Origin of the sequence: Nocardia sp. NPDC051787 (genome assembly GCF_040681325.1) — a bacterium.
GTDB lineage: Bacteria > Actinomycetota > Actinomycetes > Mycobacteriales > Mycobacteriaceae > Nocardia.
Genome location: NZ_JBFAYO010000012.1, coordinates 112867 through 170537 on the forward strand (window position 1 = coordinate 112867; position 57671 = coordinate 170537).

The following is a 57671-nucleotide window of genomic DNA, read 5'->3' on the forward strand; positions in this document are numbered from 1 at the left end:
TCGCGGTAGCCGGGTTGTGCTCCGTCGCCCGCCCGGTGCCGGGCGTGGCGGGGAAGGGTGCCGCTGAGGCTCGGTTGTGTCCGGACGGGTTCGGAGCGAATCCGTCCGTCGCCAGGTTCGATTCGGTGGTGCGGTCGAGCCTGGTACGGGCCGGGCAGTGTGCCGTCAGTGTTGGGCTGCGCCTCGGCGAGTTTCGTGTGAATCTGGCCCTGGCCAGGGTCGATTCGGTGCGGTCGAGCTTCGGTGTGGCCGGACCGGGCGTGGCCGATATCCGGCATGTCCCTGCCATGCGCACCGGCGGCATGGCCGGCGACCGCGAAGACGGCCGAGTGCATGGCGACGATTCCGGCGAGCAAGGCCAGCACGCCGAGCAACCGGGCGAACCCGGTCGCTCGGAGCATGCGGCTATGGACCACAACCGCGAGTCTAGTGCCTGCGGATTTCGTCGCGGCCGCATACCCCTTGGGCGTACTGGTATAGGACTACGGGCCGGCGATGTCCACGACCAGCCTGGTCGGATTGGACAAGGCCGTGACGGTGAAGGCGGGCCGGTCGGCTTGCACGCCGATGAACGACTGGGTGGCGCCTTCGAACACTGTCGTCCGGTACACACCCGCGACACCGGGCACCGCCGGGTCGACGGCGGGATCAGGGCCCGCGTACGGCGTCACCCCGCTGTCGAAAGGGTAGGCCGAGCCCAAAATCCGCACCTCGAGAATCGACCGGCCCGCCACGTCGACGCGATTGCCGCTGCCGTCCTGCACGGCGCGGTCGGTATACCGGACGAGCCAGCCGGGCGTGCCGACACCGCCGAGGTCGTAGACCACGCGGTCGACGCCGGGCTGGCGGCCTAGGCGGATGTCGGTGACCGTCAGCGCCGCGTCAGTGGAAGCGGTGCCCCGCTTGGGCGAGGCGTCCTGCGGCACGGCGGGCGCAGGCCCGGCCGGTGTGCGGGAAGCGGCCGGCGCGCCGGTGAGCGAGGGGACCGGTAGCTCCGGGGTCGACTCGCCATTGCCGCAGCCCGAGAGCAGTACTGTCGCGACCGCGACCGTCAGCACCATCCAGTTGCGCATGAGGCCGATGCTACTCAGCGGCGCGCGTCGGATGGCGTAATCGGGGCTCGTTGCGGATGATTCGCCGTGCAGCGGAAGTGAAAGGGACGTCGCCGCGATTGAGTTACGGCACGGCAGGACAGCGGTGTCGAGCGGGAAATTGCCGGTCCATTGCTATTTCTCGTTCTCGGCGGCGCACGGGATCTGTTCGCGTGGCGCGCGCCGCTCGCCGCCGTCAAGCCGGGTAACACGCCGAATTCCTCTGCGGCGATGCATTACTCGGCTCGCTCGTGTCACCGCGAACCACGAGGCGGTCGATTGGACGGGGTGGTCGCGACCGTTCGGCAACGATCTAGCACACTTGAGGTGTGGGACATGTCGAGGACGTACTGAGCCGATTGCGGCGGTATCCGGACGTGGAGGCGCTGAACCTCTATGCCGTGGATGCCGCCGATCGGCTGATCCTCGACGTCGCCGCGGACGCTTTGGCGACCATCGATAGCGGAAAGGTAGCCGTTATCGGCGACAGTTACGGCGCGCTGACCCTCGGCGCCATCGCCGGTCACGATCTGCGCGACGTCCGGGTGCACCAGGATCTGCTCACCGGCGAACTCGCGCTGGCGAACAACGCTCGCGCGCTCGGCCTGTCGGATCGCTACACCGCGCACCCGCTCGGCGCCGGATTGCTGAGTGATGCCCGAGTGGTGTTGCTCCGCCTGCCCCGAGTGCTGGCCGGGCTGGCCGAAATAGCCGACGCCATCGCGCGTTACGCCGACCCGGACGTGGAGGTGTTCGCGGGCGGCCGGGACAAGTATCTGACCAAGTCGATGAACGACGTTCTGGCCCAGTCGTTCCGCGAAGTGCGCGCCAGCCGGGGCAGGCAGAAGTCGCGCACCCTTCTGGTGGCGGGGGCGAAGCCGGTGGGCGACCCGCCCTTCCCGGTGCACGAACGGCTCGACGAATTGGGTCTCGAGGTGGTCGCGCACGGCGCCGCCTTCTCCGGCGCCCGCCTCGACATCGGAACCAGGTTCCTGCTCGAACATCTGAAATTGATGAAGCCGGACGCCCGCGACGCGATCGACCTCGGTTGCGGCACTGGCATCTTGGCCGTCGCGCTGGCCACCGCGCGGCCGGGAATCAAGGTGGTCGCCACCGATCAATCGGCCGCCGCGGTCGCCTCGGCACGAGCCACCGCCGATGCGAACGGCGTCGCCGACCGCGTGTGCGTCGCGCGCGACGACGCGATGTCCTCGGCCGCGGACAACAGCGCCGATCTGGTGTTGTGCAATCCGCCGTTCCACGTCGGCGCGGCGGTGCACACCGGATCGGCGATCAAGATGTTCGCCGAGACCGGACGGGTGCTGCGCCCGGGCGGTGAGCTGTGGACGGTGTACAACTCGCACCTCAACTATCGCGCCGTGGTCGAACGCATGGTCGGCCGGACCGAGGTGGTCGGGCGCAACCGGAAATTCACGGTGACTCGGTCCGTGCGTGGTCTGCACGACCCGCGGCAGCGGTAGAGTCCGAATTGTCTGGCTCAGTGAGCTCCCCCGGGAACTCGCGGCCGGGGACAAACGTTGGACAAAGCAGTTGGATATCGAGGCAACCACCTCGATGAACAGCGGCAACGACTCCAGAAAGGGACGCCGTGCGTACCACGAGCAATCCGGTTTTCAGGAACCTGCCCAGGCAGGAGGGCGGTGGATACGCCAACTTCGGTTCCGGCGTGACCACCGCGGGACAGGTCGGCAACCAGTACGGTCAGCACCCCCAGCAGCCCTACCCGCCACAGGCCCCGCCCACCACCAGGGCGATGACGATCGACGACGTGGTGACCAAGACGGGCATCACCCTGGCGGTGCTCGCCCTGTCCGCGATCGTCTCCTACGGCCTCACCAACGCGAACACGTCGCTCGCGCCGATGTTCGTGATCGTCGGCGGCCTGGTCGGCCTGGTGCTGGTGCTGATCGCGACGTTCGCGAACAAGATGGACAACCCGGTGCTGGTGCTGTCCTACGCGGTCGCCGAGGGTCTTTTCCTCGGTGCGCTGTCGTTCATGTTCACCAGTATCGAGTTCGGCGGGGCCGGCGGTAGCGCGCTGATCGGTCAGGCGGTGCTCGGCACGTTCGGTGTGTTCGCGGGCATGCTCGTGGTCTACAAGACCGGCGCCATCCGGGTGACGCCGCGGTTCACCAGGATGATCGTCGGCGCCATGATCGGCGTCCTGGTGCTCATGCTGGGCAACCTGATCGCCAGCTTCTTCATCTCCGGCGGCCTGGGTCTGCGGGATGGTGGCCCGCTGGCGATCGTCTTCAGCCTGGTGGTCATCGCCATCGCCGCGTTCAGCTTCCTGCTCGACTTCGACGCCGCGGACCAGCTGATCCGCGCGCAGGCGCCGGAGCGGGCGGCCTGGGGCGTGGCCTTCGGCCTCACCGTCACCCTGGTCTGGCTCTACGTCGAGATTCTGCGACTGCTGAGCTACTTCCAGAACGACTAGCCGCACAGCGAAAGGGCGGTCGCCGGATCATCCGGCGACCGCCCTTTTCGTGTCTCAGCTCAGGCGTTCGATGACCATCGCCATGCCCTGGCCGCCGCCGACGCACATGGTCTCCAGACCGAACTGCTTGTCGTAGGTCTGCAGGTTGTTGATCAGCGTGGTGGTGATCCGGGCGCCGGTCATGCCGAACGGGTGGCCGAGCGCGATCGCGCCGCCGGAGACGTTCAGCTTGTCCTCGTCGATCTTCAGCTCCCTGGCCGAGCCGAGCACCTGCACCGCGAACGCCTCGTTGATCTCGACCAGGTCGATGTCGTCGATGGTCTTGCCCGCCAGCGCCAGCGCACGCTTGCACGCCTCGATCGGGCCGAGGCCCATGATCTCCGGTGACAGTCCGGACACGCCCGTGGACACGATGCGCGCCAGCGGGGTCAGCCCCAGCTCCTTGGCCTTGGTGTCGCTCATGATGACCAGCGCCGCCGCGCCGTCGTTCAATGGGCAGCAGTTGCCCGCGGTGATGGTGCCGTCCGGGCGGAACACCGGCTTCAGCCCGGCGACCGCCTCGTAGGTGACGCCGGCGCGCGGGCCGTCGTCCTTGCTGACCACCGTGCCGTCCGGCAGCGTCACCGGGATGATCTCCCGCTCGAAGAAGCCGTTCTTAATTGCCTCTTCGGCCCGGTTCTGCGAGCGCACACCCCAGCGGTCCTGCTCCTCGCGGGTGATGCCGGTGAACGAGGCGACGTTCTCGGCGGTCTGGCCCATCGCGATGTAGGCGTCGGGGAGCAGGCCGTCCTCACGCGGGTCGTGCCAGATGCCCGCGCCGCCCTCTGCGGTCTTGGCGGTGCGCTGCTGAGCCTCGGTGAACAGGGGGTTCTGGGTGTTCGGCCAGCTGTCGGCGGAACCGCTCACGTAGCGGGAGACGGTTTCGACGCCCGCGGAGATGAACACGTCACCCTCGCCCGCCTTGATCGCGTGGAATGCCATCCGGGTGGACTGCAGTGACGACGCGCAGTAGCGGTGCACGGTGGTACCGGGCACGAAGTCGTAGCCGAGCTGCACGGCGACGATGCGGGCGATGTTGAAGCCCTGTTCACCTCCAGGGGAACCGCAGCCGAGGATCAGATCGTCGATCTGGGCCGGGTCGAGGGCAGGCACCTTGTCGAGCGCTGCCCGCACAATCTGCGTGGTCAGATCGTCGGGCCGCAGGTCGACCAGCGAACCCTTGCGGGCACGGCCGATCGGGGAGCGTGCGGTCGAAACGATGACGGCCTCAGGCATGAGGACTCCTTAGTCGGACGGTTGTGGCGAACCCTTTTTGTACTTACTCGCGGATTCGTATCGAATTTACGTCCCGTCGCGGAGAACCGGAAGCGGGTGTCCCGTCCAGTGCGTCGATCAGCACCGGAAGCAGCTGCGCGGCGGCGAGTTCGTAACCCACGGCCGACGGGTGGAATCCATCGGCGGCGAACAGGAGTTCCGGCGCGGCGCGGAACTCCGGGGCGAGCAGATATCCCATCGGCACCGGATGCCCGCCCGCGAACGTCGTCGCCACCTGCTGCGCTCTGGCCAAGCGGACGCTCCAGTTGTGCACCACGCTCCGCAGCGGTTGTGGGATGGCGGTCACCGTGCCCAGGTTCGGGCAGGTACCGACCACCACCACGGCGTCGGCGCGGCGCAGCCGGGCCACCGCCGCGGCGAGCCTGCGCGCGGAGGCGCGGATCGAGTGTTTCTTGGTGACGTCGTTGGCGCCGATGAGGATGACCGCGGCGTCCGGCGGCGGACCCGCGACGAACATCGCGTCCACCTGACCGGCCAGCCCCTTGGAGGTGGCGCCGGAGATCGCCTTGGTGCTCGAGCGGACTCGCTGCCCGGTCGCGTCGGCGAAGGCCGCGGGCCAGGCGTACGGCCGGTACCTCGTCGGGTACCAGGCAGCCGACGCCCGCCGCGGTGGAGTCGCCGAAGATCATCAGGTGCAGGTCGGCCTGCTTGCCGGTACGCCACGGCTCGGGTTCCGCGCAGCCCGCGGTGTAGATGCCGTCCGCTTCCGGCGGTTTCGAGGTGTCCCGGCCGATCACGCCGCGCGCGGCGCCCGCTTGGGCCATGAGCAGGCGATAGGTCACCCACCACGCGGTGCCCGCGCCCGAACCGGCAAGCAGGGCTGCGGCACCGGTCATCGCCGCCGTCCGCCAGTGGAGTCGAGGTGCGCTCACGACAGGAATTTTACGAAATCAGGACGATCCGCTCAGTCCCCAACACGGCCGTGGCATCTGTGCGCCGCGCGCCCACCGGGCCGCTTGATCGGCGTGCGGATGTGCCCGCCCAGGTAGACACGATCTGTGCGCGGGAGCGACGCTCGGCCATCGATGGTCGCGCCGGGATCGGCAGGCTTGTAGACGTCGGCGGCCAGCCGAGCCGGCGTGGCGTCGACGGGCCGTGGGGCGGGTCCCCACACGGTCGCTGCGAATGAGGGACGTTCGCGGTCCGGCGATAACGAAAGGGCTCGCTGGAACCCGGCATTTCGTGGCCGGACGGGGAACGGGCCCTCGACCCGGGACGGAGAAGTCAGGTGGTGCGCCGCAGGACCCTCGCACCGAGAAGGCGGCAGATCTGCAGTGCCAGTGCGATGTCGAGTTCGTCATGCGGGACAGTGCTGCTGCGCGTGGCCTCGATGGCCTTGGTGACGCGGTATTTGACGGTGTTGCGGTGCAGAGTGAGGATCTGGGCGGTGTGCACATGGCTTTCGCTGGTTGCGTAGTAGGTGCTGAGTGTGTGGCGCAGGATCGCCGCTTGGTCGGTGTCATCTGCGAGTTCACCCAGTACCTCCTGGACCCAGGCTCTGGCGGAATCCAGATCCTTGGCCAGCAGGGAGATCGCGGCGACCCCAGGGTCCCCGAAGCCGACGACCGGTGGAGGAGGCGGGGCGCCGGGCACGGTCGCAACGAAATATGCGGCCCGTGCCTGCTGATGTGAGCGGCGGAATCCGCCGAGACCCTCGCCGGGCAGTCCGACAGCTAGCCGCGTACCGTCGGTGAGATCCACCATCGAGCACAGCTCAGTTGTTTTGGTGATCGGTTCGCGCAAGCCGAACGGCAGCCAGGCCCATGCGGTGTGCCGATCGATGGCTGTGACAATCGGAGGGCTTTCGGCATGCAAGCCACGGGCGATTGCGCGCGCGTGCGTGTCCAATAAATGCAGTGTGCTCGGCTGTTCGGGACCGGGGCGCCACAGGATCAGCGCAAGGTGCGTTCGGCTCAATCGATAGCCGGTCTCGGCCTCGAAGGAGGCGGTGTCCGGCGTGTCCGTGGAGAGCACCGCGTGCACAGTGGAGGACCGCACGCTCCCACGGAAACTGGACCACCGGCTACGTTCGGCTTCGTAGGCATCGAAGACAGCGAGTGTGATCCAGTCGATATAGCTGTAGATGATCCCGGTGAGCCGTTTGATGACGGCCAATGCCAGCGGTGCGGACAGTGCGCGTCGATCGATCTCGTCGTAGCAGATGCGCAGCATCTCGTTCTGACCCATATGGTACGCACGTACCAGGGAATTGGATGGCACCTCGCGCTGAGCCAGCCGCAGGGCGTATTCGATGGCGGCGGTGGGGGGTTGCAGATGGTCGACGGGTATATCGTTGGCCAGAACAAGGATGACTGTGGAGACATTGCCGTGCACACTGGCCTCGAGAGTTTCGGCCAGCTGCGGATCTTCGCCGAGATTTTCGATTTCGCGGGCCATCAAGGCGCTCATGCCCGCAGTGATCTCCAGTTCGCGCGACTTCAGTGTTCGTGCGATATCCGCGAGGATGGCGACCACGTCGCCATCGGCCATGGCCGGTACACGGGACGGCCGACGCTGAGCGGGCGGGAGGGGGGAGACCGTCATCGGTAAGCCTTCCGCGGGAGGTTTCCGCGATGTGCCGCCCTCGGATATTGCTGCGCCGACTCGGCGACCAGCCGACCGCGCACGTCCTGTCCCCTCGGGCGCTGTTGAGAAATCTGTCGGCCGCCGGCCCGCCACCACCCGACATATTGAACCGTCTCAGCCAATGTTCTCGATCACTTTCCAGCTTGCGTGGCCCATGAGGTTACTGAGTGGGTCGAGGTTCGGAAATGGTCCGGCGGGCCATATTTTCCGCCGAGTGTTGCGCAGCCGTGCACAACCCCACGCTGAGTACGCGGTGGTCACCCCGCCATCGCAGCGCCGGCGACCAGCACGCCGACGCCCATCCTGCTTGTCACAGCAGCCTCTCCCACAGATATCGCTCGCGCACCAACGCGACCGGGAGACCGCCCACATCCAGGCGAGCGGTGATGTCGAACAGAGGGCTGCCCTGCTGGTTGCCGGATTCCGGGCTGCGCACCACGCTGAGCGTGTGCCGCTTGGGGTGCAATGGAGCCAGCAGTAATCCGAGCGGAGTGTTTCCGTCCCGGAGCGCGCGGGCAATGGAATAGGGCAACCGGCCCAGAACGACGGTCGCGGTTGCCTCGGAAAGCACGTGATTACGAATGTCCAGCAAACGTATCGCCCGTCGTTGCACCGGCTCGGGCCGCCACAGATCGAGATCGGCGAACTCGGCGCTCGACAGCCGGTCATCGTGCCTGTCCACCACATCCAGCACCACCGGCGCACCGATCCAGGCCGCAAGCGTCCGGGTTGCGCTATCGCTTTCCCGCAGCAGCCTGATCAGCCGCTCAGGAGCCGAGGCGGCCGCCACCACATCTTCGGCCGAAGCAGGAGCTACCGATTCGCTAATTAACATGTGCACTCCATAACAGGAAGCTTGATGGACATGTACGGCAAACGCCGTGTTCCTGTGCGACAGTGCACCTTTTGAAAAGTCTTATGTCGGCAGGCCGCTGCCACATGAAGTATTGAATCGTCTCAGCCATGTTCTCGATCACTTTCCACCTGGCGTGATCGATGAGGTTACTGAGCCGGCACCGGGCCGAAAACGGTCCTGCGGCCCACATTTTCAGCCGGGTGTTGTGCAGCGTGCACAATCACCGCCCGCTACCTGCCGTCGAGGCGGACGTCGACACCACCGAGCCCGCACCCGACGTCGACATCATCCAGCGCCGCCACTCCATCATCGAAACCGTGCTCGCCGACCTGATCGATGGCCCACGGGCACACATGCCGTCCGGACGGTCCGGCACCTGACGGCTCAATGGCCCTGGAACATGCCTGGCCGCGGCTGTGGCAAGTGTCACGGAACGGTCGGCGATACCGCAGCCCATCACGCCAACGCCGGTCCGTCAGGAGGCCCCGGTCCGGAGCGTGACCGGATCCGCCTGGGTCAGCCCGGCACCACGAAGGAGCCGCGCGCGGGGACGCTCGCCGCGTCGGTGGAGATGGTGACCTCGACCAAGCCCGGGCCGGTGTCCTGGAACAGCGCGTACTGGATGCTGCCGTAGATACCGGTGACCACCGTGTTGTCGTAGCGGCCGGTGGCGCCGGTGGTGACGTTGCGCCAAGCGACGGTCGTGCGAACCTCGCACAGCGGCGCAAACGGATGGCGGCCTGGCCCGATGCCCGACACGGGGAGCGCGCGGACGTTGAGAACGGCGCGGCCAGGCCATTCCGCGCTGGTATCGGCCCAGGTGCGGATGGTGGTCCAGCACAGACCACCATGCGCCAGCGTGGGCACGTCGGGGAATTCGACGGTCGCCGCGTCCGCGTGCGCGCCGGATCCGATCACTAGAGCCATCGCCGATCCGGCCAAAATCGCTGCGGCGCGGGCGATGTTCGGCTGCTTCATGGCAGCGATCCTAAAGGCGCGAGCGCCGGTTTTGCCGGTAGCCGGGACCGTTGCGCCCGGCGTGCGCGAACTCACAGGTAGTGCGTCTGCAACGATGGGGTCCATGCGCATCGCGGATCATGTCGTGGATCTCATCGGCAACACGCCGCTGGTCCGGTTGAACTCGGTTGTCGGATCGAACGCGGGCCTGGTGGCGGCCAAGATCGAATACCTCAATCCGGGCGGCAGCGCCAAGGACCGGATCGCGGTGAAGATGATCGACGCCGCCGAGAAGTCCGGGCAGCTGCGCCCCGGCGGCACCATCGTCGAGCCCACCTCGGGCAACACCGGGGTCGGCCTGGCGCTGGTCGCGCAGCAGCGCGGCTACAAGTGCGTGTTCGTCTGCCCGGACAAGGTCAGCGAGGACAAGCGCAACGTGCTGCGTGCCTACGGCGCCGAGGTCGTGGTCTGCCCGACAGCCGTGCCGCCGGACCACCCGAACAGCTACTACAGCGTCTCCGACCGCCTGGTCCGCGAGATCGAGGGCGCGTGGAAGCCCGACCAGTACTCCAACCCCGGCGGGCCGGACAGCCACTACGAGACCACCGGTCCGGAGATCTGGCGCGACACCGACGGCAAGGTCACCCACTTCGTGGCCGGCGTCGGCACGGGCGGCACCATCACCGGCACCGGCCGCTACCTCAAGGAGGTCTCCGGCGGGAAGGTGCAGATCATCGGCGCCGATCCGGAGGGCTCGGTGTACTCCGGCGGCACCGGGCGGCCATACCTGGTCGAGGGCGTCGGTGAGGACTTCTGGCCGTCCGCCTACGACCCCGCGGTGCCGGACGAGATCATCGCGGTGTCCGACGCGGACTCCTTCGAGATGACCCGGAGGCTGGCCCGCGAGGAGGGTCTGCTGGTCGGCGGTTCCTGCGGCATGGCGGTGGTCGCGGCCATCGAGGTGGCGCGGCGTGATCCGGACGCGCTGGTCGTGGTGCTGCTGCCCGACAGCGGGCGCGGTTACCTGTCGAAGATCTTCAACGACGAGTGGATGAGCTCCTACGGCTTCCTCCGCGAACGGATGGATGGCACAGCCGAACCGCTCGTGGGTGACGTATTGCGCGGCAAGTCCGGCGAGCTGCCCGACCTGGTGCACACCCATCCGTCGGAGACGCTGCGCGACGCCATCGAGATCCTGCGCGAGTACGGCGTGTCCCAGATGCCCGTGGTCGGCGCCGAGCCGCCGGTGATGGCAGGCGAGGTGGCGGGCAGCGTGTCCGAGCGCGACCTGCTGTCGGCGGTCTTCGAAGGCCGGGCACACCTGACCGATTCGGTGGCCCAGCACATGAGCCCCTCGTTCCCGCTGATCGGCTCGGGCGAGCCCATCTCCGCCGCGACCAAGGCGCTCTCGGACACCGACGCCCTCATGGTCGTCGAGGACGGCAAACCCGTCGGCGTCATCACTCGCCACGACCTGCTCGGCTTCCTCAGCACCGGCCACATCGGGAAGTAACCGAGCACGCCGGGCCGCCGCATCGACCGAGTACGCCCTGCGCATCAAGGTATGGCGCAGGGCTCTCACGATCCGACGGCCGACGCGGTGGCAAGGCCGACTTCCGGCTGTCGAGCCGAGCCTATGCCGGTCGTCTGCTGCGCACCGTTTCCCGCACCCCGCCGGTGATCAGGTCGGTCCACTCGTCGGCTAGCAGAGCCAGCCGGTACCAGGCGGCGTGCACCCGGGCGTCGGAGACCTTTTCGGCGGTGTGCAGCAGGTGGCTGGCGTGGACGTGCGCCGCGGCCATGCGATCGACTGTGGCACCGAGAGATTCCGCGCGCAGATGGTCGGTCGAGCGCTTGCGGGGGAACTGGTCGACCACCCACGCATCGATGGCGGCCACCAGTTCGGCCCGGCGGCAGTCGATTCCGGCTGCGGCCAGGGGATCGGTGTGCCGCTGCCGGTGCAGCGTTGCCAGTGTCACGGCCCAGGTGAGCAGGGGATGTTCGTCGTCCGAGTCGCTCGAATGCCCGCCGAAGGCGGCGACGAGTTCGCGCTGATCCGGCAATGGCCGGATGCCGCCGCGCGGATGCCGCGGCAGGTGCTGGTTACGCACGAACATGGCTGGCTCCCAGTGCATTCGGAACCGACCATCGTGCGCTACGGTCGATTGTCAACGTGTGCATCGTGCACCTCCGATGGAGTTGGCGGTGGAGGCATCGCCCAAATGCCGGGGTCCCCCTCTAGCTTGAGCACCGCCCTTGGCGTGCCGGTGACACCCACATGGCACCAAAATGACCAAACGTAACAATCCCCTACCCGTGGCGATCCACCATGCCGTGAGCGCTTCCCCTTTGTGAGCCCGGCTTCGGGCGGCAATTCTTCGCACCGGCCGCGAGGTGTGCTCGGGCCTCGATTCAGCTTGCGAAGTGGATCGGCAGGGAGTCTGCCGGGCAGGACCCGATGCTGTCAATTCGGCACTCGGCGAGCGAAATCGAGTTCGGCTCGCGGAAGCCGGGAATTCAGTGGGGCGTGCGATCAGCTGTGATCGAGAAGTCCGGCAAGATCGAAAACAAAAAAGTGGCAATCTGTCCGCAAATATCAGATTCAGAGATTCTTTCAGGGGTATAGCCGGGCTGGACGCAGCCGTGGCAAATAGCCGCGGCGCCATCGCACAGCGAAGGGATGGAGATGCATACCTCTAGTCTGGCCATCGATTTTCAGCAGGGGTTCTCCGACGCTTGGGCTTCCATCGCCACGTTCGTGCCCAAGCTGGCCGGCTTCCTCGTCATCCTGCTCATCGGCTGGCTCGTCGCGAAGGCGGTAGAGAAGATCGTCGACAAAGTGCTGGAGCGGGTCGGGTTCGACCGGGCCGTCGAGCGCGGCGGGGTACGGCAAATGCTGGCGCGGAGTAAATACGACGCCTCTGACATTCTGGCGAGGCTCGCGTACTACGCGATTCTGCTGATCGCCCTGCAAATCGGCTTCGGTGTCTTCGGCCCGAACCCGGTCAGCAACGTCATCGGCGGGATCGTCGCATGGTTGCCGAGGCTGGCGGTCGCGATCGTCATCGTGGTGGTCGCGGGTGCGATCGCGCACGCGGTGCGCGATGTGGTCGGCAACACGCTCGGCGGCCTGTCCTACGGCCCGATGCTCGCCAGGATCGCGGCGGTGTTCATCTGGGCCATCGGCATCGTGGCCGCGCTGAACCAGATCGGCGTCGCCACAGCGGTCACCGTGCCGATTCTCGTCGCGGTGCTGGCGACCGTCGGCGGCATCCTGGTCGTGGGCGTCGGCGGCGGTATGATCCGCCCGATGCAGCAGCGCTGGGAGAACTGGATCAGCGACCTCGAGCACGAGATCCCCACGGCCAGGGGGCATGCCGAGGCCTACCGCCGCGGCCGTGAGGACGCTGCCCGCGAACAGATGCTGGTGGATCAGCAGGCGGCCCGCGGCCAGCAGCCCGTCTCCGGCGAAGGGCAATGGGAAGAGCAACCCGTTGGCGGCCCGGCGCGCGAGGGCGCTCAGGGACAGCAATGGCAAGAGCCGGGCACGCGCGGCCCGGTCCAGCAGCCGGGCCAGGGCGCGACGCCTGGTGGGACCTACCCGCAGCCTGGTCAGGGGACAACCCCTGGTGGGACCTATCCGCAGCCCGGTCAGGGTGCGACGCCGGGCGGCGGCTATCCGCAGCCTGGTCGGGGGACGACCCCGGGTGGGGGCCAACCGCGGTCCGGCGGGTACCGGGACTACCCCGACGAAGGTGATACGCGGTAGGTCCGCTACATGGACAGCGCGTCCGCCGTAGACACGGCGGACGCGCTCGGCTGTGGCAGCTCGCTCACTGCGGTTGCGGGGGCGCCAGCTCGGCGGGGTTGCGCATGCCGTGCAGGCACACCCCGGCCAGGCGCAGATGGATCCAGTCCGCCTCCGCCCACTCGCGGACGTCCTGCGGCACCTTGCCCTGCCTCTCGGGTACGTCCGCCGGACCGTGGCTGTCCCGCTCGGCCGTACGGGCCTCACGTACCTGATCGAGCAATCCGCGCGCGTAACCCGCGAGCAGCACGGTGGGGGGAACATCCGACGAATCCGCAACGCCGTGCCGGAGAATGTCGCGCACGGCGGCGGCATGCTGGTCCAGTACCGCGGAAAGCGCGGGCAGCCGCGCGGCCGCGGCCGACGCGGGCGCACCGTGCGTCTGGTGTAGGCGATGCAAAGTCCTGCGCGCCGACACTTCGAAGAATGCGGGGCCGAGCAAAAACATCATCACATGCTAGCAATCGGCGAGTATTTATCAAATCGTGATTCAGATCGCGACAGAATGATCGGCCGATGTTCGCCTCGGCAAACTCGTCGATAGCGAAAGATTTTGTCAGCGAAACGCATTCGCGTCCGTCAAGGCACGGCCGAGTACCAGCTGATGCACCTCCGCGGTGCCCTCGTAGGTGAGCACCGACTCCAGATTGTTCGCGTGGCGCAGGACCGGGTAGTCGAGCGTGATGCCGTTGGCGCCGAGGATGGTGCGGCACTCGCGGGCGATCGCGATGGCCTCGCGCGTGCTGTTCAGCTTGCCCGCGCTCACCTGCTCGGGCGTGACCGCGCCGCGGTCTTTCAGCCGCCCGATGTGCAACGCGAGCAGCTGGCCTTTGCCGAACTCCAGCGCCATGTCGGCCAGTTTGGCCTGGGTGAGCTGGTAGGCGGCCAGCGGCTTGTCGAACACCTCGCGGGTCCTGGCGTAGTCGATGGTCGCCGCAAGGCAGTCGCGAGCGGCGCCCAGCGCGCCGAAGATGATGCCGAAGCGCGCCTCGCTCAGGCAGGCGAGCGGCGAGGCCAGTCCGCGCGACCCCGGCAGCACCGCCTCGGCAGGCAGGCGCACGTCGTCGAAGTCCAGTTCCGCGGTGATCGAGGCGCGCAGCGATAGCTTGCGGTGCATCTCCCGCGCCGTCAACCCTGGCGTGTCCGCCGGGACCAGGAACCCGCGGATCACCTGCTTGCCCTCGTCCTCGGTCTGTGCCCAGACCACCGCGACATCGGACACCGATCCGTTGGTGATCCACATCTTGGAGCCGTTCAGCACCCAGTCGGCGCCGTCGCGCTTGGCCCTGGTTCGCATGCCGCCCGGGTTGGAGCCGAAATCGGGTTCGGTCAGTCCGAAGCAGCCGAGCGCGCGGCCCGCGGCGAGTTCCGGCAGCCACTGCTGCTTCTGCTCCTCGGAACCGAACTTGTGGATCGCGGTCATCGCCAGCGAACCCTGCACCGAGACCATGCTGCGCACCCCGGAATCGACCGCCTCCAGCTCCTGGCAGGCCAGGCCGTAGGTGACAGCCGACATGCCCGCACAGCCGTAGCCGTCCAGATGCATGCCGAGCAGTCCGAGCTTGCCCAATTCCGGCGCCAGCTCGCGTGCCGGGAAGGTGCCCGCCTCGAACCAGTCCGCGATGTGCGGGCGCAGTCGCTGCGCCGCGAAGGCCGCGACGGCGTCCCGGATCTCGCCCTCCTCCTCGGACAGCAGTGCATCGGTGGCGAACAGTTCTTCGACGGTGACCATGGACTCAGCGTAAACGGACGCGTATCGGTGAGACCGATCTCACGCGGCGTGCGCGGCGCAAGATTTCCGGCGCAAGCACTGATCGGCGCGTAATTCGATCGGGCCAGCGGCGAGATCCCGGGATGCGCGGCGTCCCGGCGGGTTCGCGTTCCCGACATTTCACCCGATGAACCTACCGGGACAATTGCCCGGGAATCGCCCGATTAGGCTGAGCCCATGAGCCAGCTGGGATTCTCCACACGTGCCGTGCACGCCGGGTACGAACCCGATCCGCAGACCGGCGCGGTTAATGTGCCCATCTACGCGAGTTCGACGTTCGCCCAGGACGGCGTGGGCGGGTTGCGCGGCGGTTTCGAGTACGCCCGCACCGGTAACCCGACGCGCTCGGTGCTGGAGGCGAACCTCGCCGCGCTGGAATCGGGCCGCTACGGCCGGGCGTTCGCCTCGGGCATGGCCGCGACCGACTGTGCGCTGCGTGCCACGCTGCGTCCCGGCGATCACATCGTGATCCCCGACGACGCCTACGGCGGCACCTTCCGGCTGATCGACAAGGTATTCAGCCAGTGGGGCATCGAGCACTCGCCCGCGCACGTGTTCAACGTCGACGAGATGCGCGCCGCGATCCGGCCGAACACCAAACTTGTGTGGATCGAGACCCCGACCAACCCGCTGCTGAGCATCGGCGATATCCCCGCGCTGGCCGACGTGGCGCACGCCGCGGGCGCCAAACTGGTGGTGGACAACACCTTCGCTACCCCCTACCTGCAACAGCCGTTGCTGCTCGGCGCCGACATCGTGGTGCACTCGACCACCAAGTACCTCGGTGGACATTCCGACGTCATCGGTGGCGCGCTGATCACCAACGACCCGGAACTCGACGCGGCCTTCGCCTTCCTGCAGAACGGCGCGGGCGCGGTCCCCGGCCCGTTCGACGCCTTCCTCACCCTGCGCGGTACCAAGACCCTCGCGCTGCGGATGGATCGGCACTGCGACAACGCCGAAACCCTCGCGGAATTCCTGTCCCGGCACCCCGCGATCTCCCAGGTGATCTACCCCGGCCTGCCGGAGCACCCGGGCCATGCCGTCGCCGACAAGCAGATGCGGCGATTCGGCGGAATGATCTCGGTGCGCCTGCACGGCGACGTCGAGGCAGCCCGCAAGTTCTGCTCGCGGACCGAGGTGTTCACCCTGGCCGAGTCCTTGGGCGGCGTGGAGTCGCTGATCGAGCATCCGGCCGCGATGACGCACGCGTCCACTGAGGGCTCCGAGCTGGAGGTGCCCGCGGATCTGGTGCGGCTGTCGGTCGGCATCGAGGATGTCAGCGACCTGCTCGCGGACGTCGAACAGGCGTTGAGCTAAATTCACGGACATGACGAAGCGGCCGCACCCGATGATCGGGCGCGGCCGCTCGTGTCCGCGGAGGTATCGGCCGGGCAGCGCGCCGCGGCCGCGAGCATCAGCTGTGGTAGGGCTCGGCGCTGATCAGCGTGACCTTCATGGTGTTGCCGTTGGGCAACGTGTATTCCCTGGTCTCGCCCACCTTGGCGTTGATGAGCGCGCCGCCGAGCGGGGAGTTCGGGGAGTAGGTTTCCAGCTTGGAATCGCGCAGACCCTCTTCGCGGGTGGCGATCAGGAACGTTTCGGTGTCCGTCTCGTCGCCGTCGTAGTAGACCTTGACGACCGACCCGGGAAGCGCGACGCCGGATTTGGTGGGTGCAACGCCGACCTTGGCGTTGTTCAGCAGCTCCTGCAGTTGGCGAATGCGCGCCTCCTGCTGACCCTGCTCCTCGCGCGCGGCGTGGTACCCGCCGTTCTCCTTGAGGTCGCCTTCTTCGCGGCGTTCGTTGATCTCGGCGGCGATGACCGGACGATTGGCGATGAGCGCGTCGAGTTCGCTCTTGAGCCTGTCGTGCGACTCCGGGGTCAGCCAGGTCACTTGCGTCTCAGTCATCTCGATCACTCCCTAGTAGTTGTTCCCGGCAGGCCGGGATTCCCTGAGCACTGGCGTATACCCACTCGACAGCAGGCACGCACCAGTCGACGGCTAGAGCGATCCTGGGAAGTTCATCGAACCCCGACAGGCCCTGGTCGCGGGCAAGCTCGCAAGCCCGAACCGTCAGCGCTGGCCGCCAATGCAGCAAACACGGCTCCGAGCCCCGGAACCGTGTATCCAGCCATTTTAGCATGATTCACAAATGTGCAGGTCGGAGTTGATTTCCTGGGCACGTCGGGGGCAAACGCGCGGAAATCAGCCAGCTCGCAGATAACTGGGCACCTGATCACTACACGCGTAGATGCTGCCCGACACCGGCCGCGCGGACGCGCGCACGGTGGTGGTCAGCTCCACCGTTCCGCTGCCCGAGGGCTCGACGAGCACCTCGCGGCGGCCCAGTTCGGACCCGTCGCGCGCCATCGCGCGCACGAAGCACACCACCGGCCGCGCGGGATCGGCACGGGTGACCTTCAGCCGGATGGTCATCGTCGAGTCGTCCACCACGGTGTAGCCGAGCTGCTCGGCCTCGATGTCGTCCGGGCCGTACTTCTGATAGCCGAGGTAGGCGACGCCGACCCCGGCGAGCACCACGAGCGCGACGAGCACCGGCACTACCCAGCGCCGCTGCACCGAGGGCCGCGTCCCGTATCGGTCGGCGGGCGGTCCGCTCGGCGTGGCCTTCGCGCCGCCGCCGTTCTCCGGCGCAGGCTCGCTCATGCCGCCTCCTCGCTGCGCTCGGCGCCGTCACGAGCGAGCGCCCGGCTGTGCTTGCTTGTTCGCTCGCTCATTGGTAGGCGCTCCCGGGGGGTACGTCGGAACAAAGATGGGTCGAATGGAACTATAGGTAACGAAGCCCCGACACCCGCGAGCGAGAGCGACGGTGAACGAGACGTGAGTGGCCTTCGCCTCATGGCGGTGCATGCCCACCCAGACGACGAATCCAGCAAAGGCGCCGCGACGACCGCCCGTTACGCCGACGAAGGACATGAGGTCCTCGTCGTCACGCTGACCGGCGGAGAGCGCGGAAGCATCCTGAACCCGGCCATGGACACCCCCGGCGTCCTGGAGCGGATCCACGAGATCCGCCGCGAGGAGATGGACGCGGCGGCCCGTGCGCTCGGCGTGCGCCAGCACTGGCTCGGTTTCGTCGACTCGGGCCTGCCGGAGGGCGATCCGCTGCCGCCGCTGCCCGAGGGCTGCTTCGCGCTGGTTCCGCTGGAGGAGGCGACCGAGGCGCTGGTCCGCGTGGTGCGCGAGTTCAAGCCGCACGTGATGACCACCTACGACGAGACCGGCGGTTACCCGCATCCCGACCACATCCGCTGCCACGAGGTGTCGATGGCCGCGTTCCAGGCCGCGGGCGACCCCGAGCGCTTCCCCGACGCCGGGGAGCCGTGGACGCCGCTGAAGCTGTACTACGACCACGGGTTCAACATGCGGCGGATGGAGCTGTTCGCCGCGGAGTACGAGCGTCTCGGCGAACCGTTCCCGCTGCAGGAGTGGCTGGACCGGATGCGCAAGTACACCGCCGAGCGAGGTGACGTGGTCTCCCGGATCACCACGCAGATCGAGTGCGCCAAGTACTTTCCGCAGCGTGACGACGCCTTACGCGCGCACGCGACGCAGATCGACCCGAACGGCGCGTTCTTCGCCATTCCGCTGGAAATGCAGCAGCGGCTGTGGCCGACCGAGGAGTTCGAGCTGGCCAAGACCCGGGTGAGCACCGCGCTGCCGGAGACCGACCTGTTCGCGGGCATCGAGGACGAGCGGTCGTGACGTTGGTCCTGCTCGCCCAGACGCCGGGCACCCCGACCGGGCCGGAGTTCGGCAAGGCCTCGCCGCTCGGGCTCGTCATCGTGCTGATCCTGCTCGTGGGCACCTTCCTGCTGATCAGGTCGATGAACCGGCACATCAAGGGCCTGCCCGCGACGTTTGAGCCGGATCACCCCGAACCGGATCAGGAGGCCGACGAGGGGACCGAGCACGGCATCACGCGCCGCGCCGAGGAGTCCAAAGGCACGGATCCCGAGGAGCGCGCCGAGTCCACCGGCGCGGATCCCGATGGCCGCGCCGAGTCGAGCTGAAACCCTGCTGAGCTGCGCTCTGTTACCTTTCCGCGCTCTCGATCGTCAATGAGGCAGTCGCGGCACGAACCACGGCCGGTAGAACGGCCGGATACCTGGATTCGTTGCTCGCGTCTCCCTTCGATACGAACGCGAGAGTCAGGACAGAGCGATGACATTCGAGGAACTGCGTGGCGCGCTGCCGGGCCGCGTGCTGCTGCCCGGTGATCAGGGTTTCGAGAACGCGGCGCGGCCGTGGACGCTGACGGTCGTTCAGCCGGTGGCCGCGGTGGTGCACGTCGGCGACACGTACGACGTCGCGGCCGTCGTCCAGTACGCGCGCGGCGCCGGTGTTCCGGTAGTCACCCAACCGACCGGGCACGGTGCCGCGGGTGGCGTCGCGGACGCGATTCTGCTGCGCACGGGGCAGTTGGACAGCATCGAGATCGATCCCGCACGTCGGGTGGCGCGGGTCGGTGCGGGCGCGAGCTGGGGCCGGGTGCAGGCCGCCACCGGTGCGCACGGACTGACCGGCCTCGCGGGCAGCAACCCCGCGGTCGGCGTGACGGGTTACACCGTGGGCGGCGGGATGAGCTGGTTCAGCCCGCCGATATCGGCGCCATCACCGCGGAACCCACCGATCCGAGCCCCTCGCTGTCGCGTGCCGAGCAGCTGACCGATCTCGGCGACGCCGTGGTCAAGACCCTGATCGACGAACCGGTCGCCCCGCTGGCCAATCTGCAGATCCGCCACCTGGGCGGGGCGCTGGCCGAGCTCCGTTCCGACGGTGGCGCGCGCGGCCCGGTCGCCGAGCCGTATCTGCTCTACTGCCTGGGTCTCGGGCTCCCGCACCTCGCCGAGGCCGTCAAGGCCCGGCGCACGGCGATAGTCGACGCGCTGAGCGGCCAGATCAGTGGACGGAAGCCGTTCACCTTCCTCACGCCCGACGAAAAGGCCTCCGCCGCTTTCGATTCCGCGACGTTGACCCGGCTGCGCGAGGTCAAGAGCGCTCAGGACCCGCAGGGCGTCATCCGGGCCAACTACCCGGTGCTCGCGTAGTTTCCGCGGGCCGACAGTCCAGCCGTGGCGGCTGTGGGCGGGTGGTGTGGACAGCCGGGGGTCGGGCCGGAAAGTGGTCTCGGCCCCGCGGCAGGTCGTCGTAGTGATCAATATTGTCGTGGTTGCTCCTATGCGCACTGCTGGCAACCATTTTGCGCAATATGGTCTTCGCAATGCCGCGCGTCGGTCGGTGTCCTGTGTTACCAATTCAGCCAAACCGCTCGACCGAAGGAACATCATGGACAACGTGATCGGACAGATCGACCGTGCACTCGATGCGACCGGAGCGATCGTCGCCGCCGTGGAACGGGCGGGCCTGGCCGCGTCGACGCCGTGCCGGGACTGGGACGTGCGGGCCGTCCTCAATCACACCGTGGGCGGCATGCATATCTTCGCGGCCGCGCTGAGCGGCACGGATGCCAGCGCCGAACACGATTCCGACTGGCTCGGCGGTGACCCGCAGGGCGCCTACGCCGCGGCGGCGGAGGTCGATCGCGCCGCCTGGCACCGGCCGGACGCACTGGACGGCACGGTGGGCATTTCGCTGGGAGAACTGCCGGGTCCTGCGGCGGCGCTGGTGCATCTGACCGAAGTTCTCGTCCACGGTGTCGACATCGCGGTGGCCATCGACCGGCCGGATCTCGCCGACGACGAGCTCTGCGGCGAATTGCTCGCCACTATGCAGGCGATGGGCGGGATCGATTCCTTCCGAGCGCCGGGCATTTTCGGTCCGGAAATCGTTGTCGCCGAGGAAGAACCGGCGCACCGGCGGCTCTTGGCCTATGTCGGACGCGAGGTGCTGGCCCGGACGCCGTAGTCGGAGCCGAACCCTTACGCGGCTGTCACTGGATTTCACCGAAGGTTGCGTGCGCAGCCACTAGGGTTGACGGAGCCGACCATTCGCCCACCGCAGTGCAGCGGTCTCCTCGGTGCGGGGTGCGCTGGCAGTCACGAGCGCCGGGCCAGGGGCCGGGACCTGCCCAAACCTGCTGAAAGGCGCCACCGACCAATGCCGAGAACGATCCTGTATCCCTCCGACGAGCAGATACGAATCACGACAGCGCGATTGCTCGACCTGTATGTCGATTCCGCCCCCGTGTTCTTCGGCCTCACCTTGGCGGGACCGGATCGAGTCGGCGTCATGCCGCAACCGATATTGCCGACGGACCAACCACCGATTCACGACCTGTCGACGCTGATCTTCTCTCGCGCCCCCCGAGCGACGTTGTGGGGCTTCGGATACCGCGACGAAGTACTCGCCGAACGCGACGGCGGATCGGCCGAAGCAATGACCGTGTGGACCGCCGACGCACGGGGCAACATGTGGAAGGCCCTGCAGTTCCGGGACCAGCCGGACACGGACCCGGTGGTGACCTTCCGCCCGGCCGACGAAGGCCGGCCGGACGAGGAGGCGATCATGCTGGAGTTGTGGGTCGCGGCAATGGCTCTCGCCGCGATCTGACGGACGCCGTAGCCGCGACCGACGTATTTCACCCACCGAAGGCGGGACAGTTTCGGTCAGCGGCCGGAACCGCTGAATGATCCGCTCCTCAATCCGCCGGCGGATCCGCTCGGCAACCGGAAATCGGCATCCGGGACACCAGCGCCGTTTGGCTCTGCCAGTGGCAGCGCCGGGCGGAGAGATACAAGATCGGCTGTCTGGTGAATTCCGGTAGCGTCCCTGCGGCGCACCCCGCGCGGATCGACGCCACGACACCCCTTCTGGACGACCCGACATGACACTCGACTCCGACATCGACGCGGCACTGGCCGGCCTCGACGGCAGGCGCGGCAGCATGGTTCCGTTCGCCGGCACCTGGTGCCTCGCACCGTATCCCCGCACCCGATCGGCCGATGGCCGCGCCTGCACAGTCCTCGCTGACGACGACGGGCTACAGACCCTGGTCGTCGCCGACGACGGCGAAATCCTGATCGTGACCGACGACGGCACCGAGCTGGTCAACACCACCATCGAGCGCTTCGCCGCGTGCGCCCGCGCCTACACCGAGGCCCGCAAGCAAGCCCGCCACATCGACGAGGACGATGAGGAGACCTTGGAAGTGCACGGAGAACAGACCCTGGCCACGTTCCGCGGCATCGACCCGGCTGCCGTCGCCGGCGAGAACCAGTTCTGGTCTGTCGCCGCTGAGGAGCTGGGCTACGGCCTCACCATCTGAACCGCGTCACACACCGTCACCCGGCGCGAGACGGCCCGCGAGGTCCGACCGCACTCGCGACGGCTCGGCCGCCGCCCGGGCTCGCGGGCGCACCGGCGGGCAGATAGCCGAATTCGGGCCGCGGCAGGTGTAGCCGGCCCGGTGGCAGGGCATCTATCCAGTGCCGCAGCAAAAGGCGAGCCAACCATGGGTACGGTTGGGTCCGCCGCGACCGAGGAGGAATGACTACCGATATGAGCTTCCAGAACGGCGGGCCCAATGCCGCACCGGGCGGCTATCCGCCCCCTCATCCCCACCTGCCGGGTCACGGCTATGGGCCGCCCCAATCGTCGGCGGGTGGTGGCACCGGAATCGCGGCTGGACTGCTTGCGTTGCTGGGTGGCGGTTGGGAGACATACGGTCTCGTGACGTTGGGGACGTCGCGGATCTTCGACAATCTGGCGGGTCTTGCGCTGATCACCGTGGTGGTGGCCGGTTTGGTGGCGCTCCTGCTCATTCTGGGCAGTGTCCTGCTGCTGTGTCGATTGACTATCGGCCGGGTTCTGGTGATCGTCGGCAGCGCGCTGAGTTTGATCAACCTGGCTATCGGGCTCGCGATGGTAGGGCTTTTCGGCCTGCAGCCGATAGTCGCCGGCGTGCTGACACTGGCGACCCTTGTCCTCGCCGCCATCAGTCCGACCGGCCGGTGGATCGCGGCGCGTCGTCGATCAGTTCCGATGTACGGCCACCAGCCCGCAGCGCAATATGGTCAGCCCTCGTTCCCGCAGTACGGCCACCAGCCTCCCCAGCCTTACGGATATCCAACCGCTCCACCCCCCGGCCATCCGGCGCCTCCGTACGGTCAGCCGCAATATCCGAGCCGCTGACGCGCTGGTCCTAGCGCGTTCGGGCTCATCGCCGGGCCGGATTCCGGCACGGCGGCAGGCGTCGCCTTCGAAGAGAGGTCCCAAGCCCCACAAGGGTATTCGCGCCTGCTCGAGTTGCGCCGCCTGGAAGTGAACCGGGTGGAGGCCGGCCTCGTCGCCGTGCAGTGGACCGGCTGCGACGGCGAGTTCGCCGCTGGGATCGGAGCCGAATCCGAAGAACATCGGCATAGACGGTTGCGCGGGTCCCAGCCATACCTTTCCGAGGCCCTCGGGGCTGTGCTCAAAAAGGGTGACTGGCGGCGGCTCGGGCGAGGATCATTTGCGTCTCTTCCGGTGTGAGCTCGTCGACGACCTTCACGTCAGCGGGCAGGGACCAGAATGTGCGGTCCGAGCCGATAATGCGCTTGCCCCAGGGCGGGCCGACCACCAGGGTGCGGACTCCCTCGAAATGGGGTACGTCGCGGGGATTCCCTTCGCCCCACACCCAACACTCCTGGGCGACCTTACTCGGCTCGGCTACGTCGGATGCGGCCGCACGGAAGTCGTACAGGTTGAACGATCCGACGATGTGGTTGCGTGGACAGTCGTCCACGATGCCGCGCAGGAAGTCGAAGAGCTCGGGAGGGTTGTCCGCTGTGGGGATGTCGAACCGGCCCAGAGCATCGGCCAGCAGGACGTGCAGGGTGAAGTTGTCGGCGATGCCGTCGACCTCGACCCGGAAACCTCGGCCCTCCAGCGGGCACAGGACCAACCACGTTTGGTCGAGCTCCACGCCGAGCAGAACGTCCAACCAGTACGCGCCGGCGTCGGCGACAGCACGGGCGGCGGCGACGAGCTCCCGATCGGCGATCGCCCGCTGGAGCAGGACCCGGTCACGGGTCAGCGCCGCCACGGTAGGACGCGTCCACTGGCCGAGCCAGTAGAGGCTCGTCGCGCCCGGCCGGTCGTCCGTCATCCCAGCCCGGAAGAGATCACGCGGGATGGGTCGGTCGTCCACTCTCAGCGCGGCGTCGGCCATTGTCTCCCCGAGGTCTTCCTCGTCCTGCCCATTGCCGTGGGGCGGGAGCTGGCCCAGGCACCAATCGGCGTAGCGGCGAGCTGCGTGCAGCACAGGCAACAGCTTCGGCAGGAGCACATCGCCGAGCCTACGAGCAGATGCACCGGCCTCGACGAGCGCGCCGGCGGTGATCGCCACATGGGCGACACCGTCACCGTCGTCGACGCGGGAGCGGGACAGGCGGTCGAGCAGAACCGTGAAAGCCCCATCCTTATCGCCGTCACCTGCGTCGAGGGCAGCGTACAGGGTGTCCTGTGCCGCGCGAACTCGAGCCAGCTCCCAATCGACTCCATCGACGACCCGGGTCAGGTCACGCGCCGCCGCCACGATGTCGGTCATCTCGTTCTCCTGTCGCCTCTCCCATACAGCGGGCAGCACGGGTTTGCCAGGCAATAGTCATGCCGCCCATCACCTTGCCGAGATCACTTCAGTGGGCGATCAGGGGTCCGCGGTCGATGTCGGTGACGTGCAGGGGTAGATACCGGGAGAGATGGTCCAGGATCGCGGCGGCATTTCCGCCGCGGGCCTCTTGATATTCCTCCACAGTGAGTCCGACAATTTGGAGGAATCGCAGATCGCCGTGCGGGGTGGCGATTTCGCCGAGTTCGGGGTCGACGGTGAAGACCATGGCGCGGATGGCACTCTCGGGGCGGTCGGCGGCCAAGGAGCCGCTGGCTTTCATGGTATGGCCGGGCTCGAACCACTTCCCGGAGTCGAACACATAGCGCCCGAGTTCTTGTAGTAATCCGGCGGGCCAGAGCGGAGGCTGCGACTCATTCGGGCGACGGATCAGGCGGAAGGTGAATTCGAATCCCCAGCCCGAGGTCTCCGGATCCGATGAATTCTTCTCGTAGAGTTCGGACATGCCGTAGCCGATGTAGTGCCAGTGCGGCAGTGGGCCGGAGTGCTCGTAGATACTGATGCCGTCGAGCGGGTCCGGTCCCCCCAGTGCCCAGGGCTGTTTCGTTCCGAGATGACGCGGCTCGGCATTCCCGTACAGCTGTCGAAGGGCGGCGTCGATTGCGGACCAGCCTGGTGTATCACTCACTCGGGCAACAGTAGTTGCGATGCGAGATGGAACATCTGCCGAAGTGGCTCAAACACTTGTAAAACCTCCCTCGGTCCGGCCCCCGCCATGGCCGGACGCCTCGCCGCCCGGCTCGGTCGGCGGTGTCCGCAGTGCCACTGCTCCCGGGGCACGGCCATCGGTGGGCATCGGACTCGGCCCGCCACAGGCCCTCCAGCTTCGGCACGACGAAGTCTCGAGCCGCGGCTTTCGCGGCCTTCTTCGCTCCGTACGCGGCGCGATACAGCGTCTGTACCGCCGCGGCGTAGGCCGGGCCGTTGGGCTCCCCGACACCCTCGACCGTGACGTAGTCGTACCCCCGAATGCCCGGACCACCGGCTGCGCGTCGGCTCCGTAGTAGTGCTTGTCGGCTCGGGCCAGATCAATCGTCATCACTCGACCCTGTCGCCTCCCGTCACCTGAGGGTCGAGGAGTTAGTGGCAGTGCATGGAGCCTGTCCTCTGACTGGAGTCCTGCGGGTGGGGCCAGATCAGATCAGGACCGGTAGGGATTGGGGGGTGCGCAGCATGTAGTCGGGGGCGTAGCTGATGCCGTTGTCCGGTAACGCCAGGCGCATGTCGGGGAACCGATCGCGAAGCGTGGTCAGCGCGGTGGTGATTTTGAGCTTGGCGAGCTCTCGTCCTGCGCATTGGTGTGGTCCGGAGCTGAACGTGATCGGCTTGGTGCCGTTGTTTACTCTGCGTTCGGGCAGCACGGCATGCGGGTCGGGGAACCGTCCCGGGTCACGGTTGGCTGCACCGATCATGACGAAGATCGAACTACCCTTGGGGATTACCGAACCCCCGGTGAGCACGACGTCCCGTTCGGCGTAGCGCCGCCAAGCGACCACCCCGGTCTCCTTGCGGAGGATCTCGTCCACCATGGCCGGCACCTGTTCGGGTTTGCGGAGCATGTCCCAGTGCTCGCGCCCCTCGTCGGACAGTAGGTACCGGATGCTGTTGAGCAGCCCTCCGAAACTCGACGAATAGCCGGCCACCATGATGGTCATCAGGGCGGCTGCGACCAGCTTGGGTTTCAGGCCCTGGGCGAGAAGATGGCTGGCGAGGTCGTCGGCGGGGTTCTGAGCACGGGCGGCCACGAGCTTGCGACAACCACGGGATAGGTCGCTGAGCCCTCGCACGTTGGCGACGCGGTCAGGACGTTCGATAATGCGAGCCAGCAGGGCAACGTGGGCGTCACTCCATGCCTTGATCTGGCCTTCTTCGGCTGCCGGGAACCCGAGCAGCTCGCTGATCACGCCCGCTGCCAACGGCCTGGCGAAGATGCTTTCGAAGTCGACCGGGCCGCCGGTGTCGGCGACCGCTGCGGTCAGGACATCGGCTGCGGCCTCGACCCGCCGGCTGATCATCGCGCCGAAGTTCGCGTGCGTTGTGTCCGGGCGCATGGAGAAACCGCGAGGGCGGGCGAACACCGCCTTCATGACCATGTTGTGGGTGGCCTTGCCGGCGTTGTTGATGACCTTGGGCACTGTGGCCAGGTGGGCGATGTGTGGGATCGCCCTCAAATGGGTCGCGAATTTCGGGAACGGCGTCAGCGGATCCAGGGTGTTTCTGCTGGACACAGCTGGATCGGCGCCGTTCAGGATCTTCTCGACGTCGCCGTAGCGCCACACCGCATGCATACCGGTCTTCTTGTCGAGGAAGCTCGATCGGTCCGACGAATGCAGGCTGTCGTAGTAGTCGGCGAGTGCAGAGGGCTCGTATGCTCCCGGCTCGGTGAACGGCACGCTTTGATACATCAGATTCCTTCTATGCAGCTCGTGAGATCACACCGACTGGCGAAAGTTGCTCGAAATCAACGTGATCGAGTGCCGCGATTCGCTACGGCCCCCGGTGCCCACTTCCAATTTCATGCTCCCGATGCCTTGTTCATGTGCGCGACGTTCGACGTCATCCCGTTTTCACCAGTGCGTGTGTTCTCTGGGGAATTCTTGCAGTGCAGTGCTTTCGATGCAGAATGTCCAAGCGTTCGGGCGGCACATTTTGCAGGCTCTTGAGGTGAACCATCGAGCAGTGCCTCGATCACCTCGACCACCTGCGCGTATCCCGGCTGCGCCTGGGCATCCGTGGTGCCGACGATCTGGCGCATCGCGTCCGAGAGGCCGGTCTTGGTCACGGCGAAGCGGGCGAGCCGTTCCATCCATTCGCGCAGGTCCTGGTCGAGTGCTCGGGTTTGGAGTAGTTCGGTCGCGGCATCGGTGAGCAGCTGCACCTCGTGGCGGTAAACCTCCAGAACGAGCGCTTCACGGTTGGGGAAATTACGGTAGAACGTGGCCCGCCCGACCCCCGCCTTCTTGGCGATCGAACTGAGCGGGACATCCACGGCGCGCGAAAACTCGGCCAGCCCCACCTCCAGAACGGACAACTATCCGGTTAACCAGGGTTGGGACTCGCCGTCCTATCTACTGTGCGATGGCGCACGAGAGGTGGTGGGAACCGATGTACCGCCTTGTATCGGGTAAGCCGGGATAGAGGGCTGAGGTGATGGCGCACTACTCTTCACCTGATGGCCCATGTCGGCAATGCGGTGGCGGGACGGGTTTTGCCGTTCTGGAAGCCCGAATCCGCGGATCGAGGCCGAGCGGGCGGAGCGCGTTGTGTGCCAGCTCGATACAGGAGGTTGATGTGAACCAATTAGCAAGTGCGACATCGCCTTACCTGCGCCAGCATGCCGACAATCCGGTCGATTGGCGGCAGTGGGACGCCGGTGCCTTGGCGGAGGCAGCGGCTAGGGATGTGCCGATTCTGCTCTCCATTGGATACGCGAGTTGCCACTGGTGCCACGTGATGGCGCACGAGTCGTTCGAGGACCTGGCGACCGCCGAGCAGATGAACGAGAACTTCGTCTGCGTGAAGGTCGACCGGGAAGAGCGGCCCGACCTCGACGCGGTCTACATGAACGCCACGGTCGCGATGACCGGTCAGGGCGGCTGGCCGATGACCTGCTTCCTCACACCGGATGGCGAGCCGTTCTACTGCGGCACCTACTATCCGAAGCTCCCGCGCGGCGGCATGCCGTCGTTCACTCAGCTCCTCACCGCGATCACCGACACCTGGCGCACGCGACGCGACGAGGTGGACCAAGCGTCCGCGCAGGTGGCCGCGGCGCTGCGCGCGCAGACTTCGGGGCTGCCGGACGCTGATCTGACCATCACGGCCGAGCTGCTCGACCACGCCGTCGCCGCCGTGCTGCGCGACGAGGACGACAAACACGGTGGATTCGGCGGCGCGCCGAAATTCCCGCCCTCCGCGCTGCTGGAGGGTCTGCTGCGGCACTGGGAGCGGACCGGCGAACCCGCTGTGTTCGACGTGGTCGCGCGCACCACCGAGGCGATGGCGCGTGGCGGCATCTACGACCAGCTGCGCGGGGGTTTCGCACGGTATTCGGTCGATGCGGCGTGGGTCGTGCCGCACTTCGAGAAGATGCTCTACGACAACGCCCAGCTGCTGCGGGCCTACGCGCACCTGGCCCGGCGCAGTACGTCGGCGCTGCCGGAATCGTTGTCGCACCGGGTCACGCGCGAGATCGTACGGTTCCTGCTCGACGACCTGGGTACCGCGCAGGGCGGCTTCGCCTCGGCGTTGGACGCCGATACGCACCTGGAGCCCGGCAAACCGGGCGTCGAAGGCGCCACCTATGTGTGGACCCCGGCCGAACTGGCTGGTGCGCTCGGTGCGATCGACGGGGCGTGGGCCGCCGGATTCTTCGGTGTCACCACCGCGGGGAACTTCGAACAGGGCACCTCCGTGCTGACCAGGTACAGCGAGCCGGCCGGCGCGGAGGACAACGCCCGCCTGGAACACGTTCGAGCAGCGCTGATCGCGGCGCGCGACCGGCGTCCGCAGCCGGAGCGCGACGACAAAGTGGTGACCGCGTGGAACGGGATGGCGATCACCGCGCTCGCCGAAGCCGCGGCCGCGCTGGACGAGCCGGAATGGGTGGCCGCCGCCGTCCGGTGCGCGCGCTTCCTGCTCGCCGAGCACGCGGTGGACGGGCGGCTGCGGCGGGCGTCGCTCGGCGGTGTCGTCGGCGCCGCGCCGGGCATCCTGGAGGATTACGCGTGGCTGGTCACCGGACTGCTCGCACTGCACCAGGCCACCGGTGAGCTCGGCTGGCTGGAGGACGCGCAGCGGTTGCTGGACACGGCCATCGAGCATTTCGCCGACGCCGACCAACTCGGTGGCTGGTTCGACACCGCCGACGACGCCGAAACGCTCGTCACCCGTCCGCGCGACCCGATCGACGGCGCCACACCCGCCGGCGCCTCCGCGCTGGCCGAGGCGCTGCTCACCGCCGCGGCCGCGAGCGACCCGGAGCGCGCCGCGCGCTATCGCGAACTCGCCGACCGCACGCTCGAGCGCGGCGCGATCGTCCTGGCGCGCGCTCCGCGTTCGGCAGGCCAGTGGCTCGCCGTCGCCGAGGCCGCCCTGCGCGGACCACTCCAAGTCGCGATCGCCGCCGAATCCGCCTCCCGCCCAACGGAGTTGCTCACCACGGCCCGCCTGGCCGCCCCTGGCGGGTCGGTTGTCCTGGCCGCCGCCCCCGACGCCGTCCCGCTGTTGGCCGATCGCCCCCTGGTTCGCAACGCCGCCGCGGCATACGTCTGCCGCGGTTCGGTGTGCGACCTCCCGGTCTCTACCCCGGACCAACTTCGCACGGCACTCCTGCGGAATTAGCGGCGCCGTTCGACCAGTCACCTGTCTCGCCCTCTGCACACCGCGGGACGCGACTTATCGACCGACCCGGCATGGCGTGGTCGCGGAGGGCATCGACCGTCGTCCTCCGTAGCCTGTGGGAGGTGCGGGGGGAGGCGCAGCTATTCATCGCCAACGTCTCCGGCGCGTCACCAGTTGCGCCTCGAATTACGCGGAAGCTCGAGGCCGACTGGCCCAGCCCAGGATTCAAGATCGCACTGATCGCAATCATTCCCGGAACGAGCTGCGCCTTTTACTGTCCGGAGATCCCCCTTCTGTCCGGGCCGTGTCCTATGACGTCCGCAGTCGGGGACCGCCATGTCCGCCTCGGTTCTCGACGCCGACCGATCCCTGATTCGGAGCGAAGTGCAGCCAACTCCCTGGTCAGTCAAGGACATTCGACCCGATTCAGGGCCGATCGCGGCGTCCGGACGACTCGCCGGGTGCCGAGCGCACCTGTCGACGCTGAAGGGTTACTGGGGTTACTTGGGGGCCGTGGCCGGCAGCATCGTCACGCTGATCCTGCTGTTCCAGCCGTGGCTGACCGCGGCCGGTGCCGACGGCAAGGCCAGTGCCAACGCCTTCGGCCGGATCACCGCGACCACCTCCTACCTCAATGTCTGGTCGTCATCGCAGCCACCGGCCGCGCGCATCAGCGGCGCCCCGGCGATACTCTCCGCCGCGGCGATCGTCGTCACCCTGTGCGTAGTGGCGGCGAATATCCGGTATCGCAGAGAGGTCCTGTCTCGGATAGCAACGCTTTCCACGGCTACCGTCGCGGCTCTGGTCCTCCTCACCGTGCTCTACATCAACAGCAAAGCCCCCGAACTACGAGCGACGCTCGCGCGCACCTCGGATCTGGGTGGACAAGCCGGAATGGTGATGAGCTGGGCCTTCGGCAACGGCAGTATCGTCTTGCCGGGAATCCGGCAAGTCGCCTACGACACCGCCGGACTGACTCGCTGGGCCATGCTCGCCGGGGCCACCGCACTCGCTTCGGCCGTCACAGCGATCGCGCAATGGGCACACGACCACCCGCCCACCTCCATCCGCCTGCCGTGGCGCGTCGCCATCCACAGATCGGGAGCCTCGGAGCAACCGGCCCGGCAACCGTAGTGGACGGCTCGATAATCGGCGAGGCTGGGATTCCGCTGCGCTGCGGCTCGTCTGCGAGTTCCGGCGTCTGGGAGTGGTCGCCCTCCGGCGGTCGATCGGTCATCGGCTTCTGATGACCGCGCGCGGCGACAGGCGACGTCTGATGCGGGCTATCGCCGGGGTGGGGTGTCCAGTTCGGTGTTGCGCGTCCGGGCGGGGTCGGATCCCGCTGCATCGGTGCGGATTTCGGCGACAGAATCGGCCTCGGCCGGGTTGCCGCTGTCAGGTCGGTCGGCGCTGGTCGCGGTGGGGTCGGGCGATGGATCGGGGCCGTCCATGTCGGTCCAGCAGGCCGTCGGGTCTTTCATCCCGCGCAGCACGATGGTGTCGAAGAAAGTCCACTTGGCGCGTTCGTGGTCCGCGGCGGCTCGGGTCACCACTTCGCTCACCAGGATCCGCCGCGGCACTTCTTTGGCCGCGGTGGTGAGGCGGGCGGCCTCGTTGACCGCGTCGCCGATCACGGTGAACTCCAGCCGGGTGTTGGCGCCGACGTCGCCGGCGAAGACCCGGCCGCGCGCCACGCCGATGCCGATGTCGAGTTCGCCGGTGGCGAGCACCTCGTCGCGGATGCGGCGGGCGGCGCGCAGTGCCGGAGTCGCGTTGTCGCGCAGGGCGATGGGCGCCCCGAAGACGCACAGCGCCGCGTCGCCCTCGAACTTGTTCACCAGCCCGTTGTTCTCCTCGGTCGCCGCGACCACGATCGCCAGCAGCCGGTTGAGCTTGGCGACGAACTCCTGCGGCGGCAGCCCGGTGGACAGCTCCACCGACCCGGTCACGTCGACGAACAGCGCCGAGACCTCGCGCACGTCACCGGTGAGATCCACACCGCGCGCGAGCGCGCGCTCGGCCACCTCCGCGCCGACGTGCCTGCCGAATACCTCCCGCATCCGCTCCCGCTCGCGCAGGTTCGCGGCCAGCTCGTTGACCGAGTGTTCCAGCCTGCCGATCTCGCTGGTGCTGCCGACCGGCACCCGGACGTCCAGATCGCCCTGGGTAATCCGGTCCAGCGCCCGGCGCAGGGTGCGCATCGGCGCGGCCACGGCGCGCGCGAGGAAGGCGGTGGCCAGCGCGCCGACACCGAGGCCGACGGCGGACAGGTAGATGGCGGTCCGGACCCGATCGGGCGCCGCGGCGGCCGGGTCGGCGAGAACAACGATCAGCATGAGCAGTGGGAGCGCCGCCGCCACCGCCCAGCTCACCACGACCCGCACCAGTACCGAGGAACTCCAATGCATAGTCCAGCCGAGGATCCCGGCGACCACCGGAACGGTCGGCCGGATCAGCCGGTCCACGATCAGGAAGGTAATCGCCGCCGTCTCGAACGCGCCGATCGTGAACAGTGCCGTAGTCACGCCGGGGTCGTTCTCCGGGCTCAGATGGGCGAAGATCGCCGCCGCGACGATCACCCCGGGAATCCACAGCGCGATCGCCCGCATACTGATCACGATCGGCAGCCGCAGCAGGCGGCGGGCTTCCACCTCGGTCGGCCTTCGTCCGGCGTCGAGCCAGCCGAAATACCTCGTGCGGTCGCGCACCGCGAGGACGACGCCGACAAGGAACCCGACCAGCGGATAGATACCGACGAACACCAGCGCACGCAGCCAGTCGGTGCCGAGCCTGCCGAGGAACCCGTTCAACCACAGCTGGGTGACAATGACCGCGAGACCACTGAGGTTGGCGGTGGTGACCACTACGGCCAGACCACCCCGCGCCTTGAGCGCCCACAGGACAAACTTCGAGATCATCGGGTGCGCAGCCCGGAGAGCCGCTCCACGCGTGGTCTCGCCGCCCAGTACTTCGCGAACCGTACGAACGCTCCAGAGCTCACCGAGAGCCTCGGGGCATCCATGGGCCGCACGAGGCGGAAAGGTTCGGCACTACCGAGCGTCGCCTTGGTGCAGGGCGGGCTCATCACGACTGCCCGCTCCGGCAGGGCGATGCGGCGGAAGGCAGCGACGAGGAACACGAACGAGCAGCATAGAACCAGTACGACCGGCACAGGCGGTTTCCCCATGATCTTGTCGGAGAGGTCGCCGAACAACGCGAACAAGTGCGCCGAGCACGTGAGATCCCGGACGGGCACCTTTGTCAGGATGATCCGGAGTCACCGAGCCGTGCCGGGCGGTGGACTTCTGTGCCGCCACGATCACCCATCGGGCTGTGGTCCGAGCCGTTCACCCTTCGACTCTCGTTCTAAGAGCCGAGTTGAGTTCGTGGCACCGCTGTTCCAGTGCACTGATGAGCCTCCCCGCCACCGGGATCAGCAGACCGCTGAACCGGCCGTAGTGCCGCACCCGTGTCCCGCCGTCGGTCACGTCGAGGTCGAAGCCGTGTTCGCCGTCCGCGAGCCGGGGTATCGCGAGACCGCCACCCCACCGGAGGCGGCACGGCGGATCGACCGTTCGGACCGTCACGGTGGACACCCGAGGGCCGAACCGCCGGGAGAACTTCGTATGCAGTGCCAGCGTCTCGCCTGGTTGTGCCCGCCCGTCCACCGCGATGAAGAACGGATTCCATTCCGGGTAGGCGGCAAAGTCGGTCAGGACATCCCATACTCGCTGCGGCGGTGCCGCTACGTCGATATACGTTTTCACTTCTCGCATCGGAATCCTCTCCGCGCCGACGATGTATCAGCGGGGTGTGCACCGGGCGGGCATCGGACTTCCCGGATAGGTTTGATGCACCCGCTCCCGGCGGGTGGGCACGGGGCCCGATAGTTGGAACTGGTACTGCGTGAGCAGTTCGTCGATCACGGTGGCAGTAACCGTTTCGCTGAACCGCTGCGCGACGCACCCGAACGGTCCCCGTCCGAACGTGGCGGTTTTGGGCGCGGGCTCGCGCAGATAGCGATCGGGGTCGTATCGGTCGGCGTCGCCCGGAATCCGGTCCGGATCCCGGTTGAGTGTGCCGGGGAATACGCCGATCGCTTGGCCGGCGGGGATGTGATAGGTCTTGCCGTCACGCTCGAATTCGTACGGCCGGTCCAGGTAGCGGATCAACGACGAGACGGGATGCATCCGTACCGATTCGACCAGACAGCGGCCCAGGAAATCGAGTCTCGCCGGTTGATCGTCGAACGACTGCAACCGGGCGAGTGTCCCCGGCTGCGTCAGCACATCGATCAGCGTCCAGAATGTGTAGGTGCCGGGGTAGGCGGTCGCATTCCACAGCACATACATGACCATCCACAGCCTGTCCGCCGTCGAAAGCGGCGCGCCGTCGAAACGCGCTGCGGCGATGGCACGAAGCAGCGGCGAGTCGGCGTTATCGAACGCGGGCAGCTCGTCGCGCAGGGTGCGATAGAGCTTACGTGTGGAACGGTACTCCGGCATCAGATAGTGGTACGGCGTGATCGACAGCGTGGTGCGCGGGATGTCGATACCATCAGCGATATTGCGGTAGTAGGTCGTAAGGCGGGTGCCCAGCGCGTCCCAGATCTCGTCTCCGAGGAAATATCGCCCCGTCACCTCGTACACGATCGGGTGAACCACGTCGGCCAGATCGACCGTTGTCGACCAGTCGACGGTATGCCGTTTGACAATGCCGGGAACATCGCCCGCGATCCGGCTCACCCGTTCGGCGGGCAGGTTTTCCGCCATCAGACGCCGACCGGCGAGAATGAGCTGCTGCAGCGATTCCGGTCCCGAGTCTTCGCGCGGGAACCAGTAACCGACGGTTGGCACCCTGTGCAGCACTTCTCCGACACCCGCGTGATCGGTGGGCAGACTCAGCACCCGCTGGTAGTGCTCACCGTCCAGGAGGAACGTGAAGTCGTAGATGCTCGGGACGCGCAGGGTGAAGACGTCACCGTACTGCGCCCGGTTGCGCACCACCAGGCCGATGGGATCGGTGATCACGGACTTCAACCGAGTTATTACGCCGACAATCGGAATATTGTCGGCGCCTGCCCACGCCAGCGGCGCAGCGACCGTTCCCGGCGGCGTCACCGTGGGGCGTCGATGCCAACGCCAGTAGCCCACAGCTGCCGCGCCAGTGGCCGCGAACGCCGCCGTTCCCAACCGTTTTCCAATACTTGTCATGACTCTTTCCTCGGGTAGAACTGCCGTGTCCACGCGCGATATTTCGCGATCGGGCCGTCACCCGCGGCAATGGCCGGTCGATCCAGATACACCTTGTGATCCCAGATCTCCTGGTCGCGACGGAGTTCGGTGACGACGATCCGGAGCGCTATCCGTTCGAGGACTGCCTCCACCGGCATCCACGCGGCCCGGCTCGAGGCGGTCCTGCCTCGGGATCGCACTGTCGTGCCCACGTGCACCGCCACCTCGCGTTCGCCGATCGGTGTGGAGAGTACGAGTTGGCGGATCGCCCACCCTGCGGCTTCCAGTTCCACAATGGAGAAACCCAACCCGTCGACCCGGACGTAGATCTCCGTGCTGACGCCTCCCATCAGTGGGAGCGGTCGAGTGAAGGCGTACCGCGTCCGCAACCGCGGTCCGTCCACGACGATCGGGTCGATGGTTCGCACGCCGTCGAATCCGTGCAGTACACCGAAATGCCCGGAGTCGACACTGTTTTCGGTAATCTCCTGCGGATGGCTGTGAAACCGTAGCTTCTTCGTTCGCATGGTCCGCCAGCCCAACTCCTCTGCCGGCGGATCGATCTCCCACACCTGCTGATCCGGCGGACCGTGCCAGACCATCAGCACACCACAGACCTCACGGAGCTCGAGCATGCCCAGTCGGGCCGCCGGCGGCGGAGTTCCGTAGGGCGAATAGGTGCATCGGCCTGCGACGGAGTACCGAAATCCGTGGAACGGGCAACGCAACTCTTCGTCCTGAACGCTGCCACCGTGCCCGAAATGTGCCCCGAGATGTGGGCAATAGGCTTCGATGGCCCGCGCCGTGCCGGAGCGGGTGCGATAAACGACGATGTCCCGGTTCATGAACCGCCGGGTCAACAGCCCACCCGGGGGCAGTTCGCGGGAAAATGCCACGGCGAACCAGCCGTATGGATACGGTGGTGGAGTGTCGCGCATCCCCCGGCCCGAAATACCTTTGACTCCAAAAATATCTCGTTCACCGACAATGGCGTGACTTGACACCATTGCGACCTCGCTCTCGTGCCGTGTTGAATAGATCGAGTCCTATGTGGATGATTGGTTGCAGCGCATCGGAATTTTTTTGGGCCGCATGATGGGTGCGGAAAGCCTTACTCGCCCCGCCGGTCTCCCCGCATCCGATCCGGTCGCCGGTCCATCGGCGCAGCTTTCCGGTTGGTCCAGGTGATTGCCGGTGCCCCGGGTGGCGGTCATGGACGCGTATGAGCCATCGAGTGAACCGCGGAGGTGGGCTGTGAGATGGTGTGCGGGTATAAGCCGATCGGCAGAAGTGGCGAACATGGGAGCCAAGGCATCGTCCTTGCGGGTTGCTCGATTCGGGGCGCTGTTCCGGCTCTCTTCGATGAATTCTGGGGTATTTGTAAATACATGTGGTCGACCAACGCTTTGAAGCCGATAGCGCATTGTGTGAATCTTAAATCCGGACCCCACGGACCGGTACCGGGCGGTATGGAATTCCGGATTATTTGACACTCTCTTGAGCTCGGCCGGTGGGTAGCCGAGTTCGACGGGCGACGCGGGCGGCGGTGGAGAACAGCCGCAGCCGAAGTGTGTGGATCTCCGCCGACTGTATTGCGCTCAGCGCAGGACCACGAGCCAGACCGCGGCGTAGTGGGTCAGCGCCGCGAGGACCGTGGCCGCATGGAAGAACTCGTGGTGACCGAAGACGGTCGGCCACGGGTTCGGCCATTTGGTCGCGTAGAGGATGGCGCCACCGCTGTAGAACAGGCCGCCGATCAGCAGCAGCATCAACGGCGCGATGCCGATCTGGCTGTTCAGTTGCCCGGCCACCGGCACGATGGCCCAGCCGAGCAGCAGATACAGCGGAACGCCGACCCAGCGGGGCGCGGTCGGCCACAGCAGTTTCAGCGCCACTCCGGCCAGCGCCCCCGCCCAGACCACGGCCAGCAACGTCTGCCCGGTGCGTCCGGGCAAGCCGAGCAGGGCGAACGGTGTATAACTGCCCGCGATGAACAGGAAGATCATCGAGTGGTCGGCCCGCTTCATCCGGATCCGGGCTTGCGCGGTCGGCCAGGTCACCCGGTGGTAGACCGCGCTGATGCCGAACAGTCCGCACACGGTGACGCCGTAGACCAGCGTCGACCATCCCGCGGTCGCCGAGACCGTGGCGGCCGTGGCGATGAGTACCACGGCCGCGATCGCGGCGATACCGACGGCCCAGGTGTGGATCCAGCCGCGCAGGCGTGGTTTGACGAGCGCCTCCGCGAGCGCCTCGCCCGCCGAGTGGGAGCCCGTTGTGACCAGTGCCGCGTCGGCGGCGCCGACCGATTCGGACACGAGTACCTCCTAGTGGACGCAGCTGGACGAAGTGCGTCCGTAGCCTGCTCCGGGACCGAGCGCAGGCGTGGTGGCCGCCTAGCTGAACCCGCGAGTAACCTACGGAAGCGTAAGTTTGAGTTTCCAGCCACTGTACCGGCGTATCGCGGTCGATGCCGAGATCGTGTCGCCGAGGCGTAGGGTTGCCCGCGTGGAACTTCCGAGTCAGGTGCGGGGTCTGCCGTATCGCATCTACGAGGCCCGGCTGTCCAGGCAGCTGGCCGGCAAACAACATCCCCGGCACGTCGCGGTGATGTGTGACGGCAATCGCCGCTGGGCGCGGGAGAACGGTTTCACCGACGTCAGCCACGGTCATCGGGTCGGCGCGCTGAAGATCGCCGAACTGGTCGGCTGGTGCGAGGCCGAGGGCATCGAGATGGTGACCGTCTACCTGCTGTCCACCGAGAACCTGCAGCGCGATCCGGACGAGCTGGAGACGCTGTTCGAGGTGATCACCGACGTAGTCGAGGAACTGTCGGCGCCGGAGCAGAACTGGAGCGTGCGCATCGTCGGCACGCTCGACGGCTTTCCCGAGCTCATCGCCAAACGGCTGCGTACCGCGGCCGAGCGCACCGAAGGGCGCAATGGTGTGCACGTCAACGTCGCGGTCGGTTACGGCGGCAGGCAGGAGATCACCGACGCGGTGCGCTCGCTGGTCCGCCAGGAGATCGCCGCGGGGGAGACGGGCGAGGACGTGGTGCAGTCGATCACCGTGAACGCGATCGGCCAGCACCTTTACACCTCCGGCCAGCCGGACCCCGATCTGGTCATTCGAACCTCCGGCGAGCAGCGATTGTCCGGGTTCCTGCTGTGGCAGAGCGCATACTCGGAAATATGGTTCACCGAGGCGTACTGGCCGGAGTTCCGGCGGGTGGATTTCCTGCGGGCGCTGCGCGACTACGCCGCGCGCCATCGACGCTTCGGCGTGTGATCGGATCTCGCTCGTGACGGAGCCGAGCGCCAGCGGGATGGTGCGGCACGGTCCGGGCGATTTCATCGGCTACGCGGAGTTCGGTAGGCGCTTCCTGGAGTTCGCGGCCTCCGAAGAGCGCATCTTGGGCGCGTTCGGTCAGCTGACCGGTGCTGCCTTCGATTTCGGCCCGATCGGCGTCGGCCCCGGGCGGTTGGCGAAAGTGACCGCGGAGGTCCAGCTCGGCCGGTCGCGGCTGCGCCGCCTCGGCGGCGAGCTGATCGCGTTCGAGCTGCTCATCCCGCTGGACCTCGATCTGCTGCTGGACTTGGCGGTCGATCGGCATCGGTTCCATGTCGAGGGGACCGTTCACCTGCACCTGACGGTGCGCACCGCCACGCCGTTGCGGGTGGTGATCGATATCGCCGAGCCGCGTCCGGTCGACGTGCGCGTGAATGTCGCCGCCGCCACCAGGCGGGGACAGTTGCTGCGCATCCTCGCCAGCGTCGATCACGAGGTCAGGCGATTCGTCGCCCGCTATATCTCCGCCGAGATCCGCAGGCCGGATATTGCCGCGGCGTGCGATATCGATGTCGCTCGGCGCCTCGATGAAGCGTGGAAGCTGTAAGCGAGATCACAATTTACGCAGCCGCAACCGGTTGATGCTGTGGTCGGCATCCTTGCGCAACACCAGGGTCGCGCGTGGCCGGGTGGGCAGGATGTTCTCCACCAGATTGGGGCGGTTGGTGTTGTTCCAGATCTCCTTCGCGGCAGCGGTCGCCTGCTCGTCGTTGAATCCGGAGTAGTGGTGGAAATGCGCGTCGGGATCGGCGAACGCGGTCTCGCGCAGCGTGAGAAACCGTTGCACGTACCAGTTCTCGATGTCCTCGATGCGCGCGTCGACGTAGATCGAGAAGTCGAACAGATCCGAGACCATCAGCCGGGGACCGGTCTGCAGCACGTTCAGGCCCTCCACGATCAAAATGTCGGGCTGCCGTACGCAGTGCAGCTTTCCGGGCACGATGTCGTAGGAGATGTGCGAATACACCGGCGCGCAGACTTCCGCCGCACCGGATTTCACCTCGGTGACGAAGCGCAGCAGCTTGCGGCGGTCGTAGCTCTCCGGGAAGCCCTTGCGGTGCATGATGCCGCGCCGAGTGAGTTCCGCGGTGGGATAGAGGAATCCATCGGTGGTGACCAGGTCGACGCGGGGATGGTGATCCCAGCGCGCCAGCAGGGCTTGGAGCACGCGGGCGGTGGTCGACTTGCCGACCGCGACGCTGCCCGCGACGCCGATCACGAACGGTACCTGCTGGTCCGGATGGGTTTCGCCGAGAAAGGTCGCGGTCGCGGCGAACAGGCGCTGGCGCGCGGCCACCTGCAGGTGGATGAGACGAGCGAGCGGGAGGTAGACCTCCGCGACTTCCTCGAGATCAATCTGTTCCCCGAGGCCACGCAGGCCGATCAGCTCTTCCTCGGTGAGCACCAGGGGAGTCGACTTACGTAGGGTCCGCCACTGTTTCCGGTCGAATTCCACGTATGGACTCGGCTCGCTCATCCGTGCCACTTACCCGACACTCCACTTCGGCAAACACGCACAGTTACCGTGCGGATCCGGTGAGATTCGGTCTAGCTGTCGCCGCATAGCCGAATTCTGCTCTGTGTCGTGACGACGTGCTGAGTGGGGTCCATTACCGGCCGGTAACGAGCCGATGACCAGGGCGGGAGGCGACGGCGAACCGCTTGGCGGCGGGCCGATCGCGGCGGCCCCGGATCGGCATAGATCGGCGAGGTCCTCGCGGCGATACGAGCGGCGTTCGCTGTCCGGCGAGTTCCGGCATACCGATCGGCTGTGCGGCGATCTATGGGGCCGGTTCGGTGCGAGTAGTCGGGCCGTCCACAAAAAATGCGGGTTCCGCGTTGCACTCCACTGTGCGACCGAAATGGAATTCCTGGCATGTGTCGGAAAACCATCCGCCCAGTCCGCTCCAATGTGTCTCTTCCTGAATCGCCGCACGGCTGGGCAATTCTGTCCGGGGTATGCATAGGACCTGTTCGCGGATGCTATCGATGTGCGTTGCATTACATCTATTCGCACGTCCTCGACCCTCTCGTGTGGTCCGAACCGCTCTATGGCAGAATGGATATGCTCCGGCCAGAAGGGGGTGCGAGTGGTACGGCGATCGGAACGGGGTGGGTGAACGGAATCCCAGGTCAAAGGGTATTTTTGTGGAGACTGTGGTGAGCTTCGCGCCTCGATTGGCCGCGTCGGCCGGGCTGTGCACCGATTCCTCGAGTATGCCGGAGCGGCGCTGAGTAAATCGGCTTAGTTTCATTCGCCACATCGGCAACCGGATATTCCCACATGCGGGAATATCCGGTAATGGGGTTTTGGTATGGTAATTAATTTCTTCGCGATGGTGTGGCATTTGGTTCGCGAAGTGCGGTTTGTTTTAAATGAGTTTCTTCATGCAAAATGCCGCCCGGCGGCGAGAGGTGAAATGCGGGAATGAGTAGGGATCGTCGTGCCTCGCGTGGACGTCGCCGGGTCGGTCTCCTCTTCGGGGGTCTGCTCACGGCCGCTGTGGAATCCGCGGCCGACGTCGTCGCCGTCCGGTTCAACCCCTCGGGGGATCCGTCCGATGATCGGCAGTTGACCTACCGGGAGCTCGATGAGCTTTCGTCCCGGTGGGCGCGCGAGCTCATAGCGCGCCGGATCGGCGCCGGTGACACGGTGGCCATCGGGATCACACGCAGCATCGAATCCGTGCTGGCCGTATGGGCGGTCGCGAAGACCGGCGCGGCGTATGTGCCGGTGGATCCGGCGTATCCGCCCGAGCGGATCGCGCACATGCTCTCGGATTCGGGTGCGGTGCTCGGATTGACCACCACGGCACACCGGCCGGCGCTCGGTACGGATGTGCACTGGATCGAACTCGATGATCCAGTGCACACCGAGCGAGTCGCCGAGCGGCCGGACCATCCGATCTCCTACGCCGACCGGGTACGCCCGATCGATCCCCGGCACCCCGCCTACGTCATCTACACCTCGGGTTCGACCGGGAAACCCAAGGGCGTGGTGGTCACCCACACCGGTCTCGGCGGGCTGGTTGCCGCGGCGCGGGAAGGCCTCCGCGTGCAGCAGGGTGCACGCATCTTGCACGTGTCCTCGCCCAATTTCGACGCCTCGGTGCTGGAGCTGTTGCTGGCCTTCTCGTCGGGGGCGACGCTGGTGGTCGCGCCGCCGCACGTGTTCGGTGGCTTCGAGCTGGCCGATCTGCTGCGCCGGGAGCGGGTTACGCACATCGTGATCACGCCGGGGGCGCTGGAATCGGTGGATCCGGCCGGGCTCGACGACCTCGAGGTGGTAGAGGTCGGCGGCGAGAAGTGCAGCCCGGAGTTGGTGGGGCGCTGGGCGCGGGACGGGCGGGTGTTCGTCAACGGGTACGGCCCGACCGAGGTGACGGTGTGGGCGACCTTGAGCGGGCCCTTGCGGCCGAGCGAGCCCATCACGATCGGCAGCGCGATCGCAGGGGTGGGTGCGTTCGTGCTGGATGCGCGGTTGCGACCGGTACCGGCGGGAGTGGTCGGGGAGTTGTACCTGTCGGGGCAGGCGCTGGCTCAGGGTTATCTGAGGCGGCCCGGCCTGACCGCGGAGCGGTTCGTGGCCAGTCCGTTCGGTGCAGAGACCGGCGAGCCGGGCGCGCGGTTGTACCGGACCGGTGATCTGGTGCGGCGCAACGAGGCCGACGGCACCCTCGAGTACCTGGGCCGCTCGGACTTCCAGGTCAAGATCCGTGGCTTCCGTATCGAACTGGGTGAGATCGACAATGCGCTCACCGCCCATCCCGCGGTCGATTACGCGGCCACTCTCGGCAAGACGCTGCCGTCCGGTGCGAAAGCCCTGGTGTCCTATGTGCTGCCGCATGCGGGGGCCGATGTGGACACGGGAGAACTCGCGGCCTTCGTCGGTGGCAGGTTGCCGGAGTACATGATCCCGGCGGCGATCGTGGTGCTGGATGAGATTCCGCTCACCCCGATCGGCAAGCTGGACCGCAACGCGCTGCCGGAGCCGGCCTTCGTTGGGCGCGAATTCCGTGCTCCGGTGAGCGAGGCCGAGTCCGTCATCGCCGAAGTGTTCGCGGCGGTACTCGGTGTCGAGCGGGTCGGTCTCGACGACTCGTTCTTCGCGCTGGGCGGCGATTCGATCCTGTCGATCCAACTGGTGTCGCGGGCCAAAGCGCGTGGTGTCGTGTTCACCGCACGGGATGTGTTCGATCACCGCACGGTCGCGGCATTGGCCGAGATCGCCACGCTCGACGGCGCCGCGGAGCAGCACCGGCTGGCGGAACTGCCCGGTGGCGGGGTCGGCGAGATTCCGTTGACGCCGATCATGGCGGGGACGCTGGCCAAAGGCTCGTCGTATCAGCGGTTCTCCCAATCGATGGCGCTGCGGTTACCGGCCGGCATCGATCGGGAGGCCTTGGTCGCGACTATCGGCGCGGTGTTCGATCACCACGACGTGTTGCGCGCTCGGCTGCGCCGAAATGGCCGAGCGGCATCCGCGGCGGCGGACGCCTCTTGGCTCTTCGAGGCGCTGGAGCCCGGCGCGGTGGAGGTCGGCACGTTGGTGCGTCGGGTAGAGCTGCCCGCCGACATCGGCGATGCGGAGTTGTCTCGGCGGGCGAGTGACGAGTACGACGCGGCCCTGGGGCGGCTCGATCCGTCGAACGCGGCCATGGTGCAGTTCGTCTGGTTCGCTTTCACCGGCGCCGCCGCGGGCGCGAATGCGGGGTCTGCCCGGCGTCGCGATGTGTTGCTCGTCGTCGCCCACCACTTCGTGATCGACGGTGTCTCCTGGCGGATTCTGATTCCGGATCTGGCGGTGGCCTGGTCGCAACTGGCCGGGGGACAGCCGGTGGCGCTGCCGGCCAATGGGACCTCGATGCGGCGCTGGGCTCACGCCCTCGTCGAGGCGGCGAAGCAACCCGCGCGCGTCGCGGAACTACCGTTCTGGCAGCAGGTTTCGGCTACCCAGGATCCGCCGCTCGGTGCACGCGCGTTCGATCCGGCGGTGGACACATTCGCCACCGTCGACCGCGTCGAGGTGACGTTGTCGGCGGAGGTGACCGAGGCCGTGCTGACCGCGATCCCGGGTCGGTATCGGGGTGGCGTCAACGATGGCCTGCTGTCGGCGCTGGCGCTGGCGGTGAGCAAGTGGCGCGGCGACACCTCCGGCGGCACGGTGCTGGTCAAGCTGGAGGGCCACGGCCGCGAAGAGGATGTCGCCGCCGGCGCGGATCTGACCCGGACGGTCGGCTGGTTCACCAGCGCCTACCCGGTCCGGCTGGATCTCGCGGGAGCCGATGTCGATGCGGCGTTCGAGGGCGGAAAGCCCCTGGGCGACATCGTGAAATCGGTGAAGGAGCAGCTGCTGGCGATCCCCGACAAGGGCCTCGGTTACGGGCTGCTGCGCTACCTGAACCCGGAGACCGCCGCACAGCTGCGCGACGCGGGCCAGATCAGCTTCAACTATCTGGGTCGGGTATCGACGGGCGAGATCCCTGGCGAACTCGGCGAGTTGGGTTGGGTGCCGGTCGCGGATCTGGGGCAGTTGGATGCCGAGATGGATCCGGACATGCCCGCGGGCGGCGTGATCGATCTCAACGCGATCGTCACCGACGGCGCGGACGGTCCGCGGCTGGGCGCGTCGTTCGCCTTCCCGAGCGGGCTGTTGTCGCGGGAGCGGGTGCGGGAGCTCGCCGATCTGTGGGCCGCCGCGCTCGCCGCGCTGGCTCGGCACGCACAGCGGCAGGACGCCGGTGGCCTGACGCCCTCGGACCTGCCGCTGGTTGCGGTCGGCCAATCGGATATCGACGTATGGGAACGGGATTACCCGGCGCTGTCGGACGTGTGGCCGCTGTCGCCGCTGCAGTCCGGCCTGCTGTTCCATGCCCTGATGGCGCAGTCGAGCGTCGATGTGTACATCACCCAGGCGCGGGTGGAACTGGGCGGCAGCCTGGACGTCGAGCGGCTGCGGGCCGCGGCGCAGGCGGTTCTGGACCGCTATCCGAACCTGCGGGCCGCGTTCGTCACCGACGCCGATGGCCACCCCGTGCAGGTGATCATGGACCGGGTCGAGGTGCCCTGGCGTGCGGTCGATCTGACGCACCTGCCCGAGCCGGAGCGCTCGGCAGAGCTGCACCGGTTGGTCGCGCTGGAACGCGAGACGCATTTCGATATGTCGGTGGCGCCACTGATGCGGTTCACCCTGTACCGCACGGGACTGCCGCGTACCGGCACGGCGGTCGACGAAACCACCGAGACACAGTGGCATCTGGTGATCACCAGTCATCACATCCTGCTCGACGGCTGGTCGAACCCGCTGCTGCTGCGCGATGTGCTGGTGCTGTACGCGACGCGGGGCGATCAGTCCGCGCTGCCGCGGGTGTCGTCCTACCGCACCTTCCTGAGCTGGCTGGCCGGCCGGGATCTGGAGGCGTCGCTACGGGTGTGGGCGGAGGCGCTGTCCGGTGTGGCGGAGCCGACGCAGCTCGCGCCGCAACCGAGGACGGCCGAGCAGTACGAGATCGGGAAGCGGATCACCGCGATCGACGCCGACGGCGCCGGCCGGATCACCAAGCGCGCGGCCGAACTCGGCGTCACGGTGAACACGCTGGTGCAGGCGGCGTGGGGCATTCTGCTCGGGCGGCTCACCGGTCGCGGCGACGTGGTGTTCGGCGCGACGGTGTCCGGCCGTCCTGGCGAGCTGACCGGCGTGGAGTCCATGGTGGGCTTGTTCATCAACACTCTGCCGGTGCGTGTGCGTATCGATGACCGCCTCGCGGTGGGCGAGTTGCTGGAGCGCCTGCAACGTGACCAGGCCGATCTGCTCGACCACCACTATGTGGGCCTCACCGATATCCAGCGCGCGGTCGGTGCCGGAGCGCAGTTCGACACCCTGCTGATCTTCGAGTCGTACCCGATCGACCGGGACGCGATCGCCGCCGTGAGTTCCGTGGACGGCATGTCGGTGACCGGTGTCGGTCTCCAGGACGATACGCACTACCCGTTGACGCTGCTGGTGCACTCGGCGTCGACGATCGAGCTGACGTGGAAGTATCTGGGTAGCCGGTTCACCGCCGACGAGGTGGAAGCCCTTGCCGCACGGCTGCTGCGGGTGCTGGAGGCACTGGTCGGCGATCCCGGCGCACGAGTCGGCGATATCGACATCATGCTGACCAGCGGTGAGCGGAATCGAATCCTGCGGGAATGGAACGACACCCGCCACGCGGTCGAGCCGGAGCTGCTGCTGGACGGCTACCGACGTGCGGCGCGGACGTATCCCGATCGGGTCGCGGTGGTCTATGAGGGCCACGAGCTGACCTATCGCGACTTCGACGTGCGCGTGAATAGGCTTGCGCGCCTGCTCATCTCGCGCGGAGTGGGTGCGGAATCGCTGGTCGGCCTCGCGGTCCGGCGTTCGCTGGACCTGGTTGTCGGAATGTATGCGATCATCACCGCGGGCGGTGCCTACGTGCCGTTGGATCCGGATCATCCGGACGAGCGCATCCAGCACGTCTTGAACACCGCCGAACCGGTGTGCGTGCTCACCACGACAACGGACGCCGTTCCGGTGCCCGACGGCATTCCGGTGCTGCATATCGACACCCTGGAACTGGACGGCTTCGACGGAGCGCCGCTGCGTGCCGGGGAACTGGCGCGACCGGTGCGGCCGGAGAACCCGGCGTACGTGATCTTCACGTCGGGCTCTACCGGACGCCCGAAAGGTGTCGCGGTGTCGCACGGCGCGATCCACAACCAGATCACCTGGATGCTCGCCGAGTACCCGTTGGGCGCCGACGATGTGTACTTCCAGAAGACGGCCACCACCTTCGACGTCTCGCTCTGGGGCTACTTCATGCCGCTGCGCGCCGGTGCGAAACTCGTGGTCGCCACGCACGATGGCCACCGAGATCCGGTCTACATCGCGGAAATTATTGCGGCACAGCGAGTTACCGTTACCGACTTCGTTCCGTCGATGCTTGCGGTGTTCGCCGCGCATACGGCGGCGGATGCCGTCCCGACGCTGCGGCACGTGTTCGCGATCGGTGAGGCGCTGCCGCCGGAAACCGTCGCCGCGCTGCGGGCGATCTCCGATGCCGCCGTACACAACCTGTACGGACCGACCGAGGCCGCGGTATCGATCACCTATCGGCAAGCGTCCGGCGGCGAACTCGCCAGGGTGCCGATCGGATCGCCGCAGTGGAACAGCCAGGTCTACGTGCTGGATGCCCGGCTGCGGCCGGTGCCGGCCGGGGTTCCCGGCGAACTGTATCTGGCCGGTGACCAACTGGCCCGCGGCTACGTGGCCCGGCCCGGCCTGACCTCGGATCGGTTCGTGGCCAATCCGTTCGGTTCCGGTGAGCGGATGTACCGTACCGGGGATCTGGTGATCTGGCGTGCGCCCGGTCGCTCCACGGATGGACTCGGCGCCCGCGTCGCGGCGTACGGCGTGCTGGAATACCTGGGCCGCACCGACTTCCAAGTGAAGTTCCGCGGTCAGCGCATCGAGCTCGGTGACATCGAATCGGCACTGCTCGAGCAGTCGGCGGTGAGCCAGGCCGTCGTCGTGGTGGTGCCGTCGGAACTCGGCGATCAGCTGGTGGCCTACGCGGTGCCCGCGCCGGGAGCCGGCATCGATCCTGCGCAGCTGCTGCCCGCGCTGGCGCGGACGTTGCCCGCCTACATGGTTCCTGCCACGGTCGTGGAGCTGGCCGCGTTCCCGCTCAACACCAGCGGCAAACTGGATCGCAAAGCGTTGCCGCGGCCGACGTTCACCGGACGGGAATTCCGGGCGCCGTCCACCCCCGTCGAGGAGATCGTGGCCGGGGTGTTCGCCGACGTGCTCGGCCTGGACCGGGTCGGCGTCGATGACGACTTCTTCGCCCTCGGCGGCAACTCGCTGGTCGCCACCCAGGTCGTGGCCCGGCTGAGTGCGGCGCTGGACGCGCGGGTGTCGGTGCGGACCCTGTTCGACGCGCCCGTCGTCGCCGAACTGGCGGCGGGGATCGTGCCGGGCTCCGGTGAGGCGAGTCGCCCTCCACTGACTCGGGCCACGCGACCGGATCCGGTGCCGCTGTCGCTGGCGCAGCAGCGCATGTGGGTGCTCAACCAGGTCGACACCGAATCTCCGGCCTACAACCTGCCGTTCGCGTTGCGGCTCACCGGTGCCCTCGACGTGTCCGCATTGCGGCAGGCGGCGGTGGATGTGCTGGAGCGGCACGAAGCGCTGCGCACGCGGTTCCCGGTCGCAGGCCCGGACGGCACGCCGCACCAGGAGATCCTGTCGGTGGCCGAAACGCTGCCCGACGGGCTGGCGGTCGAGACGGTCGCCGCCGCCGATCGTGATCAGGTGGCCAAACTGTTGTCCGCGGGATTCGACGTCACCGAGCATCCGCCCGTGCGGATCCGGTTGTTCTCCGGGCCGGCCGCCGACGAGCATCTGCTCGTCTTCGTCGTGCACCACATCTCCGCGGACGGCTCCTCACTCGCGCCGCTGGCGCGGGATCTGGTGACGGCCTATCTGGCGCGCGTCGCCGGCAGCGCGCCGAGCTGGGCGCCGCTGGCGGTGCAGTACGCGGATTTCGCGGTCTGGCAGCGCGCGGTCATCGGCACCGATGAGGATGAGAACTCCATCGCCGCACAGCAATTGGCGTACTGGCGGCAGCAGCTGGCCGGAGTGTCCGCAGCGTCGCAGCTGCCGCTGGACCATCCGCGTCCGGCTGTCGCGTCGCTGCGCGGTGCGTCGACCGGCGTCGTGGTGCCCGCACAGGTGCACGAGGGCATCGCCCGCCTCGCGCGCGAGCACAATTCCTCGCTGTTCATGGTGGTCCACGCCGCGTTGGCGGCGCTGCTTGCCCGGCTGTCCGGTGGCTCCGACATCGCGATCGGTACGCCCATCGCGGGTCGCGGAGCGGCCGCCCTGGACGATCTGGTCGGCATGTTCGTCAACACGCTGACGCTGCGCACCGACGTCGATCCGGCCGCCGCGTTCGCGGCCCTCCTCGACCAGGTCCGCGAGACCGACCTCGCCGCCTTCGCCAACGCGGACATCCCGTTCGAACAGGTGGTCGAGGAGGTCCTCCCCGTCGCGGCCGGCCCGGGGAATCCGCTGTTCCAGGTGATGCTGTCGTTCCAGAACACCGAGCAGCCCTCGCTGGAGCTGCCCGGCCTGACGGTCTCGGCGCTGGAGACCGACGAGGTCGTGGCGAAATTCGATCTACAGGTGATCGTGGAGCCGCGGCACCGGGCGAATGGAACGCCGGACGAGCTCGTCGTAGTGTTCACCTATGCGTCTGAGCTTTTCCAGGAAGCGACCGTTCAGCGGCTCGCTCGACGATTCGAGCGGGTCCTCGCCGCTGTCGCCGCTGATCCACGCGCGATCGTCGGTGACATCGACCTCGTCGACGTCGCCGAACAGGATCGGGCGCTGACCGCGCCGGTCCGGCCCGCCGAGCCGAGCACGGCGGAGCAGGTCGGTGTCACGCTGTTGCCGGAGCTGCTGGCGGGCGCGGTGGAGAGCAACCCCGATGGTGTCGCGGTGGTCTATGCGGACGCCTCGACGCAGTTGGGCGAGCTCGAGTACGTCGACCTCGACGATCGTTCGACTCGGTTGGCTCGGCTGCTGATCGACCGCGGCATCGGCCCGGAGGACCTGGTCGCGATCGGTATTCCGCGGTCGATCGACTCGGTGCTCGCGGTATGGGCCATCGCCAAGACCGGTGCCGGGTTCGTTCCCGTGGATCCCAACTATCCGGCCGAGCGGGTCGCGCACATGGTCTCGGATTCGCGCGCGGTGCTCGGACTCACTGTCGCCGAGGTACGCGCTGACCTGCCCGACGAGGTGGAGTGGCTGGTCATCGATACCGACGATGTCGATCGACGGCTCGACGACTACTCGGCCGCGCCGATCGAGGACGTGGACCGCACGCGGCCGTTGCGCGCCGCGCACCCGGCCTACGTCATCTATACCTCCGGATCGACCGGCAAACCCAAAGGCGTGGTTGTCACGCAGGCCGGGCTGTCGGGCTTCTGCGACGAGCAGCGCGAGCGCTACCGGGTGACGAGCACGTCACGGACCTTGCACTTCGCCTCGCCGTCGTTCGACGCGTCGGTGCTGGAACTGCTGCTGGCGGTGGGCGGCGCCGCGACCATGATCGTGGCGGCGCCGACCGTCTACGGCGGTGCGGAGCTGGCCGCGCTGCTGCGCCGGGAGCGGGTGACGCACGCGTTCATCACCCCCACGGCTCTGGCGTCGGTCGACCCGGCCGGACTGGACAAGCTCCGCGTCGTGATCGCCGGTGGCGAGGCGTGCCCGCCGGATCTGGTCCAACGCTGGACGATCCCGCTCGGTGGGCGCCGCGCCCGTGAGTTCTACAACGGGTACGGGCCGACCGAAACAACGATCATGACCAATATCAGCGCGCCGCTGGTGGCGGGGGAGACCGTCACCATCGGCGGGCCGATCCGCGGCATCACCGAATACGTGCTGGACCCGCGGCTGAATCCGGTGCCGGACCTGGTCGTGGGCGAGCTGTACATCGCCGGGGCGCAGGTGGCGCGGGGATATCATGAGCGACCGGGGTTGACCGCCGCGCGGTTCGTGGCGAGCCCGTTCGACCCGAGTGGAGCCCGCCTGTACCGGACCGGCGATCTGGCGCGACGCACGGCCGATGGCAGGCTGGAGTATCTGGGCCGCAACGACTTCCAGGTCAAGATCCGCGGTTTCCGCATCGAACTCGGTGAGATCGACGCGGTCCTGGGCGCGCACGACACCGTCGACTTCGCTGTCACCATCGGGCACGAACTCGCCAGTGGCGCGACCATCCTCGTCTCGTACGTGCACGCCGCCACCGGTGCGGTCGCCCGGCCCGACGAGCTCGTCGCGTTCGCCGAACGCAGCCTGCCCGCGCACATGGTGCCCACCATCGTCATGGTGCTGGACGAGATCCCGCTGACCCCGGTCGGCAAACTCGACCGTGCCGCGTTGCCCGCGCCGGTGCTGCAGGCGAGGGAGTACCGGGCGCCGTCCGGGCCGCTGGAAGAACTGGTCGCGGGTGCGTTCACCGAATTGCTCCGTCCGGCGACGCCGGTCGGAGCCGACGACGACTTCTTCGAACTCGGCGGCAACTCGCTGATCGCCACCAGGGTCATCGCGCGGCTCGGGGCCGCGCTCGACATCCGTATCCCGGTGCGGTTGCTGTTCGAGGCGTCGACGGTGGCCGCGCTCGCGGAACGCTTGAGCGAGAATTCGACCGGGGCAGGCCGTCGGCCGTTGACCGCCGGTCCGCGCCCGGAGCGGATTCCGTTGTCCTTGGCGCAGCAGGGGATGTGGTTCCTCAACCGCTTCGACACCGCTTCGGTGGCCTACAACGTGCCGCTGGCGGTGCGGTTGACCGGCGCCATCGATACGGACGCGCTGCGGACGGCGATCGAGGATCTGGTGGCTCGTCACGAGATCCTGCGCACGATCTATCCGCACCATGGTTCCGGTTCGGGGGACTCCCAGGACGCTCCTGTGCAGGTGATCCTGCCTGTGGCACAGGCGGTTCCGCAGTTCGAGATCCGGGCCGTCGCCCCGGCCGACGTGGCGGATGCCGTCGTCGCCTTGGCCGGTACGGTTTTCGACCTCACCACCGACGTGCCCCTCAGGGTGGTGCTCTTCGACCTCAGCGGCGCGAACCCGGACCACGCCAGCGCGGCACCCGAATATGTGCTGGCGATGGTGGTGCACCACATTGCCGCTGACGGGTCGTCGATCGCCCCGCTGACCCGTGATCTGATGACCGCGTACGCGGCTCGCTGTGCCGGGGAGGCCCCCGCTTGGGCGCCGTTGCCGGTGCAGTACGCCGACTACAGCATGTGGCAGCGGGAGCTGCTCGGCGCCGAAGACGATCCGGAATCCTTGGCGGCCAAGCAGATCGCCTACTGGAAGCAGGCTTTGGCCGGGCTGCCGGACCAGCTCGACCTGCCGTCGGATCGGCCGCGTCCGTTGATGCGCTCCTACGCCGGAGGCGGGGTGGCGGTGCGCATCGATGCCGAAACCCACCGGGCTCTGGTGGAATTGGCTCGGTCCGAAGGCGCGACGCTGTTCATGGTCGTGCACACGGCGCTGGCGGTGCTCCTCGCGCGGTTGTCGGGCACCGACGACATCGCGATCGGTTCGCCGGTTGCCGGGCGGGGCGAAGCGGTCCTGGACGATCTGGTCGGCATGTTCATCAACACCCTGGTGTTCCGTACCGGATACGATGCCGGGGAGACGTTCACCGACCTGCTCGGGCGGCAGCGGAAGGCCGATATCCAGGCGTTCGCGAACGCGGACGTGCCGTTCGAGCGTCTGGTCGACGTGCTGAGACCGGTCCGGTCGACGGCGCGGCACCCGCTGTACCAAGTGGCACTGTCGTTCCAGAATCTGGAGCCCGTCACGCTGGAATTGCCGGACCTCGCCGTCTCCGGACTGGACATCGGTACCGAGGTATCGCAGTTCGACCTGCATTGGATGGTGGGCGACACCTACGACGGTGCGGGCACGCCGACCGGGATCGGCGGTGTGGTCAGCTACGCCGCCGACATGTTCGACCACGACACGGTGCAAGGCTTCGTCGACCGGTTCGTGCGCCTGCTGTCCGCGATTGCCGCCGACCCTACGGCGGTTCTCGGTGACATCGAGGTGATCGACCCGGCCGAACGCGCGCGGCTGCTGTCGGACGCGGTCGACACGGCGCACCCGGTGTCGGCGGATGTCCTGCTCACCGGTTATCGCCGCGCCGTCGACGCGACACCGGACGCGATCGCAGTCGTGCACGACGAGACGGCCTGGACTTACCGGGAATTCGACGCGCGAGTCAACCGCTTGGCCCGGTACCTGATCGGGCACGGGATCGGCCCCGAGGCCGTGGTCGCCCTGGCGATGCCGCGTTCGCCGGGGCTGCTGGTCGCGATGTACGCGGTGCTGACCGCGGGAGGCGCGTACCTGCCCCTGGACCTCGATCATCCCGCAGGCCGGATCGCGTACGTGCTGGAAGTGGCCGAGCCCGTGTGCGTGCTCACCGACAACGGCAATCCGGTACCCGCTTCCGGGGTTCCGGTCATCGATGTCGACTCCCTTGATCTGTCGGCGTACTCGGCGGACCCCGCCGCCACCGGCGAGTTGCGTGCGCCCCTGCGTGCGGACCATCCGGCGTACGTGCTGTTCACGTCGGGATCGACCGGCCGCCCCAAAGGTGTGATGGTGTCGCACGGCGCGATCACCAACCAGATCGAATGGATGGCGGCGCAGTATTCGTTCGGGCCTGACGACGTCTACTTGCAGAAGACGGCGACTACGTTCGACGTGTCGCTGTGGGGATTCTTCGTTCCGCTGTGGGTTGGCGCGCGACTGGTGCTCGCCGCACCGGGCGGCCAGCGCGATCCGGGTTACATCGCCGATTTGATCGCCGCCCACCAGGTGACGGTCACCGACTTCGTCCCCTCCGTGCTGCAGGTTTTCCTGGCCGCGGCCACAGCGGAGCAATTGGCCTCGCTGCGTGCGGTTTTCGTCATCGGTGAGGCTTTGCCGCCCAGCACCGTCGCCGACTTCGCCGCGCTGTCGGGTGCCGGACTGCACAACCTGTACGGTCCCACCGAAGCGGCCGTGTCGGTGACGTATTGGCCCGCGTCCACGAATGACCGGGCCACCGTGCCGATCGGTGTCGCGGAATGGAATACGCGGACCTATGTGCTGGACTCCCGGCTGCATCTCGTACCGGCCGGCGTGGTCGGCGAGTTGTATTTGGCGGGAGACCAGTTGGCGCGCGGCTACCTGCGGCGTGCGGACTTGACCGCGGATCGATTCGTCGCCGACCCCTATGGGCCACCGAGCGCCCGGATGTACCGGACCGGTGATCTGGTGCGCCGCCGTGCCGACGGCGTGCTGGAGTATCTGGGACGCAGCGACTTCCAGGCGAAGATCCGTGGCCACCGGATCGAGCTGGGTGAGATCGAGGCCGCGCTGCTGGCCGAGTCGTCCGTCGCCCAGGCGGTGGTCGTGGTGACGGCGTCGGACAGCGGCGACCAGCTGGTCGCCTACGTGGTACCGGTGGCGGCCGATCTCGCGGCCGACGCTCTGCGCGAGTCGCTGGCGCAGGTGCTGCCGTCGTACATGGTGCCGTCGGCCATCATGGTGCTCGACTCCTTCCCGATGAACGACAGCGGGAAGCTGAATCGTGCCGCGCTGCCGCGGCCGGTGTTCCGGGCCCGCGATTTCGTCGCCCCGGCTACTCCGGCCGAGCGTGCGGTCGCCGAGGTGTTCGTCGACGTGCTCGCCATCGCCAGGGCCGGCGCCGAGGACGATTTCTTCGATCTCGGCGGCACGTCGCTGCTCGCGTTCACGTTGCAGCGCGCGCTGACCGCCCGGCTCGGCGTCGACGTGCCGATGGCGGCGTTGTTCACCGCACCCACCGTGCGCGGACTGGCTGCCCGGATCGACAACCTGGACGAGCCCGCGGCGGCGGTCCCGGCCGACCACTCCGCGACGATCGCCGCCGACGCGGTGCTCGAGCCCGAGATCGATGGTGCCGGTGCCGCGCCGGCGTACTCGGAAACCCCGACGGACGTGCTGCTCACCGGTGCGACCGGGTTCGTCGGCGCGCACTTGCTCCAGGAATTGCTGCTCAGCACCCGGGCGCGCGTCTGGTGCCTGGTCCGCAGCGATGACGACGAGCGGGCACACAAGCGGATTCGTAACGCCCTGGAGAAGTACCGCATCTGGGACGACGCCTACGAACTGCGCGTCGTCGCTGTCGCAGGCGATCTGGCAGCGCCTCGCTTCGGGCTCGACGAGGCCGGTTACGACCGGCTGACGGAGCGGATCGACGTGGTCTACCACAACGGCGCTCGGGTGAACCACATCGAGCCCTATGCGCGGCTGCGCGCCGCCAACGTGGAGGGCACCCGCGAGGTGTTGCGGCTGGCGACCACCGGCCGGATCAAACCGGTGCATTTCGTGTCCACCGTCAACGCGGTGATTCCGGCCGTTGCCGGACCGGATTTCCGCGGCAGTGAGGACGCGGTGCTCGACGTCGGTGAGGTGTCCCAGAACGGGTATGTGGCCAGCAAGTGGGTTGCCGAGCAGCTGGTCCGGCAAGCCGGCGAACGCGGTGTGCCGGTGAGCATCTACCGTCCCGGAATCGTCTGCGGTGATCCGCGGATAGGCGTGAACAGCGCGGACGACTCGTTCTGGAACATGATCCGCGCGGCCGCCATCCTCGGGCTCGCCCCCGACACCGGCGACGCCGACACGGCCCTGGTGCCGGTGAACTACGTGGCCGGTGCCATCGTGGCGCTGGCGGCCGAAGCCTCCAGCGGGTCGGCCTATCACCTGGTGAATTCGCAGCGGGTGGCGATCCGCGACATCTTCCAATCCCTGCGCAGGCACGGGATCCCGGTCGAGATCGCCGCGGTGGAGGAGATCGCCACCAGGCTGGCCGAGGAAGCCGCGGCGCGCGACGCGGCCGGTGACGACTCGCTGGTGCGCGCCGCCCTGGTCAGCGGCAATTACGGCGGGGTTGCGGTCTCCGTCGACGACACCCAGACTCGTACGGAGCTCGCCGGGTTCGGAATCCATTGCCCGCCGATCGATACGGCTGCGCTTGACGCGTATGTCGAGTCCTTCATCGACTCGGGGTTCTTTCCCGGCCCGAGCGATGACGGCGCACGCTGAGTGATCAGCCCCATTCGGAAGGAAAGCATGACCACACAAGCCGAGTCACGTCCCGCCGCCGCCTCGGGTACCTTTGCCCTCGGCGGTGACCTCCCGGTCCATCGCCTGGGCTACGGCGCGATGCAGATCACCGGCGAGGGTGTATGGGGCGACCCCAAGGATCCGGACGAGGCTGTGCGCGTCCTTCGCCGCGCCGTGGAACTCGGTGTCACCTTCATCGACACCGCGGATTCCTACGGTCCGTTCGTCAGCGAAACGCTGATCCGCCAGGCGCTGCACCCGTACGCCGACGACGTGGTCATCGCGACCAAGGGCGGCCTGACCCGGCCGGGCCCCGGAGACTGGCGTCCCGTCGGCCGCCCCGAATACCTGCGCCAGCAGCTCGAACTGAGCCTGCGCCACCTCGGCCTCGAACGCATCGATTTGTACCAACTGCACCGGATCGACCCGAAGGTGCCGCTGGCCGACCAACTCGGTGAGCTGGCGCTGCTGCGGGAAGAGGGCAAGATCCGGCACATCGGCCTCTCCCAGGTGACCGTCGCCCAGCTCGAGCAGGCCCGCAAGATCGTCGACATCGTCTCGGTGCAGAACCTGTACAACCTGGCCACCCGGGACTCGGAGGAGTTGCTCGAGTACGCGGAGGCGAACGACATCGCCTTCATCCCGTGGTTCCCCATGGCCACCGGTGAACTCGCCCGCCCCGGTGGTGTCCTGGACACCTTCGCGCGCGAGGACGCCAGCCCGTCCCAGCTCGCGCTTGCCTGGTTGCTGCGTCACTCTCCGGTGCTGCTGCCCATCCCCGGCACCTCCAGCGTGGCGCATCTGGAAGAGAACATCGCGGCCGCAACCATCTCGCTCACCGACGCGGAATACGCCGCCCTGTCCGAGGTCAGCGCGCCCGCGCCGCGTGCTCGCCGCTTCCGGCTGCCGAAACTGACCCGCAGCTGATCGAACAGCTCGCCTGGCGCGGACTTCGCACTGGTTCCACAGGCGGACAGGCGATTTCGGCCTTCCGGCGATAGAGTGCGGCAAACCCGAGATCGACGAGAGCAGCAGGATGCGCGAATCACAGCTGGTGGCCAATGATGCCTCCTATTACTACTTCGTTCGCTCGGGGCGGGTCACCGACTGGCCGATGTGGTGGGTGTTCGACAGCGAGACCGGCGCGCCGCCGGAGGCCGCCGACATCGCCCGCCACATCGGCGAACGTGCCGAAGTGCTGGAACCGCTGCGCCGCCGGATTCACGACGTGCCGGGCGGGTTCGGGCATCCGTTCTGGGGCGTCGACGACAGTCCGATGGACAGTCACGTCGTCACCCATGCGGCGGACCTGGACTGGGCGGGGTGTCTCGACCAGATGGGGAGCATTCTGGAGCGACCGCTCGATGCCCGGGTCAGCGCATGGCAGCTGCACGTCTTCCCAGGCGTATCCGGCATACCGACGCTGAGCGGTGCGGGCACCGTGGTGATGATGCACGTCAGTCACGCGCTCATGGCGGGCCCGGCCATGACGTCGCTGTCGGAAGCGCTGTTCGCGTCGGCGCCCGCACCCGTCCGGATCGAGGGGCAAGGGCCCGCCGCGAAGCGTCTGGGCATGCGCCTCGGGCTCGCCGCCGTGGGAGGCGTGTTGCGATGGCCGTTCCAGGTGCTGCGTTTCAACGCCCGGGTCGGGGCCGAGAACCGGCGGATCGCCCGAGACGGCGACGACAGCGGGCCGAGCACGCCACCGCGCAGCCGGACGGTGCTCAACCAGCGGATCGGTCCTGGACGCGTCATGCGGTCGTTTCCGTTGGCATTGGGGGCCGTCCGGGCACCTGGGATCACCGTGACGTCCGTCGGCCTGACCGCGATCTCGCGCGCCATGCAGCGTTATCTCGAAAAGCAGGACGCGTGCCCGGACGATCTCGCGGCATTCGTGACCATCGCGGTGCCCGATGCGTCGGTGATGGGGGTCAATCACGTGGGCGCCGACGTGGTCGACCTGTTCCCGGGAGAAAATGATCTCGCTAGCCGCGCGCGGGCCGTCGACGCCAGCCTGCGGGTACGCCGCCACTCGGCGTCGAGCCGCCGCGAACTCACTCGACTGGAGCTGGTCGACCTGCTCCCGAGCCGCGCGTACCGGGCGAGGTACGGCACGCTCCCGCCCGCCGACGCGATGCCCGCCGTCGCGCATACGATCTTGACCAGCATCAAGTGCGAGCCGACCGCCGAATGGTCGTTGCTGGGCAAGCCTTTCCGCTTCGCGGGCATGCTGCCGCCGGTATACCCGGACATCGGCCTGGCGCACTCGTTCGTCGGCGTGCGCGACAGCTTCACCGTCTCCGTGGCCTGTGATCCGGAGATCATCCCCGCCCTGGACGATTACACCGACATCCTGCGGGAATCGTTCCACGAGATCGCCGCCGCCGTCGGTGAGCCAGACTGACGATCCAGCACTGGACGCCCTGTACTGTGACCGCCCGCCTTCCGCGCTAATGTCGGCGGGCATGGAAGCGCATCCACTCGTCACCGAATACCTGCGGCTCGGCCTCGCCTTCGATCGGCTCGAGGAAGGGTTCGTCGACGCTTACACCGGCGATCCCGCGCTGCGCCGCGCGGTGCAGAACG

44 protein-coding genes and 1 pseudogene (2 of these 45 only partly in view) are annotated in these 57671 nt (G+C 67.5%); 22 read left to right on the plus strand and 23 right to left on the minus strand.

Annotated features, from left to right (window positions below):
* Positions 1–401 carry the 5' portion of a hypothetical protein gene (locus tag AB0M45_RS15370; protein WP_364328283.1) on the minus strand. It extends 376 nt beyond the left edge of the window, so 401 of the gene's 777 nt are visible here — the first part of the coding sequence; the start codon lies at positions 399–401; its stop codon lies beyond the left edge, outside the window.
* A gap of 81 nt (positions 402–482) precedes the next feature.
* Entirely contained in the window at positions 483–1073 is a 591-nt protein-coding gene (locus AB0M45_RS15375; protein WP_364328286.1) for a hypothetical protein, read from the minus strand.
* 347 nt (positions 1074–1420) lie between these two features.
* Between AB0M45_RS15375 and AB0M45_RS15380 the strand changes: the two genes are divergently transcribed.
* Positions 1421–2572 (plus strand): methyltransferase, encoded by a 1152-nt coding sequence (locus tag AB0M45_RS15380; protein WP_364328289.1) that lies wholly within the window; start codon positions 1421–1423, stop codon positions 2570–2572.
* Positions 2573–2700: 128 nt separating this feature from the next.
* Entirely contained in the window at positions 2701–3549 is an 849-nt protein-coding gene (locus AB0M45_RS15385; RefSeq protein ID WP_364328292.1) for a Bax inhibitor-1/YccA family protein, read from the plus strand.
* A 54-nt stretch (positions 3550–3603) separates the two neighbouring features.
* On the opposite strand, the gene AB0M45_RS15390 is transcribed toward AB0M45_RS15385, so the two are convergent.
* The 4 genes and pseudogenes from AB0M45_RS15390 to AB0M45_RS15405 all read right to left on the minus strand — a co-directional run bounded on the left by AB0M45_RS15390 (position 3604) and on the right by AB0M45_RS15405 (position 8305).
* Complete coding sequence (locus tag AB0M45_RS15390) at positions 3604–4824, minus strand: acetyl-CoA C-acetyltransferase (RefSeq protein ID WP_364328295.1); 1221 nt, start codon at positions 4822–4824, stop codon at positions 3604–3606.
* A gap of 43 nt (positions 4825–4867) precedes the next feature.
* Positions 4868–5720: pseudogene (locus AB0M45_RS15395) on the minus strand (SGNH/GDSL hydrolase family protein).
* A gap of 388 nt (positions 5721–6108) precedes the next feature.
* On the minus strand, positions 6109–7428 hold the full coding sequence (locus AB0M45_RS15400) for a helix-turn-helix domain-containing protein (RefSeq protein WP_364328298.1): 1320 nt from the start codon (positions 7426–7428) through the stop codon (positions 6109–6111).
* A gap of 352 nt (positions 7429–7780) precedes the next feature.
* Complete coding sequence (locus tag AB0M45_RS15405; RefSeq protein ID WP_364328301.1) at positions 7781–8305, minus strand: hypothetical protein; 525 nt, start codon at positions 8303–8305, stop codon at positions 7781–7783.
* 233 nt (positions 8306–8538) lie between these two features.
* On the opposite strand from AB0M45_RS15405, the gene AB0M45_RS15410 reads away from it, so the two are divergent.
* A complete protein-coding gene (locus tag AB0M45_RS15410) occupies positions 8539–8706 on the plus strand; it encodes a hypothetical protein (RefSeq protein WP_364328533.1) in 168 nt (55 codons plus the stop codon).
* Between the two features lie 136 nt (positions 8707–8842).
* On the opposite strand, the gene AB0M45_RS15415 is transcribed toward AB0M45_RS15410, so the two are convergent.
* Positions 8843–9304 carry a hypothetical protein gene (locus AB0M45_RS15415; protein WP_364328304.1) on the minus strand — a complete coding sequence of 154 codons (462 nt, stop codon included), beginning with the start codon at positions 9302–9304 and terminating at the stop codon, positions 8843–8845.
* A 103-nt stretch (positions 9305–9407) separates the two neighbouring features.
* Here AB0M45_RS15415 and AB0M45_RS15420 point away from each other — a divergent pair, with 103 nt between their 5' ends.
* On the plus strand, positions 9408–10796 hold the full coding sequence (locus tag AB0M45_RS15420; RefSeq protein WP_364328306.1) for a cystathionine beta-synthase: 1389 nt from the start codon (positions 9408–9410) through the stop codon (positions 10794–10796).
* Between the two features lie 121 nt (positions 10797–10917).
* Here AB0M45_RS15420 and AB0M45_RS15425 read toward each other — a convergent pair whose 3' ends face one another.
* A complete protein-coding gene (locus AB0M45_RS15425) occupies positions 10918–11400 on the minus strand; it encodes a DUF4254 domain-containing protein (RefSeq protein WP_364328309.1) in 483 nt (160 codons plus the stop codon).
* Between the two features lie 569 nt (positions 11401–11969).
* Here AB0M45_RS15425 and AB0M45_RS15430 point away from each other — a divergent pair.
* Entirely contained in the window at positions 11970–13052 is a 1083-nt protein-coding gene (locus AB0M45_RS15430; protein WP_364328312.1) for a hypothetical protein, read from the plus strand.
* Positions 13053–13116: 64 nt separating this feature from the next.
* On the opposite strand, the gene AB0M45_RS15435 is transcribed toward AB0M45_RS15430, so the two are convergent.
* Complete coding sequence (locus tag AB0M45_RS15435; RefSeq protein ID WP_364328315.1) at positions 13117–13542, minus strand: DUF6401 family natural product biosynthesis protein; 426 nt, start codon at positions 13540–13542, stop codon at positions 13117–13119.
* Positions 13543–13647: 105 nt separating this feature from the next.
* The gene (locus AB0M45_RS15440; RefSeq protein WP_364328318.1) at positions 13648–14823 is read right to left on the minus strand and encodes an acyl-CoA dehydrogenase family protein; all 1176 of its coding nucleotides are present in this window, start codon (positions 14821–14823) and stop codon (positions 13648–13650) included.
* A 216-nt stretch (positions 14824–15039) separates the two neighbouring features.
* On the opposite strand from AB0M45_RS15440, the gene AB0M45_RS15445 reads away from it, so the two are divergent.
* Positions 15040–16182, plus strand: a complete 1143-nt coding sequence (locus tag AB0M45_RS15445; RefSeq protein WP_364328321.1) for a cystathionine gamma-synthase — start codon at positions 15040–15042, stop codon at positions 16180–16182.
* Between the two features lie 97 nt (positions 16183–16279).
* On the opposite strand, the gene greA is transcribed toward AB0M45_RS15445, so the two are convergent.
* Together greA and AB0M45_RS15455 are read right to left on the minus strand one after the other, a co-directional pair.
* The gene (greA, locus tag AB0M45_RS15450; protein ID WP_364328324.1) at positions 16280–16774 is read right to left on the minus strand and encodes a transcription elongation factor GreA; all 495 of its coding nucleotides are present in this window, start codon (positions 16772–16774) and stop codon (positions 16280–16282) included.
* Positions 16775–17071: 297 nt separating this feature from the next.
* On the minus strand, positions 17072–17533 hold the full coding sequence (locus AB0M45_RS15455; RefSeq protein ID WP_364328326.1) for a DUF4307 domain-containing protein: 462 nt from the start codon (positions 17531–17533) through the stop codon (positions 17072–17074).
* Between the two features lie 192 nt (positions 17534–17725).
* Here AB0M45_RS15455 and mca point away from each other — a divergent pair, with 192 nt between their 5' ends.
* The 8 genes from mca (at position 17726) to AB0M45_RS15495 (ending at position 22981) form a co-directional block, all read left to right on the plus strand.
* The gene (mca, locus tag AB0M45_RS15460) at positions 17726–18592 is read left to right on the plus strand and encodes a mycothiol conjugate amidase Mca (RefSeq protein WP_364328517.1); all 867 of its coding nucleotides are present in this window, start codon (positions 17726–17728) and stop codon (positions 18590–18592) included.
* The gene (locus tag AB0M45_RS15465) at positions 18589–18900 is read left to right on the plus strand and encodes a hypothetical protein (protein ID WP_364328329.1); all 312 of its coding nucleotides are present in this window, start codon (positions 18589–18591) and stop codon (positions 18898–18900) included. The genes mca and AB0M45_RS15465 overlap by 4 nt, the downstream gene beginning before the upstream one ends.
* Positions 18901–19051: 151 nt before the next feature.
* A complete protein-coding gene (locus AB0M45_RS15470) occupies positions 19052–19555 on the plus strand; it encodes an FAD-binding protein (protein ID WP_364328332.1) in 504 nt (167 codons plus the stop codon).
* 17 nt (positions 19556–19572) lie between these two features.
* Entirely contained in the window at positions 19573–19938 is a 366-nt protein-coding gene (locus AB0M45_RS15475; protein WP_364328335.1) for a hypothetical protein, read from the plus strand.
* 238 nt (positions 19939–20176) lie between these two features.
* Positions 20177–20755: a TIGR03086 family metal-binding protein gene (locus tag AB0M45_RS15480; protein ID WP_364328338.1), complete on the plus strand. Its 579-nt coding sequence runs from the start codon at positions 20177–20179 to the stop codon at positions 20753–20755.
* A 192-nt stretch (positions 20756–20947) separates the two neighbouring features.
* Positions 20948–21400, plus strand: a complete 453-nt coding sequence (locus AB0M45_RS15485; RefSeq protein ID WP_364328341.1) for a hypothetical protein — start codon at positions 20948–20950, stop codon at positions 21398–21400.
* Positions 21401–21674: 274 nt separating this feature from the next.
* A complete protein-coding gene (locus AB0M45_RS15490) occupies positions 21675–22115 on the plus strand; it encodes an SUKH-4 family immunity protein (protein ID WP_364328344.1) in 441 nt (146 codons plus the stop codon).
* A gap of 221 nt (positions 22116–22336) precedes the next feature.
* Positions 22337–22981 (plus strand): hypothetical protein, encoded by a 645-nt coding sequence (locus AB0M45_RS15495; protein ID WP_364328347.1) that lies wholly within the window; start codon positions 22337–22339, stop codon positions 22979–22981.
* Positions 22982–23261: 280 nt separating this feature from the next.
* Here AB0M45_RS15495 and AB0M45_RS15500 read toward each other — a convergent pair whose 3' ends face one another.
* From AB0M45_RS15500 to AB0M45_RS15515, 4 genes are all read right to left on the minus strand, one after another.
* Positions 23262–24377 (minus strand): hypothetical protein, encoded by a 1116-nt coding sequence (locus AB0M45_RS15500; RefSeq protein ID WP_364328350.1) that lies wholly within the window; start codon positions 24375–24377, stop codon positions 23262–23264.
* 88 nt (positions 24378–24465) lie between these two features.
* Positions 24466–25086 (minus strand): suppressor of fused domain protein, encoded by a 621-nt coding sequence (locus AB0M45_RS15505; protein WP_364328353.1) that lies wholly within the window; start codon positions 25084–25086, stop codon positions 24466–24468.
* A gap of 508 nt (positions 25087–25594) precedes the next feature.
* Positions 25595–26863 carry a cytochrome P450 gene (locus AB0M45_RS15510; RefSeq protein ID WP_364328356.1) on the minus strand — a complete coding sequence of 423 codons (1269 nt, stop codon included), beginning with the start codon at positions 26861–26863 and terminating at the stop codon, positions 25595–25597.
* A gap of 110 nt (positions 26864–26973) precedes the next feature.
* Positions 26974–27489, minus strand: a complete 516-nt coding sequence (locus AB0M45_RS15515) for a TetR/AcrR family transcriptional regulator (RefSeq protein ID WP_364328359.1) — start codon at positions 27487–27489, stop codon at positions 26974–26976.
* 260 nt (positions 27490–27749) lie between these two features.
* On the opposite strand from AB0M45_RS15515, the gene AB0M45_RS15520 reads away from it, so the two are divergent.
* Complete coding sequence (locus AB0M45_RS15520; RefSeq protein WP_364328362.1) at positions 27750–29801, plus strand: thioredoxin domain-containing protein; 2052 nt, start codon at positions 27750–27752, stop codon at positions 29799–29801.
* 513 nt (positions 29802–30314) lie between these two features.
* Positions 30315–30935, plus strand: a complete 621-nt coding sequence (locus AB0M45_RS15525) for a hypothetical protein (RefSeq protein ID WP_364328365.1) — start codon at positions 30315–30317, stop codon at positions 30933–30935.
* A 149-nt stretch (positions 30936–31084) separates the two neighbouring features.
* Here AB0M45_RS15525 and AB0M45_RS15530 read toward each other — a convergent pair whose 3' ends face one another.
* From AB0M45_RS15530 to AB0M45_RS15555, 6 genes are all read right to left on the minus strand, one after another.
* Positions 31085–32719, minus strand: coding sequence for an adenylate/guanylate cyclase domain-containing protein (locus AB0M45_RS15530; RefSeq protein ID WP_364328368.1), 1635 nt, complete (start codon positions 32717–32719; stop codon positions 31085–31087).
* The gene (locus tag AB0M45_RS15535; protein WP_364328371.1) at positions 32716–33057 is read right to left on the minus strand and encodes a hypothetical protein; all 342 of its coding nucleotides are present in this window, start codon (positions 33055–33057) and stop codon (positions 32716–32718) included. The genes AB0M45_RS15530 and AB0M45_RS15535 overlap by 4 nt, the downstream gene beginning before the upstream one ends.
* Positions 33058–33148: 91 nt before the next feature.
* Positions 33149–33577 (minus strand): SRPBCC domain-containing protein, encoded by a 429-nt coding sequence (locus AB0M45_RS15540; protein ID WP_364328374.1) that lies wholly within the window; start codon positions 33575–33577, stop codon positions 33149–33151.
* A gap of 27 nt (positions 33578–33604) precedes the next feature.
* Positions 33605–35014 (minus strand): cytochrome P450, encoded by a 1410-nt coding sequence (locus AB0M45_RS15545; RefSeq protein WP_364328377.1) that lies wholly within the window; start codon positions 35012–35014, stop codon positions 33605–33607.
* Positions 35011–35931 carry a Rieske 2Fe-2S domain-containing protein gene (locus AB0M45_RS15550; RefSeq protein ID WP_364328380.1) on the minus strand — a complete coding sequence of 307 codons (921 nt, stop codon included), beginning with the start codon at positions 35929–35931 and terminating at the stop codon, positions 35011–35013. The genes AB0M45_RS15545 and AB0M45_RS15550 overlap by 4 nt, the downstream gene beginning before the upstream one ends.
* Before the next feature lie 702 nt (positions 35932–36633).
* Entirely contained in the window at positions 36634–37320 is a 687-nt protein-coding gene (locus AB0M45_RS15555; protein ID WP_364328520.1) for a hemolysin III family protein, read from the minus strand.
* A 223-nt stretch (positions 37321–37543) separates the two neighbouring features.
* Between AB0M45_RS15555 and AB0M45_RS15560 the strand changes: the two genes are divergently transcribed.
* Both AB0M45_RS15560 and AB0M45_RS15565 read left to right on the plus strand, forming a co-directional pair.
* Positions 37544–38323 carry an isoprenyl transferase gene (locus tag AB0M45_RS15560; protein ID WP_364328383.1) on the plus strand — a complete coding sequence of 260 codons (780 nt, stop codon included), beginning with the start codon at positions 37544–37546 and terminating at the stop codon, positions 38321–38323.
* A gap of 13 nt (positions 38324–38336) precedes the next feature.
* Positions 38337–38930, plus strand: a complete 594-nt coding sequence (locus AB0M45_RS15565) for a hypothetical protein (protein WP_364328386.1) — start codon at positions 38337–38339, stop codon at positions 38928–38930.
* A 6-nt stretch (positions 38931–38936) separates the two neighbouring features.
* Here AB0M45_RS15565 and coaA read toward each other — a convergent pair whose 3' ends face one another.
* Complete coding sequence (coaA, locus tag AB0M45_RS15570; RefSeq protein ID WP_364328389.1) at positions 38937–39869, minus strand: type I pantothenate kinase; 933 nt, start codon at positions 39867–39869, stop codon at positions 38937–38939.
* Positions 39870–40811: 942 nt separating this feature from the next.
* Here coaA and AB0M45_RS15575 point away from each other — a divergent pair.
* The 4 genes from AB0M45_RS15575 to AB0M45_RS15590 form a co-directional block, all read left to right on the plus strand.
* Positions 40812–55064: an amino acid adenylation domain-containing protein gene (locus tag AB0M45_RS15575; RefSeq protein WP_364328392.1), complete on the plus strand. Its 14253-nt coding sequence runs from the start codon at positions 40812–40814 to the stop codon at positions 55062–55064.
* A gap of 27 nt (positions 55065–55091) precedes the next feature.
* The gene (locus AB0M45_RS15580) at positions 55092–56012 is read left to right on the plus strand and encodes an aldo/keto reductase (RefSeq protein WP_364328395.1); all 921 of its coding nucleotides are present in this window, start codon (positions 55092–55094) and stop codon (positions 56010–56012) included.
* Between the two features lie 109 nt (positions 56013–56121).
* Positions 56122–57489: a wax ester/triacylglycerol synthase domain-containing protein gene (locus AB0M45_RS15585; RefSeq protein WP_364328398.1), complete on the plus strand. Its 1368-nt coding sequence runs from the start codon at positions 56122–56124 to the stop codon at positions 57487–57489.
* A gap of 61 nt (positions 57490–57550) precedes the next feature.
* A protein-coding gene (locus tag AB0M45_RS15590) for a DUF885 domain-containing protein (protein ID WP_364328400.1) crosses the window boundary here: on the plus strand, positions 57551–57671 show its start. 1079 nt of this gene lie beyond the right edge of the window; 121 of the gene's 1200 nt are visible here — the first part of the coding sequence; its start codon is at positions 57551–57553; its stop codon lies beyond the right edge, outside the window.

Coding starts and splice junctions, on each gene's coding strand:
- AB0M45_RS15375 (WP_364328286.1), bottom strand. CDS start 1,073: ATGCGCAACTGGATGGTGCTGACGGTCGCGGTCGCGACAGTACTGCTC.
- AB0M45_RS15390 (WP_364328295.1), bottom strand. CDS start 4,824: ATGCCTGAGGCCGTCATCGTTTCGACCGCACGCTCCCCGATCGGCCGT.
- AB0M45_RS15400 (WP_364328298.1), bottom strand. CDS start 7,428: ATGACGGTCTCCCCCCTCCCGCCCGCTCAGCGTCGGCCGTCCCGTGTA.
- AB0M45_RS15405 (WP_364328301.1), bottom strand. CDS start 8,305: ATGTTAATTAGCGAATCGGTAGCTCCTGCTTCGGCCGAAGATGTGGTG.
- AB0M45_RS15415 (WP_364328304.1), bottom strand. CDS start 9,304: ATGAAGCAGCCGAACATCGCCCGCGCCGCAGCGATTTTGGCCGGATCG.
- AB0M45_RS15420 (WP_364328306.1), top strand. CDS start 9,408: ATGCGCATCGCGGATCATGTCGTGGATCTCATCGGCAACACGCCGCTG.
- AB0M45_RS15425 (WP_364328309.1), bottom strand. CDS start 11,400: ATGTTCGTGCGTAACCAGCACCTGCCGCGGCATCCGCGCGGCGGCATC.
- AB0M45_RS15430 (WP_364328312.1), top strand. CDS start 11,970: ATGCATACCTCTAGTCTGGCCATCGATTTTCAGCAGGGGTTCTCCGAC.
- AB0M45_RS15435 (WP_364328315.1), bottom strand. CDS start 13,542: ATGATGTTTTTGCTCGGCCCCGCATTCTTCGAAGTGTCGGCGCGCAGG.
- AB0M45_RS15440 (WP_364328318.1), bottom strand. CDS start 14,823: ATGGTCACCGTCGAAGAACTGTTCGCCACCGATGCACTGCTGTCCGAG.
- AB0M45_RS15445 (WP_364328321.1), top strand. CDS start 15,040: ATGAGCCAGCTGGGATTCTCCACACGTGCCGTGCACGCCGGGTACGAA.
- greA (WP_364328324.1), bottom strand. CDS start 16,774: ATGACTGAGACGCAAGTGACCTGGCTGACCCCGGAGTCGCACGACAGG.
- AB0M45_RS15455 (WP_364328326.1), bottom strand. CDS start 17,533: ATGAGCGAGCCTGCGCCGGAGAACGGCGGCGGCGCGAAGGCCACGCCG.
- mca (WP_364328517.1), top strand. CDS start 17,726: ATGGCGGTGCATGCCCACCCAGACGACGAATCCAGCAAAGGCGCCGCG.
- AB0M45_RS15470 (WP_364328332.1), top strand. CDS start 19,052: ATGACATTCGAGGAACTGCGTGGCGCGCTGCCGGGCCGCGTGCTGCTG.
- AB0M45_RS15480 (WP_364328338.1), top strand. CDS start 20,177: ATGGACAACGTGATCGGACAGATCGACCGTGCACTCGATGCGACCGGA.
- AB0M45_RS15485 (WP_364328341.1), top strand. CDS start 20,948: ATGCCGAGAACGATCCTGTATCCCTCCGACGAGCAGATACGAATCACG.
- AB0M45_RS15490 (WP_364328344.1), top strand. CDS start 21,675: ATGACACTCGACTCCGACATCGACGCGGCACTGGCCGGCCTCGACGGC.
- AB0M45_RS15495 (WP_364328347.1), top strand. CDS start 22,337: ATGACTACCGATATGAGCTTCCAGAACGGCGGGCCCAATGCCGCACCG.
- AB0M45_RS15500 (WP_364328350.1), bottom strand. CDS start 24,377: ATGACCGACATCGTGGCGGCGGCGCGTGACCTGACCCGGGTCGTCGAT.
- AB0M45_RS15510 (WP_364328356.1), bottom strand. CDS start 26,863: ATGTATCAAAGCGTGCCGTTCACCGAGCCGGGAGCATACGAGCCCTCT.
- AB0M45_RS15530 (WP_364328368.1), bottom strand. CDS start 32,719: ATGATCTCGAAGTTTGTCCTGTGGGCGCTCAAGGCGCGGGGTGGTCTG.
- AB0M45_RS15540 (WP_364328374.1), bottom strand. CDS start 33,577: ATGCGAGAAGTGAAAACGTATATCGACGTAGCGGCACCGCCGCAGCGA.
- AB0M45_RS15545 (WP_364328377.1), bottom strand. CDS start 35,014: ATGACAAGTATTGGAAAACGGTTGGGAACGGCGGCGTTCGCGGCCACT.
- AB0M45_RS15575 (WP_364328392.1), top strand. CDS start 40,812: ATGAGTAGGGATCGTCGTGCCTCGCGTGGACGTCGCCGGGTCGGTCTC.
- AB0M45_RS15580 (WP_364328395.1), top strand. CDS start 55,092: ATGACCACACAAGCCGAGTCACGTCCCGCCGCCGCCTCGGGTACCTTT.
- AB0M45_RS15585 (WP_364328398.1), top strand. CDS start 56,122: ATGCGCGAATCACAGCTGGTGGCCAATGATGCCTCCTATTACTACTTC.